The organism is Flavobacterium cupreum (assembly GCF_003996965.1).
Classification (GTDB): domain Bacteria; phylum Bacteroidota; class Bacteroidia; order Flavobacteriales; family Flavobacteriaceae; genus Flavobacterium; species Flavobacterium cupreum.
Window position 1 is genome coordinate 173015 of sequence record NZ_QWDM01000003.1, and the last position, 57671, is coordinate 230685.

53 protein-coding genes (1 of these 53 cut by a window edge) are annotated in these 57671 nt (G+C 37.3%); 18 read left to right on the forward strand and 35 right to left on the reverse strand.

Annotation, left to right across the window (positions count from 1 at the left end):
- Positions 1-338: 338 nt before the first annotated feature.
- The 6 genes from D0817_RS05520 to D0817_RS05545 all read right to left on the reverse strand — a co-directional run bounded on the left by D0817_RS05520 (position 339) and on the right by D0817_RS05545 (position 8982).
- The gene (locus D0817_RS05520; RefSeq protein ID WP_238160825.1) at positions 339-2294 is read right to left on the reverse strand and encodes a metallophosphoesterase family protein; all 1956 of its coding nucleotides are present in this window, start codon (positions 2292-2294) and stop codon (positions 339-341) included.
- 113 nt (positions 2295-2407) lie between these two features.
- Positions 2408-2992 (reverse strand): chemotaxis protein CheB, encoded by a 585-nt coding sequence (locus D0817_RS05525; RefSeq protein ID WP_127337406.1) that lies wholly within the window; start codon positions 2990-2992, stop codon positions 2408-2410.
- Positions 2974-3783, reverse strand: coding sequence for a CheR family methyltransferase (locus D0817_RS05530; protein WP_127337407.1), 810 nt, complete (start codon positions 3781-3783; stop codon positions 2974-2976). Before D0817_RS05530 ends, D0817_RS05525 begins: the two co-directional genes overlap by 19 nt.
- Positions 3784-3790: 7 nt before the next feature.
- Positions 3791-4156 (reverse strand): response regulator, encoded by a 366-nt coding sequence (locus tag D0817_RS05535; RefSeq protein ID WP_127337408.1) that lies wholly within the window; start codon positions 4154-4156, stop codon positions 3791-3793.
- Positions 4157-4173: 17 nt separating this feature from the next.
- The gene (locus tag D0817_RS05540; RefSeq protein ID WP_127337409.1) at positions 4174-7743 is read right to left on the reverse strand and encodes a response regulator; all 3570 of its coding nucleotides are present in this window, start codon (positions 7741-7743) and stop codon (positions 4174-4176) included.
- Positions 7744-7764: 21 nt separating this feature from the next.
- Positions 7765-8982: a hybrid sensor histidine kinase/response regulator gene (locus D0817_RS05545; protein WP_127337410.1), complete on the reverse strand. Its 1218-nt coding sequence runs from the start codon at positions 8980-8982 to the stop codon at positions 7765-7767.
- Positions 8983-9386: 404 nt separating this feature from the next.
- Between D0817_RS05545 and D0817_RS05550 the strand changes: the two genes are divergently transcribed.
- On the forward strand, positions 9387-9650 hold the full coding sequence (locus D0817_RS05550) for a SemiSWEET family sugar transporter (RefSeq protein ID WP_127337411.1): 264 nt from the start codon (positions 9387-9389) through the stop codon (positions 9648-9650).
- Between the two features lie 59 nt (positions 9651-9709).
- On the opposite strand, the gene D0817_RS05555 is transcribed toward D0817_RS05550, so the two are convergent.
- Both D0817_RS05555 and D0817_RS05560 read right to left on the reverse strand, forming a co-directional pair.
- Positions 9710-10543 carry a hypothetical protein gene (locus D0817_RS05555; protein WP_127337412.1) on the reverse strand — a complete coding sequence of 278 codons (834 nt, stop codon included), beginning with the start codon at positions 10541-10543 and terminating at the stop codon, positions 9710-9712.
- Positions 10544-10821: 278 nt separating this feature from the next.
- Complete coding sequence (locus D0817_RS05560; protein WP_127337413.1) at positions 10822-11169, reverse strand: hypothetical protein; 348 nt, start codon at positions 11167-11169, stop codon at positions 10822-10824.
- 457 nt (positions 11170-11626) lie between these two features.
- Between D0817_RS05560 and D0817_RS05565 the strand changes: the two genes are divergently transcribed.
- On the forward strand, positions 11627-12127 hold the full coding sequence (locus D0817_RS05565) for a pyridoxamine 5'-phosphate oxidase family protein (RefSeq protein ID WP_127337414.1): 501 nt from the start codon (positions 11627-11629) through the stop codon (positions 12125-12127).
- Between the two features lie 121 nt (positions 12128-12248).
- On the opposite strand, the gene D0817_RS05570 is transcribed toward D0817_RS05565, so the two are convergent.
- The 3 genes from D0817_RS05570 to D0817_RS05580 form a co-directional block, all read right to left on the reverse strand.
- Positions 12249-12962, reverse strand: coding sequence for a DUF72 domain-containing protein (locus D0817_RS05570; RefSeq protein ID WP_127337415.1), 714 nt, complete (start codon positions 12960-12962; stop codon positions 12249-12251).
- A complete protein-coding gene (locus D0817_RS05575; RefSeq protein WP_127337416.1) occupies positions 12959-13687 on the reverse strand; it encodes an endonuclease in 729 nt (242 codons plus the stop codon). Before D0817_RS05575 ends, D0817_RS05570 begins: the two co-directional genes overlap by 4 nt.
- A gap of 80 nt (positions 13688-13767) precedes the next feature.
- Positions 13768-14343: a YciE/YciF ferroxidase family protein gene (locus D0817_RS05580; RefSeq protein ID WP_127337417.1), complete on the reverse strand. Its 576-nt coding sequence runs from the start codon at positions 14341-14343 to the stop codon at positions 13768-13770.
- 186 nt (positions 14344-14529) lie between these two features.
- Here D0817_RS05580 and D0817_RS05585 point away from each other — a divergent pair, with 186 nt between their 5' ends.
- On the forward strand, positions 14530-14988 hold the full coding sequence (locus D0817_RS05585) for a hypothetical protein (RefSeq protein WP_127337418.1): 459 nt from the start codon (positions 14530-14532) through the stop codon (positions 14986-14988).
- 71 nt (positions 14989-15059) lie between these two features.
- Here the strand turns inward: D0817_RS05585 and D0817_RS05590 are convergent, their stop codons facing one another.
- From D0817_RS05590 to D0817_RS05600, 3 genes are all read right to left on the reverse strand, one after another.
- A complete protein-coding gene (locus D0817_RS05590; RefSeq protein WP_127337419.1) occupies positions 15060-15707 on the reverse strand; it encodes a DUF5661 family protein in 648 nt (215 codons plus the stop codon).
- Between the two features lie 141 nt (positions 15708-15848).
- Complete coding sequence (locus D0817_RS05595) at positions 15849-16946, reverse strand: DNA topoisomerase IB (RefSeq protein WP_127337420.1); 1098 nt, start codon at positions 16944-16946, stop codon at positions 15849-15851.
- Positions 16943-17215 carry a DUF7218 family protein gene (locus D0817_RS05600; RefSeq protein WP_127337421.1) on the reverse strand — a complete coding sequence of 91 codons (273 nt, stop codon included), beginning with the start codon at positions 17213-17215 and terminating at the stop codon, positions 16943-16945. Before D0817_RS05600 ends, D0817_RS05595 begins: the two co-directional genes overlap by 4 nt.
- A 273-nt stretch (positions 17216-17488) precedes the next feature.
- On the opposite strand from D0817_RS05600, the gene D0817_RS05605 reads away from it, so the two are divergent.
- Positions 17489-18076 carry a DUF4142 domain-containing protein gene (locus D0817_RS05605; protein ID WP_127337422.1) on the forward strand — a complete coding sequence of 196 codons (588 nt, stop codon included), beginning with the start codon at positions 17489-17491 and terminating at the stop codon, positions 18074-18076.
- Between the two features lie 127 nt (positions 18077-18203).
- On the opposite strand, the gene D0817_RS05610 is transcribed toward D0817_RS05605, so the two are convergent.
- Positions 18204-18614, reverse strand: a complete 411-nt coding sequence (locus D0817_RS05610) for a cupin domain-containing protein (RefSeq protein ID WP_127337423.1) — start codon at positions 18612-18614, stop codon at positions 18204-18206.
- Positions 18615-18867: 253 nt separating this feature from the next.
- Positions 18868-19740, reverse strand: a complete 873-nt coding sequence (locus D0817_RS05615) for a helix-turn-helix domain-containing protein (protein ID WP_127337424.1) — start codon at positions 19738-19740, stop codon at positions 18868-18870.
- Between the two features lie 101 nt (positions 19741-19841).
- Here D0817_RS05615 and D0817_RS05620 point away from each other — a divergent pair, with 101 nt between their 5' ends.
- The 5 genes from D0817_RS05620 (at position 19842) to D0817_RS05640 (ending at position 23270) form a co-directional block, all read left to right on the forward strand.
- Positions 19842-20429, forward strand: a complete 588-nt coding sequence (locus D0817_RS05620) for a Crp/Fnr family transcriptional regulator (protein WP_127337425.1) — start codon at positions 19842-19844, stop codon at positions 20427-20429.
- A gap of 101 nt (positions 20430-20530) precedes the next feature.
- Positions 20531-21706 carry an MBL fold metallo-hydrolase gene (locus D0817_RS05625; protein WP_127337426.1) on the forward strand — a complete coding sequence of 392 codons (1176 nt, stop codon included), beginning with the start codon at positions 20531-20533 and terminating at the stop codon, positions 21704-21706.
- Positions 21707-21807: 101 nt separating this feature from the next.
- Positions 21808-22083, forward strand: a complete 276-nt coding sequence (locus tag D0817_RS05630) for a hypothetical protein (RefSeq protein ID WP_127337427.1) — start codon at positions 21808-21810, stop codon at positions 22081-22083.
- 109 nt (positions 22084-22192) lie between these two features.
- Positions 22193-22783 carry a TetR/AcrR family transcriptional regulator gene (locus tag D0817_RS05635; RefSeq protein ID WP_127337428.1) on the forward strand — a complete coding sequence of 197 codons (591 nt, stop codon included), beginning with the start codon at positions 22193-22195 and terminating at the stop codon, positions 22781-22783.
- Positions 22784-22850: 67 nt separating this feature from the next.
- On the forward strand, positions 22851-23270 hold the full coding sequence (locus D0817_RS05640) for a PaaI family thioesterase (RefSeq protein ID WP_127337429.1): 420 nt from the start codon (positions 22851-22853) through the stop codon (positions 23268-23270).
- 175 nt (positions 23271-23445) lie between these two features.
- Here D0817_RS05640 and galA read toward each other — a convergent pair whose 3' ends face one another.
- The gene (gene galA / locus D0817_RS05645) at positions 23446-26280 is read right to left on the reverse strand and encodes a beta-galactosidase GalA (RefSeq protein ID WP_127337430.1); all 2835 of its coding nucleotides are present in this window, start codon (positions 26278-26280) and stop codon (positions 23446-23448) included.
- A gap of 219 nt (positions 26281-26499) precedes the next feature.
- Between galA and D0817_RS05650 the strand changes: the two genes are divergently transcribed.
- Entirely contained in the window at positions 26500-26883 is a 384-nt protein-coding gene (locus tag D0817_RS05650; RefSeq protein WP_127337431.1) for a hypothetical protein, read from the forward strand.
- 165 nt (positions 26884-27048) lie between these two features.
- Here D0817_RS05650 and D0817_RS05655 read toward each other — a convergent pair whose 3' ends face one another.
- Together D0817_RS05655 and D0817_RS05660 are read right to left on the reverse strand one after the other, a co-directional pair.
- Positions 27049-27525: a hypothetical protein gene (locus tag D0817_RS05655; protein ID WP_127337432.1), complete on the reverse strand. Its 477-nt coding sequence runs from the start codon at positions 27523-27525 to the stop codon at positions 27049-27051.
- 18 nt (positions 27526-27543) lie between these two features.
- Positions 27544-28038, reverse strand: a complete 495-nt coding sequence (locus tag D0817_RS05660) for a TlpA family protein disulfide reductase (protein WP_127337433.1) — start codon at positions 28036-28038, stop codon at positions 27544-27546.
- A gap of 283 nt (positions 28039-28321) precedes the next feature.
- On the opposite strand from D0817_RS05660, the gene D0817_RS05665 reads away from it, so the two are divergent.
- Positions 28322-28624 (forward strand): ArsR/SmtB family transcription factor, encoded by a 303-nt coding sequence (locus D0817_RS05665; protein WP_127337434.1) that lies wholly within the window; start codon positions 28322-28324, stop codon positions 28622-28624.
- Between the two features lie 6 nt (positions 28625-28630).
- Positions 28631-29737: an NADH:flavin oxidoreductase gene (locus tag D0817_RS05670; protein ID WP_127337435.1), complete on the forward strand. Its 1107-nt coding sequence runs from the start codon at positions 28631-28633 to the stop codon at positions 29735-29737.
- Between the two features lie 183 nt (positions 29738-29920).
- Here D0817_RS05670 and D0817_RS05675 read toward each other — a convergent pair whose 3' ends face one another.
- From D0817_RS05675 to susR, 4 genes are all read right to left on the reverse strand, one after another.
- The gene (locus D0817_RS05675) at positions 29921-31060 is read right to left on the reverse strand and encodes an acyltransferase family protein (RefSeq protein WP_127337436.1); all 1140 of its coding nucleotides are present in this window, start codon (positions 31058-31060) and stop codon (positions 29921-29923) included.
- Positions 31061-31252: 192 nt separating this feature from the next.
- Entirely contained in the window at positions 31253-31903 is a 651-nt protein-coding gene (locus D0817_RS05680) for a DUF1349 domain-containing protein (RefSeq protein ID WP_127337437.1), read from the reverse strand.
- Between the two features lie 144 nt (positions 31904-32047).
- Complete coding sequence (locus tag D0817_RS05685; RefSeq protein ID WP_127337438.1) at positions 32048-34264, reverse strand: glycoside hydrolase family 3 C-terminal domain-containing protein; 2217 nt, start codon at positions 34262-34264, stop codon at positions 32048-32050.
- A 207-nt stretch (positions 34265-34471) separates the two neighbouring features.
- Entirely contained in the window at positions 34472-36115 is a 1644-nt protein-coding gene (susR, locus tag D0817_RS05690; RefSeq protein WP_127337439.1) for a SusR family glycan utilization regulator, read from the reverse strand.
- A gap of 142 nt (positions 36116-36257) precedes the next feature.
- Between susR and D0817_RS05695 the strand changes: the two genes are divergently transcribed.
- On the forward strand, positions 36258-36602 hold the full coding sequence (locus tag D0817_RS05695; RefSeq protein WP_127337440.1) for a 5-carboxymethyl-2-hydroxymuconate Delta-isomerase: 345 nt from the start codon (positions 36258-36260) through the stop codon (positions 36600-36602).
- Between the two features lie 78 nt (positions 36603-36680).
- Here the strand turns inward: D0817_RS05695 and D0817_RS05700 are convergent, their stop codons facing one another.
- Positions 36681-39131, reverse strand: coding sequence for a glycoside hydrolase family 3 C-terminal domain-containing protein (locus D0817_RS05700; RefSeq protein WP_127337441.1), 2451 nt, complete (start codon positions 39129-39131; stop codon positions 36681-36683).
- 420 nt (positions 39132-39551) lie between these two features.
- Here D0817_RS05700 and D0817_RS05705 point away from each other — a divergent pair, with 420 nt between their 5' ends.
- Positions 39552-40298, forward strand: a complete 747-nt coding sequence (locus D0817_RS05705) for an NUDIX hydrolase (protein WP_127337442.1) — start codon at positions 39552-39554, stop codon at positions 40296-40298.
- A gap of 443 nt (positions 40299-40741) precedes the next feature.
- On the opposite strand, the gene D0817_RS05710 is transcribed toward D0817_RS05705, so the two are convergent.
- Positions 40742-43003 (reverse strand): acyl-CoA dehydrogenase family protein, encoded by a 2262-nt coding sequence (locus tag D0817_RS05710; RefSeq protein ID WP_127337443.1) that lies wholly within the window; start codon positions 43001-43003, stop codon positions 40742-40744.
- 132 nt (positions 43004-43135) lie between these two features.
- Positions 43136-44050 carry an EamA family transporter gene (locus D0817_RS05715; RefSeq protein WP_127337444.1) on the reverse strand — a complete coding sequence of 305 codons (915 nt, stop codon included), beginning with the start codon at positions 44048-44050 and terminating at the stop codon, positions 43136-43138.
- 102 nt (positions 44051-44152) lie between these two features.
- Here D0817_RS05715 and D0817_RS05720 point away from each other — a divergent pair, with 102 nt between their 5' ends.
- Complete coding sequence (locus tag D0817_RS05720; RefSeq protein WP_127337445.1) at positions 44153-45574, forward strand: aminotransferase-like domain-containing protein; 1422 nt, start codon at positions 44153-44155, stop codon at positions 45572-45574.
- Positions 45575-45818: 244 nt separating this feature from the next.
- Here D0817_RS05720 and D0817_RS05725 read toward each other — a convergent pair whose 3' ends face one another.
- The 4 genes from D0817_RS05725 to D0817_RS05740 all read right to left on the reverse strand — a co-directional run bounded on the left by D0817_RS05725 (position 45819) and on the right by D0817_RS05740 (position 49688).
- Positions 45819-46766, reverse strand: coding sequence for a bestrophin family protein (locus D0817_RS05725; RefSeq protein WP_127337446.1), 948 nt, complete (start codon positions 46764-46766; stop codon positions 45819-45821).
- 44 nt (positions 46767-46810) lie between these two features.
- Positions 46811-47530 carry a hypothetical protein gene (locus D0817_RS05730; protein WP_127337447.1) on the reverse strand — a complete coding sequence of 240 codons (720 nt, stop codon included), beginning with the start codon at positions 47528-47530 and terminating at the stop codon, positions 46811-46813.
- A gap of 77 nt (positions 47531-47607) precedes the next feature.
- Positions 47608-49011, reverse strand: coding sequence for a HAMP domain-containing sensor histidine kinase (locus tag D0817_RS05735; protein ID WP_127337448.1), 1404 nt, complete (start codon positions 49009-49011; stop codon positions 47608-47610).
- A 2-nt stretch (positions 49012-49013) separates the two neighbouring features.
- Entirely contained in the window at positions 49014-49688 is a 675-nt protein-coding gene (locus tag D0817_RS05740) for a response regulator transcription factor (protein ID WP_127337449.1), read from the reverse strand.
- 228 nt (positions 49689-49916) lie between these two features.
- Here D0817_RS05740 and D0817_RS05745 point away from each other — a divergent pair, with 228 nt between their 5' ends.
- Entirely contained in the window at positions 49917-50495 is a 579-nt protein-coding gene (locus D0817_RS05745) for a pentapeptide repeat-containing protein (RefSeq protein ID WP_127337450.1), read from the forward strand.
- 228 nt (positions 50496-50723) lie between these two features.
- Here D0817_RS05745 and D0817_RS05750 read toward each other — a convergent pair whose 3' ends face one another.
- From D0817_RS05750 to glyA, 4 genes are all read right to left on the reverse strand, one after another.
- The gene (locus tag D0817_RS05750; protein WP_127337451.1) at positions 50724-51221 is read right to left on the reverse strand and encodes a GNAT family N-acetyltransferase; all 498 of its coding nucleotides are present in this window, start codon (positions 51219-51221) and stop codon (positions 50724-50726) included.
- A 19-nt stretch (positions 51222-51240) separates the two neighbouring features.
- The gene (locus D0817_RS05755) at positions 51241-52281 is read right to left on the reverse strand and encodes a GMP reductase (RefSeq protein ID WP_127337452.1); all 1041 of its coding nucleotides are present in this window, start codon (positions 52279-52281) and stop codon (positions 51241-51243) included.
- A 231-nt stretch (positions 52282-52512) separates the two neighbouring features.
- A complete protein-coding gene (locus D0817_RS05760) occupies positions 52513-53106 on the reverse strand; it encodes a MiaE family protein (protein ID WP_007810758.1) in 594 nt (197 codons plus the stop codon).
- A 140-nt stretch (positions 53107-53246) separates the two neighbouring features.
- On the reverse strand, positions 53247-54521 hold the full coding sequence (gene glyA / locus D0817_RS05765) for a serine hydroxymethyltransferase (RefSeq protein WP_127337453.1): 1275 nt from the start codon (positions 54519-54521) through the stop codon (positions 53247-53249).
- A gap of 108 nt (positions 54522-54629) precedes the next feature.
- Here glyA and fahA point away from each other — a divergent pair, with 108 nt between their 5' ends.
- Entirely contained in the window at positions 54630-55913 is a 1284-nt protein-coding gene (gene fahA, locus D0817_RS05770; RefSeq protein WP_127337454.1) for a fumarylacetoacetase, read from the forward strand.
- A gap of 313 nt (positions 55914-56226) precedes the next feature.
- On the opposite strand, the gene D0817_RS05775 is transcribed toward fahA, so the two are convergent.
- The gene (locus D0817_RS05775) at positions 56227-57267 is read right to left on the reverse strand and encodes an agmatine deiminase family protein (protein WP_127337455.1); all 1041 of its coding nucleotides are present in this window, start codon (positions 57265-57267) and stop codon (positions 56227-56229) included.
- 186 nt (positions 57268-57453) lie between these two features.
- Here D0817_RS05775 and D0817_RS05780 point away from each other — a divergent pair, with 186 nt between their 5' ends.
- Positions 57454-57671, forward strand: the beginning of a protein-coding gene (locus tag D0817_RS05780; protein WP_127337456.1) for a choice-of-anchor I family protein. The gene runs 1306 nt beyond the window's last position; the window shows 218 of its 1524 coding nt (coding positions 1-218); the start codon lies at positions 57454-57456; its stop codon lies beyond the right edge, outside the window.

Consider the following 57671-nt stretch of genomic DNA (forward strand, 5'->3'; position numbering starts at 1 on the left):
TGTTACCCGGCAATCAAAGTCATTGCAAAGAATGAGCACGTTATACTACACGGATTCAGCAAATGAGATTTCTCCTTCGTCGAAATGACAAAAATTGCGCAGAAAATCTGCTAAATCTGCGTGAAACAAACTTCATAAACTTTGCTATAATTCTAACATGCCTTGCGTTTAAACCTACTTTAAAAAGATTATTGACAAAGAGCCTTGCGCACCTTGCGTTTGTTCAACACAAACTAGATAAAAGAACTTTGCGTGCCTTGCGGTTAAACTAGTCCTGTTTTGCAGTCTCAGTCCCAGTTTGCAGTTTACAAACTGAGACTGTAAACTGCGACTGAAAACTACCTAACCTCTCCTGTTTTCAAATCAACACTAAAATGATCCGCCGGAACTTCGTGCATGAATTTACTGAAGATCGTCAGGAAAAGGCGCATTTGGTTTTGCAGTGGTTTTTCTTTTGAAAACGTTTCTTCTTTGTAATTCTCAGAAAACAATTGTGACAGAATTTTATATTGTGCCGCCCGTTCTGTTCCTACGTCTGTTAAGGCTAATTCATCGGCGCTTCTGAAACGGTAGAAATCGACCAGAAGATCATAGCCCGTCCACTTTTTGAAATCTTCTTTTCGGAGCTTGTTTTCAGCAAGCAATGCAGCCGTTTTTTGTTCGGCGGCGGCCCATTCTGTCTTGAAATTGTCTTTGTTTTTGAGAATTGCATCAAAATCTTTATCCGATTTTATATTTCCCAAAACCAGCAAATCCTCTCCGTTTACCTTCAAAATAAAATCTTTGAACGCTGCAGGCCAGTCATCTGCTAAAAAACGAAGACGAACCAGCTCTTTCAGGTGGAAATCGGTAAACTCGTGGTAGTTTTTCGTTTTTAAGATGTCAATATTCCAGATGTCTTTGGTTTGTTTGCTTTCGAGAAACTGATATTCCGTTTTATATAAATCAAAAAGTTCATCGTAATGGGGAACATCATCAATGGTAATCGTCTGAATATCGACCAGATTATCTTTTTGAATCGTCAGTAATTTATAAGCCGGAATATATGCTGCCAGTGAAGGTGTCTGAATATTGACCAGCGTATTGCCTTTTGCGGTAGTCCGCACTCCGGTATCATTGATGTGCATATGTCCGCCAAAGTGAATCTTCAGTCCGGCATCGGCAAAGACCTGCGCTACTTCTTCTGTCGGAACCCGGTTGAGCTGCCATTTGTTCGGTCCCAGTAATTCTTTTATTTCAGCGGAAGCGTCATCGTTAAAATCAATCATTGGAAAATGACTGAACGCAATCAGCGTTTTGCCTTGTTTTTTCGCTTCAAGCGAAATGTCCTCTACCCATTTTATTAAATGTTTCTTGTTCGAAAGTACATTGTTATATCCCGTGCTTGCTTCGGAATAATTCTTTGGGTCTTTTGGATCTGCTGTTGCGTTTTTCTTCGGAATATACACATTCCCGTCAATCGCCATTAACCAAAGTCCTTCAATAGGTTCTACGACGTAACTTACATCGGGAACTTCATAACCCGGAGCTACACTATAAACTCTGTTGGCCAGTACAGCGGCTTCAGAAGCTTTTGCATAGGTATAATTCTGACTGGTGTACGCTGCAAAAGGTGTCGACCAGAATTTATATTTTTTACTGGGGTAAAATCCGAAATCTTTAAGTCCTTCGGTAATTCCCAAATAACCCATTTTTGCGAGATCGGCGGTCACGACAACAGGCTGCTCCAGGTCTAAATTAGGTTTATACATTTCGGCTTTGCTGTAAATCGGCTGATTTTTCCCTCCGTTTCCTAAAAAGTCTTCTTTGCCTGATTCCTGTGCAAATGGCCCAACGGGATCGTGATTTCCTGTCGTGATAAAAAATTCAATTCCGTATTTTTTTTTGTATTCAGATAAGATTTTTTCCAGTCCGCGAACATGAATTGGCTGGCCATCATCGGTGTAATCACCGGGAAGGGCTACATATTTTATTTTTCGTCTCGCGATATCGTCTAAAGCAGCCAGAAAAGCAAAATAGTTTTCGTTAAAAATGCGTGTGGAATGCAGCTGGGAAGCCATCGTCCGAAGCAAGGTGTATTGTCCAGTCTTCGGATTTAGAATTCCGCGGTATTCATTATCGGAAAATTTTCCAAACAAATCCTGCAAATGCACGTCAGATAAAAAGGCTACCTGCACCCCATCCAGTTTGGTTTTCTTTTGGGCTGAAAGGCTATAATTGAAAAAAAGCAGGAATAAAAAAATGAAACGAACGGCATATTTTTCCGGCAGGAGCATTTTATTCTTTACAATCATGGCACAACAGTTTATAAATGGGCTTATATAAGTTTACAAGCTGCAATTTTAACTATTAAAACCTGAAATCGTTTTATGAAAGTGTTATGGAATAATAATTTTTAGGAGAATCATTAACTGTTGATCGAAATAATAAATTTTAAGATTTCATCGGTATTCAAAATATAATCCGGTGTCGTGTGGACTATGGCATTATTGGGCATAAAAGGCATATCTGCTGATTCGGGATCCTGAACAATAATTATTCCGCCGGCTTTCTGAATCATTTTTAATCCCTCCGTGCCGTCAGAATTGGAACCTGACAGTAAAATTCCAACAAGGCTGTCGCCGTAAATCTCGGCTGCAGATTCAAAAGAAACATCGATACTGGGACGGCTGTAGTTTACTTTTTCTGAGGTATCCAGGGAAATCGTTTCGTTTTTTTCAAACAATAAATGGTAGTTCGATGGCGCCACATATAAAAACCCCGGCAATAACGGTTCTTTGTCTTCTATTATTTTTACAGGAACTTCTGTTTTTATTTTGATTAATTCTTCCAGCGTCATGTCGTCTGTTCCTCTTCTGTGAAGTACAATTACCAGGGCGAAAGAATTTAAAACGGATAGCTCCGGCAGGATTTGCATCAAAGCGTTTAAACTTCCCGCAGATCCTCCTATGATCACTAATTTACATTTTGCATTTATTTTATCTTCCGCCATACCTTTTCTTTCTCTAACTGTTTATATTTAGTAGTAGATATAGAATATTTTATAGTTTCTTTTGTCCCTAAAGCTAAAAAACCCAGAATAGACAAACTTTCGTCGAATAAATTTATAACTCTTTTTTGAAGGTTATTATCAAAATAGATCAAAACATTGCGGCACAGAATAAAGTCGAATTCATTAAAGGAATTGTCTGAAACCAGATTATGCTGCGAGAAAACCATTTTTTCGGCTAATTCTTCATTGAACTTGGCAATACCGTAATTGGCAATGTAATAACTGGAAAAATCTTCCTGTCCTCCGGAGTCCCGGTAATTTTCGGAGTATTCTTTCATCATCCGCAAGGGAAAAATTCCTTTTTTGGCCGTTTCCAGCACTTTCGAATTGATATCCGTGGCATAAATGATAGATTTGTGAAGGAGTCCTGCCTCTCTGAGCATTATCGCCATAGAATACACTTCTTCTCCCGTGGAACAGCCTGCATGCCACAGACGAATAAAGGGTTTTGGCGCCAGCTGGGGCAAAATTTCATTTCTTACTACCTTATAAAAAGCGGGATCACGAAACATCTCGGTAACATTGACGGTAATTTCGTCAATCATATTTTTATAATATTCCGGATCGTACCTTACCTTTGACAGAAATTCATAAAAATTTTTGAATCCGTCTAATTGATATATCCTGTTGACACGCCTTTTCAGAGATGCTCTGGAATAACTTCCAAAATCAAAGCCATAATATTCGTAAATATCATTTATAAGGGTTTCTAACTCAATATCTTCAATCATACTTAATTCAAATTTTAGATAATGCTTTAAGCAGTTTATCTACATCAATAGGTTTTGAAACATAATCATCGGCACCGGCCTCAAGGCATTTTTCCTTATCACCGGTCATTGCCTGTGCCGTCACTGCCACAATCAGCGTATCTTCTCTGGAAGGTATTTTTTTTATTAGCGGAATAGCTTCATAACCATCCATTTCGGGCATCATCATATCAATCAGGATAGCGTCAACCGTCTCATCTGTCTGTAACAGTTTTAATGCTTCTTCGGCACTTAAGCAAGATATACAGTCGAATGATTTAACCTTCAGGGTATGAACCAAAGCGAAAATATTTCTCGAATCGTCATCAATAATTAAGACTCTTTTTGTACTCATTTCGTAATCCTTTAACATTAAAATTTATCATATAACCAAACACGCAACAACGACAATAACTGGTCAATATCTACCGGTTTTGTAATGTAATCTGACGCACCCGCCCTAATGCATTTTTCGCGGTCCCCTGTCATTGCTTTTGCCGTTACGGCGATTAACGGTAAGTTGATAAATTTAGGTATTGTACGTATTTTTTCTGCCGTTTCATATCCGTCCATATTAGGCATCATCATATCTAAAAGAACGATATCCGTATCCGGGTTTTCTTCTAATATTTTGATAGCTTCATTTCCGTCAAATGCCGTGATTACACTCATTTTAAAAATCTCCAGGGCTTTTGTAAGCGAATAGATATTTCGAACATCGTCATCTACGATCAGTACTTTTTTATCGTGCAGTACGTTATTCAGCAAATTAAGCTTTTTATGGCTTTCTTTTTTACCGTCTGCTCCTTTTGTTTCTTCTACCAAATGTAAAAACAAAGATACTTCATCTAACATTCTCTGGTACGAATGAGCGGTTTTTACTATAATAGAATCGGCGTATTTTTTAATTTTAACTTCTTCTTTCAGGGATAAGCTCTTTCCTGTAAATACAATTACCGGCAGGTTTTCTAAGCCCGGACTCTTTTTAACACCATCTAGAATCTTGTAGGCATGGGCATCCGGAATTCCCATATCCAGAATGACACAATCTATTTCCTTTTTGTTTAAAGCAACCAGTCCTTCAGAAACTTCGCTTTTGATTTCAGAATTAATGTCATGTGTTTCTAAAAAGAATGCCAGTGCTTTGGCGTGTTTCGGATTATCTTCGATAATTAAAACTTTTTGCGATTCTTTGTTTATGATATGCTCTATTCGTGTGAAAACTTCCGGGATTCTGTCAAATGCAACCGGCTTATCAAGAAAATCGATAGCACCCTTCAGCAAACTTTCCTGTTTTAGTTTATGCGAGGACATGATGTGTACCGGAATATGTTTCGTATTTCCGTTGTTTTTCAATTCCTCCAGCACTTCCCATCCGCTTTTTATGGGCAGCTCGATATCCAGTAAAATTCCGACCGGTTTGTACATGATCGCAAAATTCAGTGCGTAATCACCACGAACAGAAACAACGGCTTTATACCCATTTTTTCTGCTGAATGCCAGCAATGATTTTGCAAAATTAAGATCGTCTTCCACAATCAAAATTACTTTGTCCCCTTCGGAAATATCGTTCCTGTCGTCTTCAATTTCCTCCGGAATTACAGTTGAGATGTATTTGTTTTTGATTTTTTTCAACTCTTCTGATTCTGCTTCGGTAATTTCTAAAGGAGGCGTTTTCTCTACAACTACTTTTTTACTGAATGAACCGAAAACAGGTAAACATAATGTAAAACTGCTTCCTTTTCCTACTGTACTGTGCAGGATAATCTCTCCTCGTAATAATTTTGCCAGTTCCCTGCTGATCGATAGTCCCAGACCAGTCCCTCCGTACTTTCGTTTTGTAGAACCGTCTGCCTGCTGGAACGCTTCAAAAATCAATGGCTGTTTGTCCAGCGGGATTCCGATTCCGGTATCTTTTACGATAAAACAAATGACTTTATCGTCGTCTTCGTTTACTTTGATTTCCAGACTTACTGATCCTTTTTCGGTGAATTTGATGGCATTTGAAATTAGATTTTTAAGAATCTGCTCTAATCTCATTTTATCTGTTTTTATGACAATCGGAGCATCTTTCGTAATAATCTCAAAACCGATGTTTTTCTCTTTTGCCACAAACGAGAATAAATTCGACATGCTGTCTGTAATTTCTTTGGTTGACACATCCAAAAATTCAAGTTCCATTTTACCGGCTTCAATTTTAGATAAATCCAGAATTTCATCAATCAGGCCCAGTAAGCTGTTCCCTGAACTCTGGATTACTTTTGCAAATTCGATTTCCTCGTTATTCATGCCTCTGCTGTTATTCTCCGATAATAATCGGCTTAAAAGCAAAATAGAGTTTAAAGGTGTTCTTAATTCGTGTGACATATTGGCCAAAAATTCAGACTTATAGCGTGTGGTCAGTTCTAACGCTTCTGATTTTTTCTGAATTTCATTATTTTTTTCTTCCAGAAGGACACTTCGTTCCGAAAGTTCCTCATTGGTTTGTTCCAGTTCTTCCTGCTGTACCCTCAATTCTTCTTCAGAAGCCTGCAATTTTTCCGTCTGTGCTTCCAGTTCGGCATTAATTGCTTCGAGTTCACTGTGCTGAATACGTAATTCTTCAGATTGTGACTGTGTTTCTTCCAGCAATTCCATAACACGTTTACGGTTTTGGGTTGATTTGATTGCAATGCCGATATTATTGCCTACTATTCTCAGGAATTCCAGATGAAGGTCAGAAAAGCCATAAATACTGGCCAATTCAAGTGCTCCTTCTATTCGGATATCAATTAAAGGAACTGCTACAATATGAGTTGGTTTTATTTCGCCCAATGCATAATTAATGTGAATAAAATCAGATGATAATGTTTTTAATTCCAATATTTTACCGGAAACAATAGACTGTCCCAGCAAACCATCGCCCTTCTGAATACGTTCTCTGTTTTTTGTCGGTATATAGCTATATCCTGCCGTCGAAAAAAGTTCGTCACCTTCCACAATATACATAACACCTGCACTACTGTTGGTATACGTACATAAAAACTCAATAACATCTTTGGATAACTGAGTCAGTGTTTTATCACCCAGCATTACATTATTTAGCTTGGCAATACCCGCCTGCAGCCATTCTTTTTCTGATAATAAACTAAAGGACGATTTTAGGGAAGAACTCATATTATTTAATGATTCCCCAACGCTTCCAAGCGCATCCGTCTTAGTATCTTCTACCTTGATATCGTAATTCCCACTGGAAATGTTTGTGGCAATAGTACTGATCGCTGCAATTCTTTCGGCTGTTTCCCTGTCTTTCTTTTCCAGCTCATGCTGAAGAGCAGAACGTTCGTTATAATCTTTTAAAATCCGGATTAAAAATACAATCGAAATGATAAAGGCAATGATAAAAGCAAACACAATCAGGATGATGCTGTACGTTCCGTACTGGTCTGAAGTTTCATTTCGTTCTTTCAGAAGAATCTGTTCACTTTGTTCGATACGATTGAAATACGTTCTCAATTCGTCCATCATCCTTTTCCCTTCATCAAGATCAAAAGAAACATTGTTTTTTCCGAGACGCTTTTTTACAATCTGATTGTTCAGGTATTTAAAGAAATTAGTACGCAGCGGCTTCAGATCCTTTAGCAGTTTTTGCTGTGCAGGATTGTCGCTGGTAAGTTCATCAAGCTTTTCAAAATAATTATTTGAATTGGATTCAGACTCATTATAGGCCCGTACAAATTGTTCATCACCACTGATCAGGTAACCGCGCATTCGGGTTTGGGCATCTGTAAGGAGGTAGGCTCCCTGATTTAAATTGTAAATAACATCCTGAGTATGATTGACCCAGAAATTGCTTTTCAGTAAATTTTTAATGCTAAAATAAGAAGCCGTAGAACTGATGGTTAACACCAGCAAAGAAACCATTGAGCTAATTAGTAAATTTCTTTTAAAATTGTTTTTCATAGGTTTTAAATCCATTTAATTTTAATTCTCATATTTTAATGGCAGGACCATGATAAAACTGGCTCCCTTACCGGATTGACTTTTGGCGGTTATTAATCCGTTGTGTTTTTCTATAATTTTTTTGGCAATTGCCAGTCCGATTCCGGTGCCTTCATACGTCTGACGGTCATTTAAACTCTGGAAAATAATAAAAATACGATCCAGGTAAATTTCATCAAAACCAATTCCGTTGTCTGCAACGATAATCCGGCAATATTTTCCGTCCGGCGAAACCTCACCGTCAAAATCTTTTGTTTTTATTAATTCTGAAGTAATCTTAATCACTGGCGTTTCTACATTTCCGGAGAATTTAAGGGCATTCCCGATCAGGTTCTGGAAAACCTGTCTCAGCTGACTTGGAATACTGTCTATTACCGGCAGTTCACTTGTCTCTATAACGGCATTTTTACGCTCTATGAGATAATCAAAATCAGAAAGCACCTCTTGTAAAACAACATTCAGATCTGTTTTTTCAGGTTCTACTTTTGAGGAGAGCCTCGAATATGCCAGCAGGTCTGTAATAAGGGTTTGCATTCTTTCTGCAGACTTAACCGTACGATCTACATAATCAATTGCTTTTTCGTCGGCTACTAAGTAAAGTTCTTTTATAATTTTAATGAAAATCTGAATCTTCCGTATCGGTTCATTCAAATCGTGGGAAACTACCCAGGAAAATTGCTGTAGTTCATGGTTTTTGAGTTCCAGTTCTTCATTTTTCAAAACCAGCTCTTTGGTTCGTTCAGCAATTTTAATTTCGAGGTTATCCTGAGCTTCTTTTCGAATTTTGATTTCTTTTGAAAGTAAATCTTTCATCACTCTCAATTCATTTTTCTGCTCGTAAATTTTGATGAAGGTTTTTACTTTTAAAATAAGTAAATCTATATCTACAGGTTTTGTAACATAATCGACAGCACCGGTTTCATATCCTTTAAAAATATATTTTTTTTCGATGCTGATGGCAGACAAGAAGATTACGGGAATTTCTTTGGTCCGTTTGTTGCCGGAAAGAATTTTAACGACTTCAAAACCATCCATGCCGGGCATCTGAACATCCATTATGATCAGACAATAATTTGTTTTTAAAATTTTCTTCAACGCTTCTTCACCAGACTCTGCTGTGTCTACTTCTATGTCATGCAGCTCCAGCGTTTTTTTTAAGGCAATTATATTAGCCTTAATATCATCTACGATTAATATCATTTGATTTGGGTAAAGCGTTATGGGTTAAATTTTAAATAAAATTAAGTTTTAAATGATTTTTTGTTGTTGTAAATACCAGCTATTTTGTAAAAAATCAGCCGACAAACTTCCAAATTTATAAAAAAAAAAATGAAAAGCCTTTTTTATCATACTAAAAAATAGTTTCATAATTCCCATGTTGGAATCCAATTAATTTAATCTCTGATGGTTGGTAATTTATTAGAATAGCCTTTCAATTGCATTTCGCTTCTTTACTACCCGTATTTTCGTACAAAACACAAAATCCGCGACTGTTTGCGGTAATATTAATTGCAATACAGTTAATGCCTGATAAAAGTTAGCGCTAATTTTAGGCCACTCTTCAGCATTAAAAATTTCTCAGAGTATATTTAAAATAAAAAGATATGGATTTCACTAACGTTGTTGGACTTTTCGCTGGTATATGTGTCACCCTTTCGGTTATTCCGCAGATTTTAAAAGTGTGGAAAACAAAAAAGGTAAAAGAAATATCGCTTTTAACTTTTAGTGTCCTCACTTTTGGTATTGCCATCTGGGTAGTGTATGGCTTTCTTAAAGAGGATCTTCCTATAATTATCACTAATAGTATATCGCTCTTTCTGAATTTAATAATGGTGTATTTTATAATTTATTACGAAAAGGAAAAATAAAGGCATAAAAAAAACAGCTTGTTTTAAGCTGTTTTTTTGTCATACAAGTTAAGGATATGTTAGGCTGTCTTAGCTAGCGAATTTTGAGAGTACTTGTTGATAAGCTGATACTTCTCTTTGAAAAATCTTGGGAAGTTTTTCCCCGCATGTCCAATTGAAGTTAAAACTTCGTAAATATTTACATTTGAAATTTTTCTAATTTCATCGATTTGCTTTGTAGCTAAATCTAAAATTGGTGTGATCAGTGAACTATAGTTATAACTGTGTTGCAGTACTTCGATTTCCACAATACTGTTAAGGATACTTTCTTTCAGCAGGTTTTTAACGATTCCTTTTTGAGGAATACGGTCAAACTCAATTAGTTTTTCGGCAATTTTATGGTTCTGCGCGCCAACGTACATATAATTTCCGCCGGAATTGATAAACATTTTAGACATTTTTGAAAGCAAATCGGCATCTTCGTCCATCTGAAAGGTTGCTGTAGGAACACCGATAAGTAAAATCTTAACGGGTTTGTTTCTTTCAAAATACAATACATTATTAATGGTGGTATTGTTACTCATAATTCCCGACTGTCCTTTTTTCAGGCTGGTCGTATTTCCATTTGCACCAAAAGTATGTTTCAGATTTCCGGCTGAGCAATAGGCGAAAAAAACCGGGGCACAATGAAAAGATTCTATACTTAAAGTTACCTCATCAGAAAAAATCATATCAAATTGTATATAAGACATTTTGTTTTGAAAACTCATTCCGCTAATAGTACCTTTTGCCCATTTAGAACTTACAGCTACATTATAGTCATTATTATCAGTGGTTAAAGTTCCTTCAAATGAATTTTCAAGATCAGTAAAAATTGTGTTAATTCCACCAGTATTTAAGTATAGTTTTTTCATTTTGATTTATTTTAAAAAAAATGGTTAGTGTTAATTTACGTACAAAACCATTTTTGGTTTTTTTATCGCTTTTGATAATTCAAATTTCGTTATTGTTGCAAATCAAATTGTTATACAATTTTGCAGATATATTTCAAAATTTGTGGTTGCGCGTAAATTCATACTTTAGTGTTCTTTAAAATAAAAAGCAGCTACTCAGAAATTTATCCTGAATAACTGCTTTCCCAGCAAAATAAAATAGTGATTTCTTTTTACGGAGTATCCTTTTTCAAATGAAATTACTCTGAAGCAATTTCGTTAATATCCGCATTTTTAGAATAATTCTTTTTTGGAATATCCTTAAAGAATTCTGCTTCTTCCAAATCGGCAGTTGGCCCGTATCCGATCAGATGAGTTCCTTTTCTCTCATCCTTGGTTTCTATGACATATAATATAGACATATCATCCGGATCACTCATGCCCTCGTAACGATGGTGTGCAACAATAAAAATTTCTTCCGGAGGATAACTGTATTTGGTTTCTGAGTCTATTAAGCTCCCTTCCTGAAACAGAAAGTTGCAGGTATATCCTTCGTCCTGATATTTTTTGATATAGTCGGTTTCGTTTTTTGAATATTCTCTTTTCATGATCTTTATTTTTAGTATGTTTTGCAATCTGTTTATCCAAATTTCAGCAATCATAACGAAAAACCTTAACTCAATACATTTAAATCTTAGCTCATTTACAATCAATGCTTCAGAATTCATCTTACTGTGATATATGTAAAAACACATAGGGCAATTGTAACTGTTTACCAGTACAAATAGTTGTTTTACGACCAATTGCCCAGAGTAAAATTCATCATGGTTTGCAGGAAACAGTTTTTAAACCTCAAATATAATTGCGCTAAAGTTATTTAATAATTTGTTTTTAAATTCTGACAAAAAACGCAAATTGAAATCTCATAATTTAAAAGCAAAATTCTGTAACCCGAAAAGAGAGCAAAAAGAGCAACTTTGTCATTATGAAACGCTTACAATAAATTTTGATTTACATCAGAATTTTTATAAAAATTAAAGTAATAACCAATTAAAAAATAAAGTTATGGGAGATCATAAAGACCTTACAGATGAACTTGCTGCAGATAAAATAAAAGATCTGGCAGAAGATATAAAAACATGCATGTTTTGTACCTATAAAGAGACCCGACTGCAATCGCGACCAATGTCTGTTCAGAAAATTGATGAACTGGGACAATTATGGTTCCTATCAGACCGAAACAGCAGTCAGAATGCGGAAATTACCTTAAATCCTTTGGTAGAAATCTTTTTTGCTGCACCACATGATAAGTTTTTAACCCTACACGGAACAGCAACAATACTTTACAAACGCGAAATCATAGAAGAATTATGGGACCCGATTGTAAAAGTGTGGATGCCAGGCGGAATTGATGATCCGAACTTATGCGTGATTAAAGTGGTATCTGAAGATGGTTACTACTGGAACAATAAACACGGAAAAGTGGTTGCCATTGCAAAAATGACAGCTGCATTTGTAAGTGGAAAAACAATGGATGACGGAATTGAAGGAACTTTGAAATTGTAAATTCCTGTCGTTTTTTGTCATTTCAGACAAAGGAGCAATCATAACCAGCAGATTCCGGAATATGATTGCTCCTTTGTCGTTATGACCTGTTTTGCTTTCTTTTTAAGTGATTTTAAATAAATTACAATTCTTTAAAAGCCAGCGCATTCAAAATTCCTTCTGTGCCTGCGGTATTATTAAAATAGACAAAAGCTTTTTTGGAGGTATTTTGAATTTCCTTTTTTATTTCTTCTAATTTTTCTGCTGAATATCCCGAATAAAACAACTTCTGATCGCCATGCAGGCGAATGTAAACTATTGGGAATCCCGTTAAAACAATATCAGGCAATCCCGGATAACTGACACTGCAAAAAGTGATTTTATTTTGTGCCAAAGTATCCCAAACCTGCTGATTCCACCAGCTTTTATTCCTGAATTCAATCACATTCATAAATTTTGTATCGAGTGATTTTATTATGTTCTGAAGTTTTTCTTCACTAAAATCATAACTCGGAGGCAACTGAAATAATATCGGACCCAGCTTATGCTGCAGACCGGTTTCACAAATAGTATAGAAATCAGAAAGCAATGTTTCGCAATCCGAAAATTTTTTGATATGCGTGATTTCTTTTGGTGCTTTTACAGAAAAAAGGAAATTATCCGGTACTTTTTTATACCAGTTTTCAAATATCCTTACGGTTGGGAATTTGTAAAAAGTACCATTCATTTCGTAAGTATCAAAATGCTCGCAATAATAATCGAACCATTTGGATGTGGGTAAATTTTCAGGATAGAAAATGCCTTTCCAATAACGGTTATTATAACTGGAACAGCCGATTAAAAGTTCACTTTTCATTGATATAAATTTTGACAATTGGTACAAAAAAAACTTCTTCGCCTTTTTACGCCGGTATGTTTTTTTATAAAAGGAAGGTTGCAACGCAGGCAAACGCTTTTGGTATGCGCAAGCCAGTGCTTTTTCAGTTCAAATTTCTTTTTCCATTCCAAAAACTGAAAACTGTAAACAGAGCATTCGTCTATTAATTCTTTTATTTTATCCGTCGGAATTGCTCCTACCAGCGATTCAGGATGGGTGTAGCAACGGTATAAAACTTCATTTTTTATAATATTGCCCACTCCGGAAAAGATATCCTGATCGAGTAAGGCATCACAGATTTTTTGTTTTGGGATTTTATCCAGGTTTTGTTTTGCTTTTTCCGGATCCCAGTCTTTATTCATAATGTCCTGGCTCCAGTCATAATGAAGGTTGATATCGCCTTCCAGAATTTTAACCGAACAGGTATAAAAGTTGAGTTCACCATTCGAAAAAACCAGGCTCAGTCGCGGTGTGGTTTCCTTTCGTTCATTAATCCTGTAGGTACCAAACATCAGTAAATGGATTTTGACCGTAAAATCGTCAAAACAAATCAGAAAGTGTTTTCCCCAGGTTTTAAAAGAGGCTGTTTTGCCTTTTATTCTTTGAATATCAACAGCAGTATTTCCGGAAACAGAAATTACTTTCTGTCCTGAAAATTGCTGTGTTTCTTCTTTAAGTATTACAACTGAAGGACCTTCGGGCATGAGAATTATATTTTTATGAGACAGAAATAATTATAAAAGAAAAAGTGCTGCCAAAACAACACTTTTTCTTTTTAAGCAGCTTAATTTTCATCTTCTTCTGCCGCTTCAATATTGATGGCAGCTACGGCAACTTCCGTTAATTTTTTGTCAGCTCCTTTTTCTTCATCTAATGTTAGCTCCAATAAGGCAGCAGCATCAGTAAGACCCAGCGTTTCGGCAAATTGTCTTAACGTACCGTAAGTGGCAATTTCGTAATGTTCAATTTTTTGGGCAGCCGCAATTATTCCTGCGTCACGCACTACACCCGGTTCAGTTTCCTCAAGGATACCTTTACCTTCTTCGATTAAACCTTCCATGGCATCGCATTTTTTTGCGCTTGCTTTTTTACCGATCGATTCAAAAACCTGTTCTAAACGTGCTATCTGTTCTTCTGTTTCAGTTAAATGGCTTGTCAGTGCATCTATCAGTTCAGGTGAAGTAGCATTTTTTGCCATTAGTGGAATTGCTTTTGTTAAAGCTTTCTCAGCCCAATAAATGTCTTTTAGTCCATCTTCAAAAAGTTCCGTAAGCCCGGAAGCAGCATTTGATTTTGGTTTGGTCACACCGGCCTTGGTCGTTTGTTTTGCTGTGGTCTGTTTTTTACTTTTAGTTTCCATGATATAATTTTATTTATAATTAATAAGGTAAAATTACATGCAATGAAAACGAATTTGTTACACGCTTTTTTTCTTAAATTACAATATAAACATCTGTAAATTATAGAATTAGGAATTAAAATTCTGTAAGAAAAAAGAACAGGGCACATGGTAGATTTGTAATACTAACTAGTAAAATTTTATATCATGGAAACTAAGAATAAAAAAATGAGAACGGTTAACTTAAACAAGCAAAATGCTATCATGAATGAAGTACTGTATAGCAATGATGAAATAAGAAAAGGAAACCATAATTATAACGTTAAAAGTTATGGCCGCACCATAAATGGCTACGATCCGAATAAAGCCATCCCGGATCAGGGACAAATCACCAATGATGAAGGCGATTATGATGAAATTGATGATCTGGACGATGATTTTCATGCGCCGGGTGATATCGAGCACGATGAAGATCAGGAAGATTTAAACGACGAATTTGACAATCCAAAAGATGTTGACGATGATTTTACGGAAACGGATAAAGATCTGGAAGACATCGATCAGGATGACGATGAAGATGACCTGGAAGATGACCTTGAAGAAGATGAAATCGAGGAAGAAGATTCAGGAGATACTTATCCGGACAATGATCCAAGAAAATTCTAATTCAGGAGAAAGAATCAAAAAAGCCGTTACTAGATGTAACGGCTTTTTTTGCATTTTATATTTTGTGAAACCTAATCCCCTATTTTTTCCAAGGGAGGAATATCATCCATTCTTTCCAGGCGTTCTGCGAGACCGGATCTGGCTTCATTTAGTTCCTGTTCTGCTTTGCCTAATTCTTTATACCACTCCTCTTTTCCGGTAGTGGAACTTTCGATTTTACGCATGATCTCATAGATCTCACCCTGTGCTTCCATTACGGCTAATCTTTTGTAATACGTCAGGCTTTCCGTCATATGCGCCAGTGCGATCATGGCCGTCAGGAACGGGTGGTTGTTCGTTACATTGACATCCTTTATTTTTCCGTGCTCTAACTCCACTTTTAAGGCAAAAGCAAATTCTTCCATATTAAATCTTTCGTGTTTGCTATTCGGATTTAAATAGGCTTTAATAGCTTCGACATTATTCATCGTTGACAAATCAACGTCTGTATCGGTATTTGTTTGCAAATCATTATAAACAACGGCAGCAATTGCTCTTGCTTCGTTAATGGTTGGATCGTTTTCCGGATTTTCGAAATCTCTTACCGACCAGTCCCAATTTTCCGGATGAACAGGTCTGATGTACTTTTCACAAAAATCTGTTACATCATTTTTTAAACTTACCATCTCATCTTCCCTTTTTATATATACATCCTGATAAGCGCCACTTTTAGTTCCCATAACTTTATAATTTTGTTTTAAAATTAAAACGACACATCCATCTAAAAATAGATATATGTGTCGCTTTCCCAATCTAAACTCCTTTATAGCTTCAAAATTGCTATTTTTAATACGAACACCTTAACTCAATACGATCAATTTTTAGCTCAATCCGTTTGAAAATTCGGGCTGAAAGCTTCCGATTAATTCGGAAAAAACGACTTCTGAACGTGAAAAATATTTTTGATTGCTTCGATTTTTACGGACTTTATCAAAATATTCTCCGAGAGAACCATCTTCGTAACCCGCTACAATTAACGGATGTACATAATAATTCCTGCACACGCTTCTGGTATTTCCCAGTGCTTCGGCCGTACTGTCAATAGCAGTCAAAATATTCTTTTTTATTTCTTTTTCTTCCTCGGCAATTCCTATATTCATTAAAGTTTCAAAAAATATCAGGGAAGCTGCCCACGTTCTGAAATCTTTCGCACTAAAATGTTTTCCCGAAATTTCATGCAGGTATTCATTCACCATATGACTGTCCAGAACTTTTCGTTCGCCATTTTCATCGTAGTATTTAAACACTTCCCAACCCGGGATTTCTTCACAGCGGCTTACTAATTTTATCAGTTGTTTATTTCTGGTCGTGATGGTATGCTGCTTTCCTTTCTTTCCAATAAACTCAAATCGAAGTGAATTGCGGTCAATATTAATATGTCTTTTGCGCAAAGTCGAAAGCCCGTAGGATTTGTTGTCTTTGGCGTATTTTTCGTTTCCGATTCTAATGTGCGTTTCCTCCATCAGGCGAATGACAAGTGCAATAACCTTGTTTTTGTTCCATTCCTTTTGTTCCAGATCTAAATCGACCTGCTTTCTGATCTTAGGAAGAAACTTTCCGAATTCGGCTATTTTATAAAATTTCGTCTGGTTCCTGATCAGATTCCATTTCGGATGATAGCGATATTGTTTTCTGTTTTTATCATCTGTTCCAACGGCCTGAAGGTGTCCGTTGGTTAAATCTGTAATCCTTACATTCTCCCAGGCAGGCGGAAGCACTAAACTGTTAAAGCGCTTTAATTCACTTTTCCTTTTAACGCATCTGCCATTCTTTTTATAAACGAACCCCCCGCCTTCTCTACAACGTTGTATAGTAAGCTTATGATCGTTTACGTAAATTAAATCTAATTTTTCCAAAACCAGCTGTGGCGTTTTTATTAACTGCTCCAGTAGTTTTCCCTGGTCGATTTTAGCATTCATATTTTTTTCTCAAAGATTAATTTGGCAATATAATTGTTGCGCAATGATTTGATAAGATTTTTTTTCGACATATAAGAACGCCCCGAAATGCCTTCTTTTCTGGCTTGTTCGTACAGTTCATCTTTTGTCCATTCTTCGTAAAGTTTTGCGTGACCTCTTTTCTCTCGTGAATCAGGAGTGTTTGAAATATGCACTGATTTTTCTTCACTATCTCCTTTTTTTAAAAGCGCATCGTATTGTTCCTCGTTTTTAATTCCTGGATCTGGCATAACAATAAGTTTTAAGTGATTATGTATGGTTAAGTCAAAATTCATTATAAACAGCGAAAACAGCGTTATAGAATTTTTGAATAAGTTTTCATAATTAACTATAAGCCAAAGTGTTTGTTGAAATAGCTGTTACTAATATGAATTGCTATTTACTATTTAATTCCTGCTTTTTTATGGGTAATATTTAAATCCTGTAACATTTTTCAAAAATGCTGTAAAATATTCTTCCTTGTTCTAAATAATTTTACATCATAACATTTAAACCACAAAATCATGAAAAAGTTACTACTAGCAGGAAAAGTTATTTTAGGCGCCGGACTAATCATTATATTCCTAAATTCCTGCAAAAATGAACCTAAACAAGAAGACCCGAAAGAGGTTGCTGAAGATACGAATGAAGCTAAATTTGACTCTATAGACGATAAAAAAGACGATTCTGAATTTTTAGTAGATATCGCTGAAGTGAATTTAGCCGAAATTGAAATCGGAAAACTGGCTCAGACCAAAAGTACTAATGTAGAAGTGAAAAAATTTGGTAAAATGTTGGTTGATGAGCACACTAAATCTGCTTCAGAAGTGAGCGCTTTGGCTAAAACAAAAAATTTCACTCTTCCAACATCTTTAACAGAAGAAGGACAGGAAGAATACAATAAACTAAACGAAAAATCAGGAGTTGATTTTGACAAAAAATTTGCTGACATGATGATCGACGGTCACGAAAAAGCAATTGATAAACTAAAGAAAGCTTCTGAGGATGCTAAAGATGAAGATGTTAAAATTTGGGCATCAAATAATATTGCCGGTTTAACAGCTCATTTGGAACATGCTAAAATGCTTAAGCAAAATTTAGACAAAAAATAGAATTGGTATTGGTATTTTTTTTTTGGGGAACCCCTGGACAGTAATGTTCAGGGGTTTATTTTTTTAGGTACTGAGTTGCTGAGATGCTAAGGTTTTTCTTTTCTCAGGATCTTACCAGCTTAGTAGCTTAGTAGCTTTTTCCAAAACTATTGTATTCTTCATCGGTTACGCTTTCTAACCATATTCCTTTGCCTTTATCGATTTCCGTAATGATTGCGATATGTGAAAAACGACTGAAAGGCGTGGCGCCATACCAGTGTTCTACGCCTGGCAATACTGTAAGCACCTGACCTTTATGAACCAATCTCATCCCTTTTCCTCTTTCCTGATAATAACCAATTCCGTCTGTCGCTATAAATAGCTGCAAACTTGAATTGATATGCCAGTTGCATCTCGAACCCGGTTCAAAAGCAACATCTTTGATAACTGTATTTTCGGGATGAATGTCGCTGGTTTGTTTTTTATAAGTAACATCACCGGTCATATACGAATTCGAAATTTTCCCTTCTTCAGTAACTGTAGTGTATTTTGTTGACATAAAGTTAGTTATTAATTGAGTTAGTTTTCTATTTAAAATTTATTTGAGTATTGTCCTTAGCCTTACTGTTATAAAGCTTTAAATTTATTGTCAGTACCGGAACTAAATCAAGCAAGAGTGTGCTTATGGAAGTTTATGTTTAGCCGATAAAAGAAATCTGATCAATAATTCCTTATTCTGAGGGCAAATTTACAACGGTAAATCCGATCAGAAATAATGAAAATCAAACAAAAAATTAAGAATTTGAAACAATTTACATTCGTAACGACTTTGGAACCGTTCCTGTAAGCCTTTTGAAGTAATTATTGAAATAACTCGGATATTCAAATCCAAGCGAATATCCAATGTCTGCAATACTCCAGTCCGTGTGCTGTAATAATGCTTTTGCTTCGCTGATAATTCTTTCGGTAATGTGTGCTGTAGTCGATTTTCCTGTGATTTCCTTTACCGAACGATTCAGGTGATTGACGTGAACCGCCAGATTTTGTGCGTAATCCTGCGGATTTTTCAATACAAGTGGCTGATCTTTAGTTTCAATTGGAAACTGTCTTTCCAAAAGTTCCAAAAATAAGGATGTAATTCTTGCAGACGCATTTTTATGTTTAAAGAAATTTTCGGAAGGCTGCATTTTCATGGATTCATGAATAATCAGATTGATGTAGTTTCGGATTAAATCGTCTTTAAACACATAATCGGTATCCTGCTCTACAATCATTTTCTGAAAAAGAGAAGTTATAAATGTCTTTTGTTCCGCTGAGAGATAAAAGATTGGCGTTCCGCTGATTTTAAACAACGGACATTCATGAAGACTTTCCGAGCGGTCGTTTACCTTCAGGAATTCCTCGGTAAAAACACAGGCAAAACCATGATACGATTCGGAAGTAATTTCCCAGGAATACGGAATATGCGGATTGCCGAAAAACAGAATAGTGCCGTCAGTTTCAATACCCCTGTCCGCATACTGAATGATATTCTGACCGGTATTGATACAAATTTTGTAAAAATCCCTTCGGTTATAAGTGGGTATGGCATGGCAATCATTTCCCGCTTCGTACACTTTAAACCCTTTCAGTTTTAAGTCAGAAGTAGTAAAATCAACTGGTTCAGAAATAGTGTTTTCCTTCATGGGGCAAAGTTATGAAATTCAAACAAAGATTTACATTCGAAAATGTTAAAGAATAAAAACAGATCCTTCCTGTTCCATAAATAATATTTTATCTTTGCCACATGAAGGATTTACTGCCCGTAATAGATTATATTTCCAGATACGTCGATCTGACCGATGATGAAAAAAATCATCTGGCCGGCTTTTTGAAAATTACAAAAGTCAAAAAAAGACAGTTTATTGTACAGCCGGGCTTTGTATGCCAACATAAAAGCTATGTCGTAAAAGGCGCTTTCAGGGGTTATCTGGTAGACCAGGAAGGCAAGGAACATACTTTATCTTTTGCCATAGAAGACTGGTGGATCTCGGATTACAGCAGTTTAATTTATCAGGAACCTGCCACTTTATTTGTCGAAGCGCTGGAAGATTCAGTTCTGATCCAGATCGCTTATGAAGACGAGCAACGGTTTTTGGCAGAAATTCCGAAACTTGAAAAATTCGAGCGTATCATTACCCAGCGCTCACTGGCTTTTCAGCAAAAAAGACTGCTGTCTAATTTTACCAAAACCGCCGAAGAACGTTACGATGAATTTATGACCAAATATTCGGCAATCGCCAAGCGCGTTCCGCAATACGCCCTGGCTTCGTATCTGGGCTTCAGTACCGAATACCTCAGCAAAATCCGAAACGGAAAAACATCAAAAAGTTAAACCAGTTCAACCTTATTTCCTAAACCAGTTCATTTTTATTTTTCTTATTCTGTCCCAGATTTGCAGTGTCAATAAGGACAATTAATTTTAATATCATAAAAATGAAAAAGGCAATGTATTCAAACAATAGGGAACGCTTTTCTGTATTGTTTCTCTTTCTAATGTGTATCACAACTTTTACTGCAGCTGCACAAAACAAAAATAGCAACAGTGAAGTGTATCATATCCGCAATTATTTTTCAGAAGCCTATCTGATCAAAGGAAATTCCGGTAAATTACTTTTAATTGACACAGGAGTTTCTGTTCCAGGTTATCAGGACAGTCTGATAAATTCCATAAAAAAATCAGGCTTTCAACCGGAAAATATAACTTTGGCCATACTGACACACGGCCATGGCGACCACGCAGGAAATGCCCGGTTTTTACAACAAACCTTCAAAACTAAGATTGCCGGAAGCAAAGCAGATCTGGAAAAATTTACAACAGGTAAAACAGAACTCAAAAAATCGGAAGATGTCAGCATCTGGGGAAACAGGCTTCGTCCCTATTCCGACTTAGATTATCCTCCCTTTACGCCTGACATCATTGTTGAAAAGACTATTGATCTTGCCCCTTATGGCATAAACGGAAAAATCATTCCGATTAAAGGCGGCCATACGCCCGGTGATTTATTGATTCTGATTGGGGGAAATCTTTTTGTCGGCGATGCTTTCGTAGGAACCTTCAAATCTCAAGGCGGCGGACTGGCTCCTGACGGCCATCACGTAAGGGAACATTTTTTTCACGAAAACAAACAACTGGCTGACCAGAATTTAAAAGTGATTGAAAAAATTGCACTTGAAAATAAGGTAAAAACTATTTATCCCACGCACAATGGGCCCGTTTCGACTTATGAATTAACCAAATACATTAAAGAAAAACCTTTGCTAAAACTTTTATCCCAACAGGAAAATGATTTGTTGAATGCTGTGGAAAAAGGAAAATCTGATGCAGCCAGTCCGTTTTTAGCAACTAATTTCATATTGCAGACCGCAGATCATAAAGACCTGAACAAAAATGAATTTCTGCAAAGTTTTAATCCGAATCCAAAAACTAAAATAGAATCCCTGACTAGCGAGGATTTCAGGATTGTTTTCTCGAATGAAAATACAGCAGTACTGACTTATATCGAAACAATTAAACTGGAAGGTAAAGACGCCAGAAATGTTGCCGTAACGGAGACTTATTTTAAAGAAAAAAAAGGGTGGAAACTGGGGTATAAGAAGGAGGTTAATTAGTTTGCAGTCTCAGTTGTCGGTCTCAGTCTTCAGTTTTAACGCTTGTCACGTTGAACAGTCTCAGTCTTAAGTCTCAGTCTTAAGCTTTAAAATTTGTAACGTTGAACAGCCTCAGCTTTCAGTCTCAGTCTTCAGTTTTAACGCTTGTCACGTTGAGCGAAGTCGAAACGCTTTTCTATTGTAAAGTTCAGGTTTCAGGTTTCAGGTTTCAGGTTTCAGGTTTCAGGTTTCAGGTTTCAGGTTTCAGGTTTCAGGTTTCAGGTTTCAGGTTTCAGGTTTCAGGTTTCAGGTTTCAGGTTTCAGGTTTATCCCGGCGCGGAATAGCTTTGCGAACTTTGCGCATTCCGATAAACAGACCTTGCGACCCTTGCGGTTAAACCTATACCTGCATTAACCGCATTTCAAACCTGAAACCTGAAACTTTTTCACAAAAACATTAAAAATAATACCGATTGGTATATATTTGCACTATAATTTACCTTTATCATGAGTAAGGCCGAAAGAACGAAACAATTTATAATTGAGAAAACTGCCCCTATTTTTAATATGAAAGGGTACAGCGGCACGTCCATGAGTGATATTACGGAAGCAACGGGGCTTACCAAAGGCAGTATTTACGGGAACTTCGAAAACAAAGATGAAGTAGCAATTGCTGCATTCAAATTTAATGTAAAGAAACTTCAGGATACCTTTGCACAAGAAATTGAAAAACAAAAAACCTTTAAAGACAAATTATTGGTCTATCCGCGTCTGTACTCTGAGTATTATGATTTAAGGATAACCGAGGGCGGCTGCCCTATCATTAATACAGCCACAGAAGCTGCTGACACGCATCCGATCCTTCGCAAAAAAGTCGAAAATACGATTCTGGCCTGGAGAGATCAATTAGCCGATTTAATCCAACAGGGAATTAATAACGGAGAATTCAAAGCCAAATCTATCGATCCGGAGAAAACTGCCCTGACGATGATTGCCATAATCGAAGGCGCGGTTATGATTGCAAAAATAACCGGAAATCTGGCCCACTTATCCGACATTATGCAGGCACTACACAAAATCATAGACGATCTGGAATAACGCTTACTTTTTTTTATTTAAAAATATACCGAATGGTATAATGCAAAACACTAATAATCATGAACAAATGGAAACCAACAAAAGATTACAAGCATTAAAAAATCACATTGACCGGGAATTTACAGCGTCACCATCCCCTTTTATGCTCTGGATGAAACCCATCGTTCTGGCCGCCGAAGAAAGTGGTGTTATTTTTAAATATGTTGTTCGTGAAGAAATGTCTAATCCTGTAAAAAGCCTTCACGGAGGCGTTACTGCCGCGATTGCCGATGATTGTATCGGAGCAATGATGTTTTCGCTCAATGAAGAAACTTTTTACACAACCATCAATCTTGTGGTAGATTATTTTACGCCTGCATTTGTTGGAGATACGATAATTGCCAAAACAGCCATCATAAGAAAAGGAAAACAAATGGTAAATGCCCAATGCGAAATCTGGAATGCTGCCGAAACCCGATTGATTGCAAGGGCCACTTCAACCTTTTGAAAACTAATCTTGTCAAGAAAGAATTACACTAAATTCACTATTTGATTAGCAGAAATCCGGGCGCTGCCTTCAGGCACTTCCCGGGTGATTAACTGCTTATGCCGGCGAATGCCATTATTGTTTGTATTAACTGAAAAAAGAGCAACAAAATTAAATTCTGTTGCTCTTTTTTAATTTATTTTTTTCCCGAACTGATCGTTAAAACTCCCGTCTTCAAACGCTTGGCAGAGGCTGAAATCACTACATCATTTCCGCTGCCGTCAGACTGAACAATTAGCTGTGCATATCCGTTAAAAAGTTTTCGCTTCCACGGTTCCGATGGCGTGATGACCTGAATTATTCCGGGATCTGTGTTCATCACATCCCATTCTTTTAATTTTTGAAGGGGCTTTGCTACAATGTGAATTGTATTTTTTCCCTGTCTTAAAATGCCGGAATTTAAAATGTATTTATCCGAATCTTCCGCACTTGCCGGAACTCTGTTTCCATTGACAAAAATAGTCGTCTCGAGTCCGATTTTTTTATAAAAGAAACTAACGATATTCGTTAATGCATTATTCTTCAGGTCAAACTGGCCGCGGTATGCATACGATGGTGCCTGATTTTTATAATCCCTGTCTTTAAAAGCTTCTTTCCAGCCTTCTTCCGTATTGGCTGACAATTGTGTTGAAGCCTCAGCTGTTGTTGCTTTCCTTTCCTGAAAATTAGTGATCGGAACCAGTGTAATTTCATCCAGGAATTTATCTTTTTCTAATGACGTTGGATTACCATTCCCTGTTCCAATGATCTTTCCTCCTTTTACCTCAAACTTAATTTCATCGTTGGTATTCGGCACATGAAGCCCTTTTTTGTCCGTCAGCTCTACCGTTACAATTGTTATATCGGTATGCGGAAGAATTCGCTTATCGGCAGTCAGCTTGATATTTTCTTCTATTTCTGTTGTTTTCTGCACATCAGACAGTATTTTTTTGCCGTCTTTATATCCAATTGCTTCCAAAGTTCCTGCCTGGTATTTGACTTTCCATTCTAAATGTCCCAGACGTTCCATTTTTTTCTTTCCAAGGCTTTTTTTGTTTAGAAAAAGTTCAACTTCATCGCAATTAGAATACGCCCAGACATCTATTTCCTTACCCTCTCTCCCAGCCCAGTTCCAATGCGGCAAAAGGTGCAGAACGGGATCTTTTCCCCACCAGGATTTAAGATAATACACATTGTCTTTCGGAAAACCGCAAACATCCATCATTCCGAAGTAAGAAGTAACCGATGGCCATCCGTATGGGGTTGGCTCTCCGCGGTAATCGAAACCGGTCCAGATAAACATTCCGGCCAGATAAGGACGTTCCGCATAAAACTTCCAGCCTTCTTCAATACTGTAAAAAGACGGGCGTGGCTTTTTGTCATACGCACTCTGATAATGTTTGGCATCATCTGTAACGTAAACACCGCGTGTAGCAAAAGTAGAACCTTCCTCAGTGCCCATTCCCGGCTGTTGTTTAAATTCATTGTGGTGTGCGTCAATATCTCCGTTTCCAAGATAGTTGTACCCCATAATTTCAACAACCGATGAAATTCCGCTTTTAAAACCGCTGCTGATTCCAACCGTTACAGGTCTTGCAGGATCTATGCTTTTCGAAAAACCCTGCATCACGTTGGTTATACGTTCACCTGTAGTATTTCCTTCAATGTTCCATTCTTCATTTCCAACCGACCAGCAGAAAATACTCGGATGGTTGCGGTCCCGCTCTATCATTCTTTTCAGATCGTTCAGGTGATAGTCGTTAATTCCCATCAGGCGGGTTTCATCAATGACCAGCATGCCCAGTTTATCGCAGGCTTCCAGTAATTCCGGAGTAGGAGGATTATGCGAACAGCGATAGGCGTTTGAACCCATATCCTTAAGTTTCTGAATTCGGAAATATTGCAGTTCATCCGGCAATGCAGTTCCTAAACCTGCATGATCCTGATGATTATTGGTGCCCTGAAGTTTTATGTTTTTGCCATTCAGAAAGAAACCTTTTTCGGCATCAAACCGAATCGTTCTTATTCCGAAAGAAGTCTCATACTGATCCAGAATCTTATCGCCTTGTCGGATCTGCGTCACCAGACGATACAAATTAGGCGAATCAATATCCCATAACAACGGATTTTTTACTGTTACTTTTGAAATATATTTTGCTGTTTTATAAAAATCAGGTGCCGTCGCATTTTCAGAAACCGTTGCGATCTGATTTCCGGATGCATCAACGATATTTTGTACAATTGCAAGCGGCCCTTTATAATTTCCTTTGTTTTCAATGGTCACTTCCGCCGTGACTTCTGCCGTATCATTTTTGATTTCAGAGGTGACATACGTTCCATTTTGGATGACATGCAGCGGATTTGTTTTTTGAAGGTAAACATGCCTGTAAATTCCGGCACCTTCGTAAAACCATCCTTCCTCCATCGATGCATCGGCACGGACAACAATGGTGTTTTCGCCTCCGTAATGAATGTAGGCTGTAACATCATATTCAAAACCGTTATAACCGCTTTCTTCCGTTCCCAGGAAATGCCCATTAAACCAAACTTTGGAATTCCTGAAAACACCGTCAAATTTTATGGAAATAATGCGTCCGAGATCAGATTGCGGTATTTCGATTTTTTTTCGGTACCAGCCAATACTTTTTTCAGGAAAACCTTTTCCGGCTGCCTTAAATCCGTGGCTAAAACTCGCTTTTTCACTAAAAGGCTGTTCTACTACCCAATCGTGCGGAAGGTCTAATTTTCTCCAGGCACGGTCATCAAAGCCCGGTGCAGCCGGTCCGTCGCCAAATCCTGTTTTTGCCAAATAGGAAAAATAGCCCGTCGCATGTCCGAAATCCTTTTCTGTGTCGGACAAATGTCCAAAGGAAAAACGCCAGTCTTTGTCGATTAAAATCAAATCTCTTTCCGGTTTATTTTGCCCGAAAGAACAGAATGAAAGTAAAAAAACAAAGTATAAAAGAATTCCCTGAGGAGAAATAGTTTTCATAGATAGTATAGTTAACGGAAATGTTTTGCAAACAGCGATAAAAATATCCTTTTTAAACCGATTAAAATAATAGTATTTCGTCAAAATGTAATATTTTATATTTTTTGCTCCTGAAAATTAACACTTAAAAATTTAGAATCATTCTATCGGCCCTTCTTTGCCAAATCTTGTTCTTTTAACTTAATTTTACTTATAAAATTAAACAAAACCATACGTATCATGAGTGTTATAAAAGATGAAAACACACTTCATAGCACCCTAAAAAGCATTGACGAAAAGATTAACAGTCTTAACGATCAGAAAATAGTTGCTTTTTTTGAGTCGCTTGGCTTAACCGAAAGAGAAGATGTTCCTAAAGATTTCCTCAAGTGGGAAACCATACTTATTGTAGTTCCGAATCGCCATGTTTCTAATGAAATAAAATCCTATAAATATTCCATCTCAAGGCTTTTTTTCGTTACCAATCCGAATGCACAGCAAATTCATATTTTTGATTTTAAGGAATGGAAAAATATTACGCGCAGCAAAACACAATTTCAAATCAGGGAAATGATGAAAACCAGTTTTGGAGGGGTCAGGAAAGTTAATGGGGATTCTGAATAAGTCGCAATTTCAAAGTTTCAAGTTTCAGGTTTCAGGTTGGCTGGAATCTGAAAATCCGCTCTGCTGACCTTTGTCAAAGCTTTAAAAACATATTTACATTGTCATTCCGGGAAGTGAACAATCTCCGAAAAGATTCCTTACTTCCCGGAATGGTAAAAATATGTACTAGTCTTTTTTAAGTTCAAAAATCCTGACAAATTTTTGTTCCATCTTTTTTCTCTTTCTCTCTTCCTTCCATCTCGAATAGAAAGCCATAAAAAGCAAAAATAAATTAACAATTGTAGATGCTCTTCTAAGCCCTCTCGCAAAAAAAATAAAAAATATATTAATTGCTATAATGCAGACTACTGGAAAATATCTCTTCCAAAGCAACTGAAATTTATTGTTTAGTTCTACAACATACTCTACTTTAAGTGTATTATTACTATTCTTGTATTTTCCTTTTATACTAAAGGGCGTTGAAGAGGATAGTGAATTGGTCGTCAGGTGAAAACTTTTATCATCAAAAATTCCGTAAAATGGTTTAACAGCACCCGATACAGGGAATACTCTAACCTGTCCCAGCGTTGCTTTCAGAGAACCAATCTCCGTATTATGCTGTAATCTTGCACGAAATTCAGATAAACTAAGTTTTGATTCCATTGGATTTCGGGTCTGCTTTTACTTTTTTTCTAATATACTCTTGACCATTTCATTCAGGGCATTTCCGTGAATATTTTTGGCCAGAATAATTCCGTTTTTATCTATTAAAAAGTTTAATGGTACCGATTGAAGCATGTAGTCCGCAACGACCGGAGATTTCCAGTATTTCAGATCACTAACCTGCGTCCACGGAAGTTTTTGTTTTGCGATTGCACCTAGCCAAAGCGGTTTTTTAGTATCCATAGAAACACTGTAAATGGCAAATTTATCGGGATAAGCATTGTACAGTTTTATCAGTTCCGGATGTTCTTTGGTACAGGGTCCGCACCAGGAAGCCCAAAAATCAACTAAAACCAATTCTCCCCTAAAAGAAGAAAGTACCACATTGGTTCCTTTTGTATCGGGAAGATCGATTTCAGGAGCAATATCTCCTACTTCAACTCCAATGACCTGAGCGTTGCTGCTCAGTAAGTTAAAAAATGTAAAAGCCAGAACAAAGTAGATTTTTTTCATAGGTAATTAAGTTTATTTTATTGGGGCTTTTTGAATCTCGCAGAGTCGCAAAGTTTTGTATTGAAGCCAAAGATGAAAGAATTAAAAGATTTAAAAAAATCCTTTTAAATCTGCGTCATCTGCGGGAAACAAATAAAAAACAATTTTACCAATTTGAGAAATCAAGCGTAAACAAATATAAATACTTCTTTCAATATTTCGTTAATCAAATCCCCTATCTTAAAATTATGCTAAATATTTTTTCTTTAATTGGTATATCGGGAAAAGTCGATATATTTGCAGCATGGAAAATATAGAAATTTTTAAGGCACTCTCTAACAAGTCCAGACTGCAAATGCTGGAATGGCTGAAAGAACCCGAAATCAACTTTCCGGATCAGCTGCAACACGCCGGATTTGAACACGGAGTCTGCGTGGGTCAAATTCAGGCCAAAGCCGGTTTAACACAGTCCACAGTTTCAGAATACCTGTCTATTTTACAGCGCGCCGGATTCATAGAAGCCAAACGCGTTGGACAATGGACTTATTATAAACGCAACGAAGGTGCCTTTGAAGCACTCAGTAAATTAATTCAATCTAATTTGTAAATTACTATGAGTACAAACAACCTGTTTTCGCCATTTAACCTAAAGACGTTAAATTTAAAAAACCGAATCGTAATGGCGCCAATGACGCGCTCTTTTTCTCCAAACGGAGTTCCAACAGATGAAGTAGCTGCTTACTATGAAAAAAGAGCTGCAGGCGAAGTTGGTTTAATATTATCTGAAGGAACTGTAATTGACAGACCTTCCTCATCAAATGATGCTAACGTCCCTCATTTTCATGGAGATTTGGCCTTAAACGGATGGAAAAAAGTGATTGATGAAGTTCACGCTGCCGGAGGTGCAATGGGGCCACAGATCTGGCATATGGGAATTATGGACAATCATCATTCGGGCTGGGTACCGCCGGTTCCTTTTGAAGGTCCTTCCGGATTAAACCGACCTGATTTCAGAAACGGAATTACCATGTCTGAAAAAGATATTGAAGATACAATTCTTGCTTTTGGTAAAGCTGCCGCTGATGCTAAAAGATTAGGTTTTGATACGATCGAAATTCACGGTGCGCACGGGTATTTGATTGACCAGTTCTTTAGGGCTGAAACCAATTTACGTGAGGATATTTACGGAGGAAAAACATTACCGGAACGTAACCGTTTTGCGATTGAAGTGGTGAAGGAAATCAGAAAACAAGTGGGTAATGATTTCGCCGTTATCATGCGTTTTTCTCAATTTAAACCTTCTGATTACAATTATAAACTGGCTAAAAATCCAACAGAATTAGAAGCATGGCTTACGCCTCTTGTGGATGCCGGTGTTGATATTTTACACTGTTCACAACGTCGTTTCTGGGAACAGGAATTCGAAGATTCTGATCTGAATTTTGCAGGCTGGGCTAAAAAAGTTACGGGAGCACCAACCATTACAGTAGGTTCTGTTGGTCTTTCGGGAGATTTCTTCGGTGCTTTTGCAGGAGAAAGTTCTCAGCCTACTTCTCTTGAAGAATTAAACAGACTTTTCGACAGGGGTGATTTTGATTTAGTGGCCGTAGGAAGACCTCTTTTATCGGATCCGAACTGGGTTGCCAAAATCAAAGCCGGTAAAACGGATGAATTAAAAGGATTTAGCAAAGAAGCTTTGGGAGCATTGGTTTTAGAATAAAAAAGGTGCAGAGATGCAAAGGTTCAGAGGGGCTAAGGTTTTCTCTGATTGAACTTAATACAAAAGGGATGAAACTTTAAAAGTTTCATCCCTTTTTTTTAGTTTTATTAAGGTGCAGAGGTGCAAAGCGACAAAGGTTTTCCCTTTGATACTCTGAAACTTTGAACCTTTGAACCTTTGAAATTATGCCTCTTTAAGCCTTTTCTGAAATCTTTTCTGAAGCCAGTTACGAACCGGTTCGTCGTATAATTTCAAACATAAATAAGCTATTACAATACTGGCAATCAAAACCCCGATTCCCGGCAGATATCCGTCCTGTATCGAAACTTTATTGTCTACCACCCAGGCCGTGTACCAGTAAATAAGCGGATAATGCGTAATATAAATCGGATAAGAAATATCCCCCAAAACTTTACAGATTTTTAAGGAGAATGGATTTTTTATTTCGCCTCCTGCACCAATAGAAACAATTAAAGGAAACAATAGAATAATACAAACCGATTCGTAGATACCGTTCATCCATAAACTGCTTTCATCTCCAAATCTTGGCAGGGCCAGAATTACCGTGATCATTAAACTGCAGATCCAAAAAGCGCCTTTTATATGAATAAGTTTTCCGAGACGGGAAAGCAATATTCCGGCAAAAAACGGATATAACAATCGGGTAAAACCAACATTCATTTGTTCCAGGTTTAAGGACCATCCGCCGATGACATCCCCTTTTGGTCCAAAAACGGTGTAATTAATTACCATTCCTGCAAAGAGTAAAACAAATACAGAAAGCACTTTATTTGAAAATTTGCGAAAAATCAGCGCGTACAGAATATTAGCGATATATTCAAAAAAAAGTGACCAGGCCGGACCATTTAAAGGATGCATTTCTCCCCAGCCCCTGATTTCCATTGATGGTGGAACCGGAAGTAATGTAAAACCAATAAGCATGGTTAGGATCACTTTCCAGACTTCCATTCCGGCAATCATCGGAAATAAAATATCTGATGCCTGAAAATAATAAAAGAGGGCTCCAATGATCATTCCCATAATTACCATGGGCTGTAAACGGATTAATCTTCGTTTGTAAAATTCCCATTGGGTCATTTTTCCCCAGCGGTCATCATACGCATAAGCGACAACAAATCCGGATAACAGAAAAAAGAAATCCACAGCCAGATAGCCGTGATTGATAATTTGTACAAAACGGTTTCCTCCTGAAAAGGCTTCGAAAATGTGAAAAGCAACGACTAAAATCGCCGCTACTCCACGCAAGCCGTCCAGAATTTCATAATGTTTTTTTGGTTCTATAACTGATGGAATTGAACTCATAAAATTGGTTAATGGTTAGTTATTAATTGTTAGCGGATTTTTAACCGCAAAGTTCGCAAGGTTTTACGCGAAGATCGCAATGAAAAATGCATACAACTCTGCAGAGCTTTGTGTTAAATCCAGATAATTATCTAATTGTCTTAATTATCTAATTGTCTAATTGTCTAACTATCTAATTGTCTAATTATCTAATTATTCCTGATGATTTTTAAGCCATTCTACTCTGCGCTGATCCGGTAAATGCGTTACTTTGAAATTTTCAAATTTGGCTTCAAAACCTTTTCCGTCCGGAGATGCGGCCATTAAGCCTACCATAACAGGCGTATTATCCTGTAACGGTGCATTTCTGGTCAGGATATAGGTTTTATCGTCGTAAGAGAAAAATACTTCGATAGCATCTAAACGTCGCACTACCTTTATCCATACAAAAGGCGGCGCTTTCTCTAAGGTTGTGACGCTCCAGTCGCTTTTATCATGGGTTACTACAGTGCTGATATTGAATTTTCCATCCACAAATTCAACTCCGGTTTTGATGTAGTTTTTTTCATCTACCCGAATCATCAGTCCCATTTGGTCAAAACGGGCAATATAGTTTCCGGTTAATTTCACTTTGGCTTCGAATTCCCCACCGTAACTGGCGTAGTAAAACGGAGCATCATCAGCGGTGAATCCGTAGTGCGAAATACGCCAGTAGTCACTGTTTGCGGTAACGTTCATAATCAATGCATTGTTTTTAATTTCCCATTTTTCAGGTTCATTAAACCACTGCATTTTATTCAGGCTTTGCGCCGAAATATGCTGAAATAAAAGGAATGCGGTGGTACATAATAGTATTCGTTTCATTTGTGTTTTTATTAAAATTATTAATTGGGATGGAAAAATTTTCACATCTACCCTTTAACATTTAACTTGTGTTTCATAAAAATAAAGCTGCAAGTTTTACCATTGCAGCTTTATAAACCAACCAAGTTTAGAAATTAATGAAAATTATTGAAGTGAGAATCCCACTTTAGATTTTATATCAACTGCAGAAGCACCAATGATCGCTTCAAAGGCGCCAGGTTCTGCCACCCATTCGTGTTTTTTATCATCGAAAAAGCTCAATGCGGTTTTGTCTACTGTAAAAGTGACTGTTTTTTCTTCTCCCGCTTTAAGCGAAACTTTCTCAAACCCTTTTAATTCTTTTATTGGGCGAGGCAGAGAAGATTTTAGATCACTAATATAAAGCTGAACTATTTCTGATCCTTCTCTTGTTCCGGTATTTTTAACTTTAACAGAAAATGTAATCTGATCTCCGGCAGTCATTTGCTTTTTATCAGCCGCTACTTTTCCGTATTCAAAAGTAGTATAGCTTAAACCGTGTCCGAAAGCGAATAATGGTTTTGCTTTTTGTTTGTCAGCCCAACGGTATCCGACAAAAATGCTTTCTTTATAGGTTACTTCTTCTCCACCAGGGAATTCTCCCAAAGCATGCGCTCCATTATCCGTTAATTTTACAGGAAAAGTAAAAGTCAGCTTTCCGGATGGATTCACATCTCCAACCAAAACAGCAGCCAAAGCGTTTCCTGCCTCGGTTCCTAAAAACCATCCCTGCACAATTCCGGGAACTTCTTTTACCCACGGCATTGCCACGGCATTTCCTGAAATGTTTACAAAAACTACATTTTTATTGACTTTAACTAACTCCGAAATTAATTGATCCTGACCATACGAAAGTTCTAATCCTTTACGATCGTGACCTTCATCATCCTGATTTGGAGCTTTATTCAGACCTCCGATAAAAAGGACAATATCAGCGTCTTTTGCTACTTTTAAAGCTTCGGCAGTCAATTCGGCCGGAGAACGTTTTTCTTCTAAACTTACTTTGGCAACAACGCCGTTATAATTACTGGTCGGATCTCCAACATAACCGCGGGCGTACACAATTTCAGCCTGATTTCCGATTCTTTTCTTTAGTCCTTCCAACGGCGTAATTTCGTATCTGGCTTTTAGGGAAGAACTTCCTCCTCCGACGGTCATCATTTTAATCGCATTTTCTCCTATAACTGCAATCTTTTTCGTTTTGGATAGATTGATTGGCAGAATATTATTGTTGTTTTGCAATAAAACAATTCCCTCTTCGGCAATTTTCAAACCGGCATCGGCATGTTCTTTTGTACCGAAAGATCCGAAAGGTCTTTCTTTATTCATCGTTGTTAAAAATGACAAACGCAGAATACGACGCACCTTATCGTCTAATTCTTTCGTTCCGACTTCACCTTTAGCAATCATAGTTGAATATGGTTTTGCCAGGTAATAGTTGTCGTAAGCGTTGCTGGTTCCCCACGTAAGTCCGTTGGTCCAGGAACCGAATTCCATATCCAGTCCATTATAAATGGCTTGTTTGGTATCATGCACTCCGCCCCAGTCTGAGATCACAACTCCTTTGAAACCCCATTCCCCACGAAGAATATCATTCAGCAAAAATTCATTATGGCAGCAGTGCTGTCCTTTATATTTGTTATACGATCCCATGATGGCCCATGCATCACCTTCCTGAACGGCTGCTTTAAAAGCCGGCAAGTAAATTTCATACAAGGCACGGTCATCAACGATTACGTTTACACTATTACGGTTCGTTTCCTGATTGTTTAAGGCAAAATGTTTGACACAGGCAGCTACTCCGTTAGACTGGACTCCTTTTATGTAAGGAACCACCATTTTTGAAGTCAGGAAAGGATCTTCTCCCATATATTCGAAGTTACGTCCGTTGAGCGGCGTTCTGTAAATATTAACTCCGGGTCCTAACAGTACATTTTTATTACGAAAACGTGCTTCTTCTCCTATCGATTTACCATATAAGGAAGACAATTCTTTATTCCAGGTCGCAGCAAGTGCTGTCAGTGCAGGAAAGGCAATGCAGGAATCATTTGTCCAGCCAGCCTGTTCCCATTCGTCCCATAAAACTTCCGTACGGATTCCGTGTGGCCCGTCGGTCATCCAGTTTTCAGGAATTCCCAAACGCGGAACACCCGGTGAACTAAATTTGGACTGTGCATGAATCATGGCGATCTTTTCCGCGACAGTCATTTTCGAAAGTGCATCTTCTACACGTTCATTGATTGGCTTTTTATCATCCAGATAGACAGGAACTTTATTTTGTGCATTCATTCCGAAGGCACTTAATAAAAGTAAAACAACAACTGTTTTAACGTTTTTAAACATAACTATTAATTTATTAAAGCATTTATTTTTGGCAGGGCACTCTTTTAGTCAAAAGTACCTTATAATAATATTGTAAAGCTAAAACGTTATCGTACATGTTACATTTTTAAACGAAAAAAAGTAGTGCTTTAAAAAATTAAAACATTATGAATCAATTGTTTAATTAAATTTAATAGTAAAAAAAAGTAGTGGTTTTAAAATAAATCGTTATACTTTCAAGGAGATTAAACCTATTTTGATGACCATTTCCTCGAAATCATTTCGCGAAACTGCGGCTTTATTCCGGGCTCTTGTACGGTAATTGTAAATGGTGCTTAAAGAGTAGCGAAGGAAGGCTGCAATTTTTACACTGTCTGTAATTCCAAGGCGGATCAGTGCAAAAATTCTAAGTTCGGTGTTGAGCAATTCTCCCTGCTTTAAAACGATCTGTTCTTCTTTTATGAGCAGGTCATTAAAATCTTTTACGAAGGTCGGATAAAGGTTCAGGAAGATAATATCAAAGTTTTTATACAATTCCTCCAGTTCATTATCAACCAATGTTGTTGATTTCAGCATTTTATAAATCTCATCAAATTGTTTGGCTGTTGCTTTTTTATTCAGAATGATACGGTAGTTCTCTAATTTGTTGATGTAAGTCGAACAAAGGCTGAAAAAATGCGCAATATATTCTTCCTTAATATGATTCGATTCCGACAACTGCGCGTTACGCTCCTGCAGCTGACTGTTGGTTTCGGTAATGTCTTTGTTTAATTCGGCTAATTTCTGGCTCGTTTCATACAGTTCCCCCCGAATTCTGGATACTTTTTTCATTTGCTTGTACACGTAAATAACCGCTACAATCAGGAATAACGACAATAAACTAATGCACAAAAGGTAAAGCTGCAGTTCTGTTTTTCTTTTTGCTTCTTTCTCCAGATAAACGGTATTAATGATCGAATATACTTCTGACATCAAAAGCGTACGAAACTGTACATTGCAATAAAGTGCATCCTCAATAGCGGATTGTGTCAGCTTATACGCCATGTCTACATCGCCTATTTCATAAAAAACCAAAGCCAGTTCCTGAAGCGATGCATTGTCTTTTATGGCATTTTTGATATCAGCGGTTGAAGAAAGCGCATAGTATTTTTTTCGTAATTCTAATTGGTGCGTTGTTTCGTAAATACTACCAAAAAGATAGGTAATCATGGCATATTGCGAATCTTCTTCCTTCGTGTTTTTTAATAAAACGGTTAATTGCTTTTCGGCGACAGCAAACTTTTTGTCAAAAATATTTTTCTGAATCTGAGTAATTTTAAAACTGAGTGATTCCGGATTAAGAACGCTTAGCAAAGAATCACGGTATTTCCCGATTTGATCAATGTATTTTTGGCTGGTGCTGTTGGCATTATAATGTTCGAAAAACTCCCTGTACACTACATAATAGTTGGGCAGCAATGATTTGTTTAAGGTCTTCTTGTTGATGCTTTTCAGAATAGCTTCCGATTCCCGGTATTTTCCTGAGGAGGAATACAGGTTGGCTAATTGCAACTCTGCCAGATCCGATAAATCTTTATTCTGAAGTGCCGCTGCAATTACCTGGTTCTTTTTGACATAAAAAATAGCCGAATCGGAATTGAATTTCTGATATTCGGTATATAAGGTTTTATTGTAATTGTATTCCTGTTCCTTTGTAAAAGCCTCCGATTTAATTTTCTTAAAATTCAGAATTCTTTCTTCTTTTATTTTAACGTAGTATTGTTTGTTTCTCAAAGCATCATTAAGCTTTTTCAAAATAGTAGCGGTACTATCCGATGCATAAACAGGAAAGCAAAAAAGAAGGGTTACAACAAACAGAAAATAATTTTTCAAACTACTAAAAGATAAAACAGAATTACAAATATAAGAAAGTGATGGTATAAAAATGATTTATAAAAACCATTTCCGTCAAATGCGAATAATCTTTCCTTAATTTTGTCTGAATGAAAATTTCCACACTTTAAAATTCCTACCAATGCCACATTTTATTATTGATTGTTCTGAAAATGTAATCCGTTTAAAATCTGCTGACGAAATTATGCAGGAAGTTTTTAATTCGGCTTTATCGACGGGGATCTTTACTGAATCGGAAATAAAAGTCCGCATCAGTCCTTTTGCTTTTTATAATAACGGAAACACGCTGGATGATTTTATTCATGTTTTCGCCTATATTATGGAAGGCCGCAATCACGATCAGAAAGGGAATCTTTCCAAAGTAATTGTCACCAAACTGGCTTCGATTCTTCCTGAAGTTCCGGTGATTTCGATTAATATTCAGGATTTCGAAAAGTCAAATTACTTCAATAAGACCATGGTTTAAAAAAATCGTTCCGTTTATAAAATTCAAAGGAAACTTATAAACGGAACGATCGTTTTGAAAATTAAAATCGTCTTTTACTTACGGTTTCAATTCTGTAAATTTTTGGTCCAAGTCAAAAGCTTTCTTTACTTTTTCAACCGTAATTTCATCTGCAACGGAGAATTCCGCTGTCTGTTTGATATTTAAGGAAGAAGCACCGACCAAAACTTTGTAGGTTCCGGCTTCGGCAATCCAGGCGCTTTTGGTTTCTAAAAATGAGGCCAGATCTTTTGGAGCCAAAATAAAAGTCAATGTCTGGCTTTCACCCGGTTTTAATTCTTTGGTTTTGCCAAAAGCTTTCAATTCTTCTTTTGGTTTGTCAATAGATTTCGACGGAGCAGCAAGATAGACCTGTACGACTTCTTTTCCGGATGTTTTTCCGGTGTTTTTTACGGTTACGGAAACTGTCATTTTATCTTTATAAACCGGAGTGCTTACTTTCACATTCGAATAGTCAAAAGTTGTATATGAATTTCCGTAGCCGAATTCGTAAGATGGTTTTATGTTAAAAGTACTGAAATAACGGTATCCCACATATACTCCCTCTTCATAAGTCACTTCTTTTGGATTATCGACAGGAATTCCCGGAAAGTTTTTGGCTGAAGGCGTATCGGCATATTTCACCGGAAAAGTCATGGTCAGTTTTCCCGACGGATTTATTTTCCCTGAAACGACATCTGCAACAGAATGTCCGCCTTCCTGTCCCGGCTGCCAGGCTAATAAAATAGCATCTGCTTTATCTTTCCATGATGCTGTTTCGATTACTCCGCCGATATTTAAGATCACCACCACTTTTTTTCCTTTGGCATGAAAAGCTTTTGAAATTTTATCCAGCATTTCAAGTTCTTCAGTGGCCAGATTAAAGTCATTATCAACAACTCTGTCGTTAAACTCTCCAGAGTTTCTTCCCAAAGTCACGAATGCAATTTCAGAACCTGCCGCTTTTTTAGCGATAAAAGCATCATCCAATTTCAATTCAGGAAGTCTTTCAGGCAAAGCCATAACTCCTTTTTCTTTTCTTCTTTCCTTTTCAGCAAGTACTTCTTTATCAGCGTACGGTTTATACAAATCAACTAATTCCTTATCTAATTTGTAACCTGCAGCATTTAAACCTTCTAAAAGGGATACCGTGTGTTTGTTATTTACGCTACCGCTTCCGGTTCCGCCTGTAATCCACGCATAGGACGTAACGCCAAATACAGCAACTTCTTTTTGTTTGTCGGCAAAAGGTAATGCACTATTGGTGTTTTTAAGCAAAACTATTCCCTCAGCCGCTGCATTTCTGGTTACCTCGGCATTTTTTGTTAAATTAGGTTTATCGCTGTATTTGTATTTTGCAAAAGTTGGGGTGCGGAAAATATATTCTAAAATTCTTTTTGCATTTGTATTTGCCACTTCCTGAGAAAGTTTTCCTGAATTTAAGGCTTCTAATAATGCTTTTTTCTGTACCGGAATTCCTGGCATCAAAAGATCGTTTCCTGCAATCATTTGTTTTACTACTTCAGAATTTGAACCATCTTTAATAGTTTCAAATCCCGGAAAACCACCAAACCAGTCTGTCATTACAATACCCTTAAAACCCCATTCGTTTCTTAAAACTTCCGTCAGCAAATCTTTTCTGGCAGAAGTATATTCGCCGTTAAGTTTATTGTAAGATGACATTACAGTCCACGGCTGCGATTCTTTCACTGTGATTTCAAAACCTTTTAAGTACAATTCCCGAATCGCTCTTTCAGATACATGCGCATTAATTGTTAAACGGTTGGTTTCTTCATTATTAACCGCAAAGTGTTTAATCGAAGTTCCCACACCCTGCGACTGAATTCCGTTTACGATTGCTGCTGCCGTTTTTCCTGAAATCAGCGGATCTTCAGAATAATATTCAAAGTTTCTCCCGTTTAAAGGATTTCTGTGGATGTTTAAAGCTGGTGCCAATAAAACGTCAACACCATATTCTTTTACCTCATTACCCATTGCTTTTCCAACTTCTTCCAAAAGCGCTTTATTCCAGGTCGAAGCCAAAGCCGTTCCAACCGGAAATGCCGTTGCATAATAGGTTTTTGTATCATTATCTCTGGTTGGCTGGATTCTTAAACCCGCTGGGCCATCGGCAACAACTGTGGCCGGAATTCCGAAACGCTCAAAAGCAGCAGTCCCGCCGGCAGCTCCCGGAACCAACCCTTTTTTAGAATCTCCAATAGGACCTGTAAGTACTTCTATTCCCGGCATTCCGGTTCCGATAAGCAGTTCTGCCTTTTCTGCATTGGTCATTTCTTTGATGATCGCGTCAATTCTTGTATTGACAGAAAGTCGGGTATCTTCCCACGGGTCTAATTTTCCGTTTTTATTGGAATCTCTAAACGTAAAACCTTTAATAGTCAGTAACGGTGGTTCGTTTCCATCATGTGGAACGGTGGTAAAGGATACATTAGAAAGCACCAACGCGGTCAAAAGCGATACTCTCGCTGTTTTTATAATTTTGTGTTTCATGGTAGATAGATTAGTGTAAAAGTCTGTTTCATTTGAGCTGCTCTTTCAATCTGTTTCAGGATTAAAAAAACCATTGCTTCATTATGAAGCAATATTAATTACAATTTCTCATTTCAACAAATAAATTTTGTATAATTTTAATTATCAAACAAATAGAACTAAAGAATACAATAAAAGCTAAAAATGCAATCTATAAATGATTTATCAAAATGGAGCCTAAAAAAGGCTATTTCGTTTGCGTAAAATATTGAAATTAACAGAAACTTTAATTTTACTTCACAAAAAACAGCTGGCGAAAAGTCCTGTAAATAAAAAACTTTATAAACCTGTTTTCTTTCTATCCGTTTAAATTGTAAGAAAAAATACATACAATTTGACTTATAGCTTTCAAAAAACTAAATTTGGAAATACTTCTTTCCCATGGAATTCAAAAAAATACTTGAACAGCACTCTGAAGAGTCCTGGAATAAATATATTCCGACGCTTTCTATAGACTGCGTTATCTTCAGTTTTCACGAAACGACGCTTCAGGTGTTGACGATAAAAATGAAAGGTCAGGAGCGTTGGGGACTTCCCGGCGGCTATGTCAGAAAAGACGAAAATGTAGATGATGCTGCGATACGTATCCTGAAAGACAGAACCGGAACTGAAAATATTTACCTGCAGCAATTTTATACTTTCGGAAATTTAAACCGTTCTGAAAGTGCTTTTGAGGAATATGATGACAAACTTTGGAACAAACAGCGTTTTGTTTCCATCGGGTATTATGCTTTGGCTGAGTATACGAATGTGAAATTAGTCATCGATCAGTATTCTACTGCCTGCGAGTGGAAATCTATTGCCGAGCTGCCCGAATTCATGATGGATCACAGAACCATTTTCGACAGGGCTTTACTGACACTTCGGGAACAACTAAACAATCACCCGATTGGTTATAACCTGCTTCCTGAGAAGTTTACAATGCCGGAGCTTCAAAAATTATACGAGGCCATTTTAGAAAAAAAATTAAACCGCGGAAATTTCTACCGAAAAATTCTGCGTTACGATATCCTCACAAAACTGGAAGAATCACGTAAAGGCGGTGCGCACAAAGCACCTGATTTGTATAGTTTTGATCTGGAAAAATACAATGCTGCTTTAAAAGAAGGTTTAAAAGGAAGCTGGTAAACACATTTATTAACCATGTAAGTGATTTAAGTTCATTAAAGTTTTTTTCTACAGATTAAAAATATTTTTATTTCTCGCGGATTGGGCAGATTGCTTCGCCTGTTCGCTATCACTCGGGTTAGCAGATTTTTTTTTCTCATTTGGTGTCATTTCGACGAACGAGACTCGAGCGGTAGCCAACAGACGAAGTAAATCACACTCGTAATCGACAAAGATTGGCAACTTTCTTTGCGCAGTTTCTAGTGTGATTTCTCCTTCTTCGAAATCACAACTTTGGAATAAAAAAAGCTTTGTCAAAGTTTAAAACTTCAACAAAGCTCTTAAAAAAAATCTATTTTCTTTACTCTTTACTCTTCACTCTATACTCTCTACTCTATACTCTATTTTCTCTACTCATTTTCTTTACTCTATTTTCTTTACTCTATATTCTTTACTCTATTTTCTTAATCAACAGCAATCGGCGCGGCCAGACAACTTTCCGGAATATCAAAAGCATCCACCAATGATACCGCATCGGGACGAATATCCCAACAAAGCTGATTGACCATTTTACGGATGGCTTTGGTTTTTACTGCTTCCATGTAACCGTCTTCGAGATACCAGCCTTTGTTTTTTTCTATTTGAGAAAGTGCAAATAATTGATATAATTTGGTCAGTATTAATTTTGAATTTTCATCTTCAACAGTTTTTACTGCTGCCTGAAATTGTTCTAATACAATTCTTTCCAAATAAGCCTGAGCGACATCAATCATCTGATGTTGTACCACATTAAAAGCATCATAAGGTTCTAAACCGCCATCGACCAGTTTTTTGATACGTCTTGCTGCCGATGCCAGAATTGTTTTTTCCCTGTGAATAAATGCCTGCAAATGAAATTCGGAATCAAGCAAATGTTCGTCATCTGTTTTACGTGTGGCTATTGGATTTTTCTCAGCAATAGCCGTTTTTGCATTTTCATACACATAATTGATGATTCCTAAAGACCCCATTTCACCAAAGGCTTTTCGGAATTCTGATAAACGGTTTTTAGCTACCAATTGCATCAGAACGGTATTATCTCCTTCAAAAGTGGTATAAATTTCGGTATCGTTTTTTAAGGCATCAATCCGGTTTTCAGACAGATATCCTTTTCCTCCGATAGCTTCGCGGCATTCCTGCAAAATATCCCGGGTGCTCCAGGTCGAATAGGATTTCATTCCAGCCGCCAGAGCTTCGATTTCCTGCATTTCCGATTCGGTTCTGTTCAGAAAACGGTTTGTCAGGTATTGTAAGGCAAAATGTACCGCGTAGGTTTTGGCTAAGTGCGGCAATAAGCGGCGCTGATGCATGCGGTAATTTAAAATCGGGACTTCAGAACCGTTTTCGGGACCAAATTGCCTGCGCTGATCACTGTAGCGAATGGCAATTGTAAGTCCTGATTTAGCTGCTGCCAGAGCCGAACGCGGAATCCCGATTCGTCCTCCTACCAAAGTTCCCAACATCGTAAAAAAACGTCTGTTGTCACTCGGAATCGGACTTTCGAATTCCCCTTTATCGTTTACAGAAGCAAAACGGTCCAGCATATTTTCTTTTGGAATCTCCACCTGATCGAAACTAATCGTTCCGTTATCCACACCGTTTAATCCCATTTTATGGCCGCAATCGCCAATGGTAATTCCTGGTAACGTATTGCCATTTGTATCGCGCAAAGGCACTACAAAAGCGTTTACACCGTAATCATGACCGTCAATAATCAGTTTGGCGAAAACCGTTGCCATCTGTCCGTGAACGGCTGCATTACCGATGTATTCTTTTTGTGCATTTTTGTTAGGCGTATGAATCGTAAAAGTCTGATTGCTGTGATTGTAAGTTGCCGTAGTTTCAAGCCCTTTTACATTGGAACCGTGATGTGTTTCGGTCATGGCAAAACAGCCCGGAAGCTTCAATGAACCAATATCTTTTAAATATTTTGCGTAATGTTTGTCTGTTCCTAACGACTGAACGCTCATTCCCCAAAGTCCAAACTGAACGCCAAATTTGATTACGAGACTTAAATCGTGATAACTCAGGGTTTCCATAATAGCAAAATAATCGGCTATGTTTTCTCCTCCTCCATATTGCTTTGGGTACGCCATATTTCCGAGATTTTCTTCGGCTAAAACTTTACACCAGTTGTAAACGGTCTGACGATATACATTAATATCTGTTGAAGTTTCGTAAGCGAACTCCGGTCTTGAAATTACCGATTTTACCTTTTTGATAATCGCAGCTTCTTTACCGTCTAAAAGTTCGGTGATTTTCTGAATGTCAAAAGTACTGTTGGTCTGGGAACTGGCCGTAAAAGACTCCGCTTTCGTTTTGAAATTCTGAATGACTTCCTCCCCTAAAACCCCCAGATCATTTTCGAGTTTTGTAAAATCAGGCTTTAAGGCTGAAACATCCAGATGGGTATCCGAGAGTGCCACTGCTATATCAAAAACAGATTTTATGGAAGATTTATCTTTAATGCTTTTCTCTATATCCCCTTTCCATTCAGCGAGTTCGTTTCGCGAAGGCGGATTGGAAATATCAACTTTTGAAAGCAAATAGTGCTGTTCTTCGGTCGAAAGAAAAGTTAGCGAAGTAATAAATTCACGTAAAGTCGCAAACTCTTTCTGTGTCAGAAGATCGTCGGACCATACCAGATAAAACAAAGGAATAAAGGCTTGTAGTTTCGTATTTTTCATAAAATAATATTGAGCAGTTTTGGAAATTAAATTGCAGCTGTCTTTTCGTAAAACAAAAAAAAACAGAAATGAAAAATAATCATTCCTGTTTTAATATGCTGTTAAGATTCTGGTAATTTTATCGCTTTGAGCTTATGTGTTTTTAGTTGACGGCAAATATTTTTCTTTCAGGGCGAAAAGATGATGCGAATTAAATACCAAAACGGCAATGAAAATAATACTGTATGCTACAATCTGTAAGCTTCCGATCTGTTCGTTAAAAACAAAGGCAGCCAGCGCAAAAGCAATCATCGGATTGATATTTAAAAGCATTCCAACCGTTGAAGAATTAAGTCCTGAAAGCGCGTATAAATTCAGAAACAAAGGAAAAATCGTAAAAAGTATGGCAATGGTTTCGATACAAAAATAAAACTTGAATTCTGTGGGTACCGGTCCGCTGTAAACCGGATAAAAAGGCAACAAAACCAATCCGGCCAACGTAATGTGAAACGTGAGTATAATAAATTTATCAAATCCTTTATTGACACGCTGGCTTACCAAATAAGCTGCGTAGGTCAAACCAATTACAATACTGAAAACCATATCCATAATATTGGTGTAGGATAAAAGCAAGCAGCCTGAAACGCTAAGTCCAACGGAAGCCCACTGTGTTTTTGACAGCTTTTCGTGCAAAAGAAAATAGGCCAGCAACGTGGTTAAGATCGGACATACCAAATACGCCAGGGATGTCGCTTTAACACTCACATGATTCATGACATAAATAAACGTAAACCAATTGGCCATTAAAAAGAAGCTGCCTCCGAAATTCAATAACAGGGTTTTTCTTTTTTCTGCTTTTGACAGGGCTTTAAAATTCCCGATTGTTTCCCTGATGCTTTTTCTTTTAAAGATAAAAGCAATCAGCAGCATCAGAATAGCACAGCTAAAAACCCGGTTGAACAAAATATCTAACGAAGGGTATTCATGGATCGGTTTTAGGACAAGGCTAAAAAATCCCCAAATGGTGTAAGCGGTAATCGCAGCTAAATAATATTTTGTTGTTTTCACGGGGTTTGTTTTTGGTTAATTTTTCTGATGAAGCAAATTTCATAAAAATAATACAGCAATACAGATACAGTTTTTGTAAATTGCACCATAACAGTTTCTTTTATGAAAAATTCAAATTACTTATATCTTCAGTTTGCGGACCGAATTGAAAAGCAGATCAAATCGGGTGTCCTGAATGTGGGGGACAAACTGCCTTCTATTCGGGAAGTCTGTTCGGAAACGGGTTACAGCATGAGCACAGTGAGTAAGGCTTATTACGAAGTCGAAAGCCGTTCCCTGATTGAATCACGGCCGCAATCCGGGTATTATGTGAGTAATACTTCTGCAAGAGTAATTGCGGAACCGAGTTCAAGCAGTCCGGTTTCAAAATGCCTGAATATTGACCGCGAAGATTTAATCGATCAGGTTTACGGCAATATGACCGATAAAAATATAACCATGCTTTCACTTGGTTTTCCTTCGAATGAACTTCTTCCTATTGCGAAATTAAACAAAGGAATGATTCAGGCCATGCGTTCTTTGCCCAATAGCGGAACGAGTTATGAGGAAGTGCAGGGCAATCCGAACCTGAGACGCGAAATCGCCAGATGGTCTTTTACCTGGGGCGGATCGCTTACCGAAGAGGATATCATTACAACGCCGGGCTGTACCAGTGCTATTTCGCACTGCCTCATGACGCTGACTAAACCGGGAGATACTATTATTATCGAAAGTCCTGCGTATTTCGGATTGCTGCAACTATCAAAATCATTGGGGTTATATATTATGGAACTGCCGACCAATATGACCACAGGAATAGAACTGGATGCCGTAAAAAAAGCCATTTCCACCAAAAAAGTAAAGGCCTGTGTGCTCATGAGCAATTTCAGCAACCCTTCCGGAAGCATGATGCCTGTTGAACACAAAAAAGAAATTGTCCGATTGATGGAATTTTATAATGTTCCTTTAATTGAAGACGATATTCACGGTGATTTGTATTTTGGCTCCAGCCGTCCGACCAATTGCAAAACGTATGACGAAAGCGGTATTGTGCTTTGCTGCAGTTCGGTATCCAAAACACTGGCTCCGGGCTATCGCGTGGGATGGGTCTCGCCGGGAAAATTTAAAAAGGAAATCCTGAGAAATAAAATCTATCATACACTCTCCTCTCCGACCATCACGCATGAGGTTGTGGGTGATTTTCTTAAAAACGGGCGCTATGAGAACCATCTCCGAAAAATTCGTCAGATTCTGAACCATAACTGCAATAATTATATCAACACGGTTCTGGAATCTTTTCCCACGGGAACAAAAGTGAGTCAGCCGCAGGGCGGTTTTTTTCTTTGGATAGAACTGGATAAAAAAATAGATACCGCCGATTTTTACCATTTGGCCATGAAGCATCATATTAGCATTGCCCCGGGCCGTATTTTCTCGTTTCAGGATCAGTTCTCGAATTGCATGCGTCTGAGTTTTGGCCTGCCCTGGACCAATGAATTACGACAATCGATTCAGACTTTGGGCAGGTTGCTTCATTCATATTAAAAAAAGGTTGCCACGAATTGCACGAATTTTTACAAATCAGTACGATGAAATAATTCGTGAAAATTCGTGTAATTCGTGCAATTCGTGGCAAACAAATCCATAAAATTAATCTACTCTATAAGTTTTGAATATAAAGTCACACCTACAAGGTTGAAAAAACCTTGCAGGAATTACAGCAAATAAAAAACCAGACAACACAAATACATGCATTGTCTGGCCAATAATTAAAATTGACTAACATTAATTATAAAACATAATAGGTATTCTTGTCTACTTTTGCCGGTTCTGCACTAAGATTAAATTCTTTAATGATATCAAATTCGCTTTGATATTCGTTTAGCATCTGCATGATGTTTTTTTCGATCGTGTTCGAAATAGCCGTTACCGGAGTATCTGTCGGTCTGTTTTCGAAAGGATCCTGCAAGTGAATCGCCATTCTCTCAATTAAAAAGAAGGCTCCGGCAATAGCGGTAATCAACGGAATAGCAAACCAGCTTAATACACTGATTAATCCGAAAGGCAATAGCAAAATAAACAAACACAAGGTCAATCTGATGTACATACTGTATGTTGTTGGAAAAATGGTATTTTTAATACGCTCACATTTTCCCATGGCATCACATAATCTGGACAAAGTATTATCAATTTCTACCTGCTGATACATGTTGATATGCTTTGTATTTTTAGCATTTCGAAGATCTTTGGCGTGAAGCATTAAAATGGCATTTGGTATGTTTTGATGATTTTTTACAAAACGCAATTCTTCTTCACTGATTAAACCTTCAATTGGTGTGATGGCATCTCTGTTTCGTAATGCCTGACCTAAACTGTAACACCATGCAATTTGCCTTTTTGCGAAATTTTCTTTGAACTCGCTTGCTTCAACAGAAAAATCAGGATCTTTATAAAAAGTCAATACCTGACGGATCAACGTTCTGGAATCGTTTACAATGGCGCCCCAGACAATACGTGCTTCCCACCATCTGTCGTAGGCCTGATTGGACTTAAACGCTAATAATAAGGATATAATCGTACCAATCATTGTTGGTATTGCTATTGGAATATCTACGGGAAGGTTTATAAAATAATTGTGGAAAATTTCAAACAAAATTGTGTAAGCCAGCACCAGGCCTAATTCTACTTTAATTTTTCCGAGAACGTACTTCATTGGAATTCTTTTCTTTAATAACATATTTTCGGTTTTAAATTAAACTTAGCTGTTTTTGAAATTGGTTATTAGACCATTTCATACAATGACAATACCGGAAGCCCGAGTTTATCGTTGACGTTTTCTTTTTTGGATTTTTTGAATTTGATTTTTTCGCCTTTGCGTGTTTCCACCAGCAAATCGATGTCGTACTTTGAAATTGCTTCCGATAAATAAGGCGCAAATTGTTCGTAGTTATCGTCAAAATTAGCGGTCTGGCTTACGATTTCATAAGAGAAATTCTGGCTCAGAAACTGCTGAACATCTTTAACATGCATATTTGCATTACTGTTTTCGATGTAAAGTGCTTTATTGAAATCATCCCTGAGCGCTTCTGTTCCTAAATGTAAAATAGGACATCTCTGATTTCCGGCTAATTTTACCAGATATTGATGAATACGTTTTGTTTCTTGTTTATAAGAAGGCGTCAGAATGACCAGTTTCACATCAAAAGCATCAATGATTCCTTTGAAAACCGGTGATGAAAGTCCGTATTGGTTGTGCACTTTTATTTTGCAGTTGTCCGTATGCCCGATAATATAACGGCAGGTATCCAGGACTTCTTCCTGGCTTGCAGTCAGGCCAACTCTCATTTCACGCAAAAACTGTGAGGATGAAAAAGAATCAGGAGCATCTGAAGTCATCATTAAGACGATTTCACAATTGGTATTTTTTGCCTGATTTACAGCTGACTTAACAGCGCTGATCGTATCTTCTTTTAAAGTAGTGGGTATAAGGAAATTTTTCATAAGTATAATTCTTTAGTTTATACATACAAAATAACTCCCCGCAAGTTAGAAGGGTCTTAATTTAAAATTAGAATTTCCTAAGATTCAACATTAGATTTTTTAATGTTGGATTTTCTGCTGTTGTCCTTCTTAAAAATAATGGTCACAATAGTTCCTTTGTTTTGCTCCGACTGCACCTGTATTTCTCCGTCATGCATGCGGATAATCTTAGAGGCCAGAGGAAGTCCGAGACCATACCCTATGTATTTGGCAGCAATTTTCCCTCTGAAGAAAGGCTCGTACAGGTGTGGAATATCTTCCGGCGGAATTCCGATTCCGATATCGTTGATCGCGATTTTAATCCATTCGTTAGTAGCGGAAAGCGATACAAAAACCTCATTATTATCGGAGTATTTTACGCCGTTGGTAATAATATTATTGATTGCCAGCTCCAAAAGAGGCTTGTTACACGGAATCAATAATAAATTGGAATCTTTAGGTGCAAAATTAAGTTTGATACTCACGCGGTTATCCGGATAAATTTTATCCAGATCTGATTTTACATCCATCAATAATTCATCAATTCGGGCAATATCGAGGACCTGTTTTTTCCCGTCATAACCGGTTTGCGTCAGTTTGAGCAGACTCTCGGTCAGGTTTCCTAATCGTGATGCCTGGCTGTAAATGTTTTCCAGGGACTGAATGTATTCCGGTACTTCCCTTTCTTTCAGCAGCATAATCTCGGACTCTGCAATAATAGTCGTAATAGGCGTTTTTAACTCGTGAGAAGCGTTATTGATAAAATTCGCCTGTATTTCAAACGAAGTTTCAAGACGGTCCAGCATATCATTAAACGTTTCCGTAAGATCTGAGATTTCATCTGAATTTTTGACTTCAGGCAGCCTGTTGTGAAGATTGGAAGCGCTAATCCTGTTGACTTCCTTCGTAATTCTTGCAACCGGATTGATGACGCGTTTTGCCAGAAAACGCCCTAAAAAGAACGCCAGAAAGACAAATGCAATACCGCCAAAAAGCATGATTTTTACGATGTAAATGGTTGTTGTAGTCCCTTTTCTGTCCCGTGCACCGACAATGACGATATATTTTTGGTGGTTTTCGGTAAAGACCTGACCCAGGTAATACTTATTGTCAATTTCAAAAAAATCCCTTCCGGTTTTTAAGACGTTGGTATAAAAATTATTCGGCAGATTAAGGTTGGTATTATAATCAAAACTGTTGGCGCTGTTGATGCGAAGCACAAATTCTTCTTCCTCGATAAGTTCTTCCAGACCATTCTTTTTAAGGTTGCGGTAATATTTGATTTTTTCAGGATCTTTCTGAAAATGAATAGACGCTACAATCTTAGCCCTGTCTTCTAATCGTTTTAAGAAGTAATAGCGGTTATTTTCCCGAAATAAAACAAAAACGACAATACACAATAATAATGTACTAAAAGTAGAAAGCGCGACGTACGTAACGGTAATTTTTTTTCTTATATCCATAATTAAGGCTGTATCACATAACCTAAACCTTTCATAGTGTGAATAAGCTTGGTTGCAAAAGGTTTATCTATTTTTTTTCTTAAATAATTGATATAAACGTCCACTACATTAGTATTCATATCGAAATTTATATCCCAGACATTATCTAAAATCTGGTCTCTGGATACAATTCTGCCGCTGTTTTTGGCCAGATAGTAGAGTAACTTAAATTCTTTGGCGGTTAAAACAATCGATTCACCTTCTCTTTTTACGGTTTTGGCCCTTCCGTTTATTTCCAGGTCGCTGATGATGATGGTATCTATTTTTTCCGTGTCCTGATTGGCTCTTCTGTTTAAGGCATTTACCCTCGCATCGAGTTCTCCAAACTTAAAAGGTTTTACTAAATAATCATCGGCTCCGGCATTGAGGCCTGTTACGATATTTTCTGACGTTCCAAGTGCTGTTAAAAGCAAAACAGGCACAAAATTTTTACTGGCCCGCAGTCTTCTGCAAATTTCAATTCCGTTGATATCCGGCAGCATTACATCTAAAATCACCACATCGAACGTATAATTATGAATCATTTCCATAGCGGTTCTGCCGTCAAGCGCAACACTTACTTCATTATTATTTTCAGCAAATCCCTTCCGTAAAATGGATAAAAGATTTGGTTCGTCTTCGACTATTAGTAATTTCATATCAATATATGTATATACAACAAAAATAAGAATTGAGTTCAGAATACAAATCACAATAATTTATTATTATGAATTTATTATGACTAAAAGCACTTTAAAATTTAAATATTAAATTATTCACGGTTAAATTCTTATAAATTCATTTACATTTTAAAAATAACAACCGGAAACGCATCAAATAGCGACGTAATTATTATCTTTTCACTCTCAAATAACGATCAAAAAGCATTGAAAAAGCAATCCGAATATTTCCTTGATAAAGAATACGATACCATTACTTATGGCAGAGACGATGCTAATTTCAAGGATTTTGAATGCTGCATTTTCAATAATTGCAACTTCTCGGCCTGTACTTTTTTAGCCGTTACCTTTATCGATTGTGTTTTTAATGACTGCATTTTCAGTGAGGCCAAAATTAATTATGTTGCGTTCAGGACAGCGACTTTTAACCGTTGTGAAATTAAGGAAGTTAATTTTGCCATGTGCGACAAACTGATCTTTGAAGTTCATTTTTATGACTGCGTTTTAGACTTTTCAAAGTTTTACACTTTAAAGCTGAAAGGAACTACTTTTACGAACTGCAGTTTAATTGCGGTAGATTTTATGGCCACCGATCTGACAAGCGTACTTTTTGACAATTGTGATTTATACCGTGCCGAATTTGATAAAGCGATTGCCAATAAAGCTGATTTTAAAACCAGTTTCAACTATACTATTGATCCTTCCAAAACCAAACTGAAGAAAGCGGTTTTTGCTTTGAAAGAGGTTAAGGGATTGCTGTTTAAGCATGATGTTATTGTGCATTAATTACAATAAAAGATGCTGCTTTTATTCTGATTAAATCTAAAAACGCTGTAATTTCATGACTTGGAGGAATTCTTTCTTTAATTATTTAGTTTTAATATAAAATTCACGCAAAGACGCAAAATCGCCAAGTTAAAAAGTAAGTACAAACTTTGCGATTTTGCGTCTTTGCGAGATTATAATTTAAAGTTTTTTGCCTAAATAAAAACAATTAGGCAAGTCTTATTTAATTCACAATCGTTTCTCCATCACATAATCTTCCATCAAATAACCGTTCCCTATGTCGATGTTCACTTCATCAACAATTTCAAAACCTATTTTTTTATAAAAGCCTAAAGCAGAATTAAATCGGTTTACATTTAAAACTAATGCTGTGGAATTGTTATCTGAAGCTAATTTTCCAATTTCATCAATAACTTTTTTACCAATTCCTTTTCCTTGTGTTTCAGGTAACAGGTATATTTTATGAATCTTGGTTACTGTTTCTCTATTATAATTATGTTCTATTCCGATAAAACCTAAATTAGTTCCATCTTCATAAATCATATAAAACAATTGCTCTTTTTTATTGTATTGAAGTGTTAGCGCCTCATTCGAATAAAAAAGACCTAACATATAAGCTAATTGTTCTTTTGATAGAATTTTGCCATACGTAATGGGCCATGTAATATCTACTATATTTTGAATTTGCTTAATATCACTAAGGGCTGCTTCTGAAATTGTAATCATATGTATTCTAAAAGTATTTTTAATTGGTGAAAATTTGATTTTCCTGTTCACTTACCCTTATAAAAGTGGTTCGTTTCGTCAATTCCTTTAATCTTGAAGCGCCTACATACGTACAGGTACTTCGTAAACCTCCTAAAATATCTAAAACCGTGCTTATCACTTTTCCTTTATACGGCACCTGGACTGTTTTTCCTTCACTTGCCCTGTATTCTGCCACGCCGCCGACATGTTTTTCCATTGCGGTTGTCGAGCTCATTCCGTAGAATTGTTTGAATTTCTCACCGTCAATTTCGATTAATTCTCCTCCACTTTCGTAATGTCCGGCTAACATGCCACCCAACATTACAAAATCAGATCCGGCGCCAAAAGCTTTGGCCACATCGCCGGGCGTGCTGCAGCCGCCATCGCTAATGATATGTCCGCCCAAACCGTGAGCTGCATCGGCACATTCTATAATAGCGGAAAGCTGCGGATACCCAACGCCTGTTTTTACACGTGTGGTGCAGACAGAACCGGGTCCGATTCCGACTTTTACAATATCGGCTCCGGCTAATAATAGTTCCTCCACCATTTCGCCGGTCACCACATTTCCGGCAATAATCACTTTGTCCGGATATTGTTTGCGGGTTTGTTTTAAAAACTGAACAAAATGCTCGGAATAGCCATTGGCCACATCAATACAAATAAATTTCAGCAATGGATTTGCGGTTATAACCTCACCGATTTTAGCAAAATCTTCTGTACCAGTTCCCGTGCTTATCGCAATATAATCGTAGAAATCCGGCGTTACATTTTTCAGGAAAGCATTCCACTCTTCCAGTGAATAATGTTTGTGAATGGCTGTAAAAAGTTTTTCTTTGGCTAAAACTTCCGCCATTTCGAAAGTCCCGACGGTATCCATATTGGCAGCCATAATCGGAATTCCCGTCCAGTTTGTAGTGCTGTGCAGAAACTTAAAATTTCGTTCTAAAGAGACTTCAGACCTGCTTTTTAGCGTCGATCTTTTTGGTCGAATCATTACATCTTTAAATCCTAATTTCAGATCTGTTTCTATTCTCATGGCTTTCAGTTTTCGTTACTCTCAAATATACAATTTTAGATTGTTGATTTTAGATTTAAGATTGCCAAAACTTTGTGATTCTTTGGATGCGGATGACACGGATTCGCTAAAGCGAAGACACGAATTTTTATTTTGAAATTTCACAGAGATTCTCAAAGATTCCCAGAGATTCGCAAAGACTTATTCTTAACATTGGAATTTGGAATTTTCAAATTGGAATTTTTATTTAAACTACCCGTGAATCGTCTCTCCTTTTCCGTAATTGCTTATAATCGATTCTTCGTAGGCCAGCCATTCTCTCCAGCGTTTTTCAACGTCAATGCCTACTCCGTATTTTCTGGCGTAGGTGATGAAAGTGGTGTAATGACCTGCTTCGCTTTCCATTAATTCCCTGTAGAAAACAGCTAATTCTTCGTCCTGGATATTCTCCGATAATACTTTAAAACGTTCGCAGCTTCTGGCTTCGATCATTGCAGAAAATAAGAGTCTTTCCACCAGACCGGAAACACGGCTTCCGTCGCCGCTTTTTTTCATATACAAGTACAATTCATTTACATAATCGTCTTTGCGCTCGCGTCCTAATTTTAGCCCTCTTTTGATGATTATATTATGAACCTGCTCAAAATGATCGATTTCTTCTTTGGCCAGAGCCAGTAAATCTTTCACCAAATCCTGATGCTCAGAATTATTGGTAATAATAGTAATCGCGTTTGTTGCTGCTTTTTGCTCGCACCAGGCGTGATCTGTCAGGATTTCCTCAATGTTTTTTTCTACAATATTGACCCATCTTGGGTCGGTTGGCAATTGTAATCTTAGTACGCCCATAGTCTTTTGTTTGTTTTGTTTCAGGTTTCAGGTTTTCTTTGTTTCAGGTTCTGTTAGGAACGAAAAAAGTTTAAAGTTTTGTTGTACGTTTTTTACGCGTTACAAAACTTTAAACTTGAAACTTTAAACCTGAAACTAAATTAATATACGAAAATCGGTCTTTCGCTCATCATTTCGTTTACTTCGTTGGCTACTTCCTCGATAAGTGCTTCGTTGGTGTGATCCGCCAATACTTTGTCGATTAGGGCTACGATAGTTTCCATATCTTCTTCTACTAAACCACGAGTCGTGATTGCAGCAGTTCCAACACGAATTCCAGAAGTGACAAATGGTGATTTATCATCAAATGGAACCATATTTTTATTTACCGTGATTTCTGCTTTTACTAATGCATTCTCTGCTTCTTTACCTGAAATATTTTTATTTCTTAGGTCAATAAGCATCATGTGGTTATCCGTTCCGCCGGAGATAATATTGTATCCTCTTTTTACAAAAGCATCTGCCATAGCATTTGCATTTTTCTGCAATTGCATTGCGTAAGTAAAGAATTCATCTTTAAGGGCTTCACCAAAAGCAACGGCTTTAGCAGCAATAATATGCATTAATGGACCACCTTGATTTCCAGGAAAAACAGCTAAGTCTAACAATGAAGACATCATTCTGATTTCTCCTTTTGGCGTTTTTAATCCTTGTGGATTTTCGAAATCTTTCCCCATTAAGATCAAACCTCCACGAGGTCCGCGTAATGTTTTATGTGTTGTAGTAGAAACAATATGACAATGTGGAATCGGATCATTCATTAATCCTTTTGCAATAAGACCTGCAGGGTGAGAAATATCAGCAAACAAGATAGCTCCTACGCTGTCAGCAATTACTCTGAAACGCTCAAAGTCCATATCGCGTGAATAAGCCGAAGCTCCTGCGATGATTAATTTTGGCTGCTCTTTAGTAGCAATTTCCTGAATTTTATCATAATCCAAACGACCTGTTTCAGCATCTACACCGTAAAAAACCGGTTTGTATAAACGACCTGAAAAGTTTACCGGCGAACCGTGAGTTAAGTGACCACCGTGAGATAAATCAAAACCTAAAATAGTATCGCCAGGGTTTAAACAAGCATGGTAAACTGCTGTATTTGCCTGAGAACCTGAGTGAGGCTGTACGTTTGCATACTCAGCACCAAATAATTCTTTAGCTCTGTCAATTGCAATTTGCTCAATAACGTCAACTACTTCGCAACCGCCGTAGTATCTTTTGCCAGGATATCCCTCAGCATATTTATTGGTTAAAACAGAACCAGCTGCTTCCATTACTTCATCACTTACAAAATTCTCAGAAGCGATAAGTTCTAGTCCGTGAATTTGTCTGTCTTGTTCCTCTAGTATAAGGTCAAAAATTTGTTCGTCGCGTTGCATTTTTTCGTTTTTCGTTAATTTCCTGCAAAAATACAAAAAAACGTTTGTCAAACTGTTAGATTATGATATATTTGACATAGAATTTTTCAACAAATAATTAACATTCACATGCCAATAACCGCCAACGATACCAAAAGAAAATCATGGTTAGAAGTACCGGAAAATAGTGATTTCCCTATTCAGAATATTCCGTTCGGTGTATTTCTTACCAAAGAAAATGTCGTTACAGTAGGAACACGAATTGGCGATTACGCTATAGATTTAGGAGCTTTACAACAATTAAACTATTTCGCAGGAATAGATTTAACGGATGATATGTTCATGCAGGACACGCTTAATGATTTTATTTCCGATGGAAAAAAAACATGGCGATTAGTCCGAAATCGCATCGCTGATATTTTCGATGCAACCAATCCACAACTTAGAGATTCAACAAAAGACCGCGATATTGTTATTTTCAAAATCGAAGATGTTGAGATGCAATTACCGGTTTTAATTGGTGATTATACTGATTTTTACTCCAGTAAAGAGCATGCTACCAACGTTGGGAAAATGTTCCGCGATCCAGAACATGCCTTGTTACCAAACTGGTTACATATTCCGGTAGGCTACCACGGAAGAAGTTCTACTATCGTTCCGTCCGGAATTCCGGTACACCGTCCAATGGGACAAACTTTGCCTGCCGGTGAAAAGTACCCTGTTTTCGGTCCTTCAAGATTAGTTGATTTTGAACTGGAAACCGCTTTCATTACAACCGACGTAAATATCATGGGAGAAAACATCCCTACTTACGAAGCCGAAGATTATATTTTCGGAATGGTTTTACTGAATGACTGGAGCGCGCGCGATATCCAGAAATGGGAATATGTGCCTCTTGGGCCTTTCTTAGCCAAAAACTTCGCTACCTCAATTTCTCCATGGATTGTGACTATGGATGCCTTGGAACCTTTCAGAACGAAAGGCCCGAAACAAGATCCGTCACCGCTTCCTTATTTACAGACGAAAGGAAAAAAAGCGTTTGATATTCATTTAGAAGTTTCTATAAAACCCGAAAATGCAGAAGAAACGATAGTTTCTAAATCAAATTTTAAATATTTATACTGGTCCATGAGTCAGCAATTGGCGCATCACACCTCAAACGGGTGTCGTATCAATTCTGGTGACATGATGGGTTCCGGAACTATTTCAGGCCCGACTCCCGACAGTTTTGGTTCGATGTTAGAACTTACCTGGGGAGGACAAAATCCGTTGAAATTAAAAGACGGAAGTGAACGCAAGTTCATCGAAGATAATGATACTGTTATTATCAGAGGCTTCTGCGAAGGTAACGAAGTACGAATTGGTTTTGGAGAAGTATGCAGTCAATTGCTGCCGCCTTTCATCAGACCATGAAGAGGAGATAAAATAGCTGAATAGATTTAAAAAATATAAAACCTTGGTTAGCGCCAAGGTTTTTTTATGCCTGTAAATAAAGTTTTTTTTATTTTGAATTACGCAAAGGCGCTAAGGCGCAAAGTTTATAATTTAAAAGCCATTAATTAATCGTGCTTTTTGTCATTTCGACGTAAGGAGAAATCGCACTCGTTAATCGACAAAGATTGACGACATTCAGTATGGACCTTCTAGTGCGATTTCTCCTTACGTCGAAATGACACAAAATGGAAAAAAAACTTTGCGATTTTGCGTGATTAAATTCAAAAACAAACTAAGCTGGAATCTGCTGGCTCAGGCAATGTAATGTTCCGAATCCCCAGATAAAATCAATACAGCTTATTCCAATCACTTCGCGATCCGGGAAACATTCTGACAATATATTCAAAGCCACACGATCGTTGCTGTCATTGAATGTTGGTACTAAAACACAATTGTTCAGAATTAAGAAATTAGCATAACTGGCCGGCAATCTCAATTCTTCAAAATCGACACGTTTTGGCATTGGCAAAGCTACAATCACCGGAGATTTTCCGTTTTCTAACTTCGCATTCTGCAAACGTTTCAGATTATCCTGCAACGGCTTGTAATTAGCGTCGTTTTTATCTGTTTCTACAATTGTTACAATGGTGTCTTCATTGACAAACCGGCATAAATCGTCAATGTGTCCGTGGGTATCATCACCTTCTATCCCGTCGCCTAACCAGATCACATTGGTAACCCCTAAATATTCCTTAAAAACCGCCTCGTAATCTTCTTTGGTAAAACCTGCATTTCTAACCTGAATAGTAGGATGCATCAAACATTCTTCAGAAGTTAATAAAGTTCCTTTTCCGTTTACATCAATGGCTCCGCCTTCCACTATTACCGGTTTTCCCTTGTACATTACCTGTGTTAAAGTAACATCAATAAAATCGGCCACCTTTCCGGGAACAAATTTATCAAGCTGGTAATTTTTATATTTCGCCCAGCCATTAAAGTTGAAATTCAGTGCTTCTCTTTTCGAGCCATTTTTTACGATAATCGGTCCGGAATCACGCATCCAGCTTCTGTTGGTTTTATGGATGATGAAAGAAACGTTTGCCACATTTACACGTGCCCGTTCCAGCATTTCGGCTACTTTTTCTTTTAGTTTTTCATCGGCTACCACCAAAAAAACGGTTTCAAAAGTGGCTACTTTTTTAATAAATTCCACAAAAGCCCACTGAACCGCATCGTATTTACCCGGCCAGTCGTTACCATTATGTGGAAAACACAATACAATTCCTTGTTGTTTTTCCCATTCTGCTGGGAATCTTCTATTATTTGTTGACATACAGCGTTTCTAAATTTGAAAGGGTACAAAGATAATGATTCGTAAGGATTATAAAACAACTGAAATAAAATCAAATTGGAATTCGATTAAATAGCTGTTGAAAATTAAGTTAAAGATTAAATAATACAACCTTAATATACAGCAAGATTCTGCCATTTACATTTGGCAAAACTAAAAAACCAACACATGAAAAAATTAAGTATCTCATTATTAGCAGCTTTAACTATAATGGCAAGCTGTAATAACGATGAAAATTCAAACAACCAAGAACCTGAAGCTGTTGTAAATGAAAATCCGGCTGCTTTTAAAGAAATTGGAAGCATTACCATAGGCGGAGAAGCGGCAGCTGAAATTTCAGCTTATGATGAAAAAACAAAAAGACTTTTTACGGTAAATAATAGCGG

Bases quoted from the DNA above. Each gene is read 5' to 3' on its own strand.
- D0817_RS05775 (WP_127337455.1), bottom strand. From the start codon at position 57,267: ATGTCAACAAATAATAGAAGATTCCCAGCAGAATGGGAAAAACAACAA.
- D0817_RS05620 (WP_127337425.1), top strand. From the start codon at position 19,842: ATGAAGGATTTACTGCCCGTAATAGATTATATTTCCAGATACGTCGAT.
- D0817_RS05655 (WP_127337432.1), bottom strand. From the start codon at position 27,525: ATGGAATCAAAACTTAGTTTATCTGAATTTCGTGCAAGATTACAGCAT.
- D0817_RS05605 (WP_127337422.1), top strand. From the start codon at position 17,489: ATGAAAAAGTTACTACTAGCAGGAAAAGTTATTTTAGGCGCCGGACTA.
- D0817_RS05525 (WP_127337406.1), bottom strand. From the start codon at position 2,992: ATGGCGGAAGATAAAATAAATGCAAAATGTAAATTAGTGATCATAGGA.
- D0817_RS05565 (WP_127337414.1), top strand. From the start codon at position 11,627: ATGGGAGATCATAAAGACCTTACAGATGAACTTGCTGCAGATAAAATA.
- D0817_RS05750 (WP_127337451.1), bottom strand. From the start codon at position 51,221: ATGATTACAATTTCAGAAGCAGCCCTTAGTGATATTAAGCAAATTCAA.
- D0817_RS05615 (WP_127337424.1), bottom strand. From the start codon at position 19,740: ATGAAGGAAAACACTATTTCTGAACCAGTTGATTTTACTACTTCTGAC.
- D0817_RS05610 (WP_127337423.1), bottom strand. From the start codon at position 18,614: ATGTCAACAAAATACACTACAGTTACTGAAGAAGGGAAAATTTCGAAT.
- D0817_RS05700 (WP_127337441.1), bottom strand. From the start codon at position 39,131: ATGAAACACAAAATTATAAAAACAGCGAGAGTATCGCTTTTGACCGCG.
- D0817_RS05695 (WP_127337440.1), top strand. From the start codon at position 36,258: ATGCCACATTTTATTATTGATTGTTCTGAAAATGTAATCCGTTTAAAA.
- D0817_RS05760 (WP_007810758.1), bottom strand. From the start codon at position 53,106: ATGGGCGTACTAAGATTACAATTGCCAACCGACCCAAGATGGGTCAAT.
- D0817_RS05585 (WP_127337418.1), top strand. From the start codon at position 14,530: ATGGAAACTAAGAATAAAAAAATGAGAACGGTTAACTTAAACAAGCAA.
- D0817_RS05705 (WP_127337442.1), top strand. From the start codon at position 39,552: ATGGAATTCAAAAAAATACTTGAACAGCACTCTGAAGAGTCCTGGAAT.
- D0817_RS05570 (WP_127337415.1), bottom strand. From the start codon at position 12,962: ATGAAAAGTGAACTTTTAATCGGCTGTTCCAGTTATAATAACCGTTAT.
- D0817_RS05670 (WP_127337435.1), top strand. From the start codon at position 28,631: ATGAGTACAAACAACCTGTTTTCGCCATTTAACCTAAAGACGTTAAAT.
- D0817_RS05730 (WP_127337447.1), bottom strand. From the start codon at position 47,530: ATGAAAAATTTCCTTATACCCACTACTTTAAAAGAAGATACGATCAGC.
- glyA (WP_127337453.1), bottom strand. From the start codon at position 54,521: ATGCAACGCGACGAACAAATTTTTGACCTTATACTAGAGGAACAAGAC.
- D0817_RS05675 (WP_127337436.1), bottom strand. From the start codon at position 31,060: ATGAGTTCAATTCCATCAGTTATAGAACCAAAAAAACATTATGAAATT.
- D0817_RS05660 (WP_127337433.1), bottom strand. From the start codon at position 28,038: ATGAAAAAAATCTACTTTGTTCTGGCTTTTACATTTTTTAACTTACTG.
- D0817_RS05560 (WP_127337413.1), bottom strand. From the start codon at position 11,169: ATGAAAAGAGAATATTCAAAAAACGAAACCGACTATATCAAAAAATAT.
- D0817_RS05650 (WP_127337431.1), top strand. From the start codon at position 26,500: ATGAGTGTTATAAAAGATGAAAACACACTTCATAGCACCCTAAAAAGC.
- D0817_RS05580 (WP_127337417.1), bottom strand. From the start codon at position 14,343: ATGGAAACTAAAAGTAAAAAACAGACCACAGCAAAACAAACGACCAAG.
- D0817_RS05720 (WP_127337445.1), top strand. From the start codon at position 44,153: ATGAAAAATTCAAATTACTTATATCTTCAGTTTGCGGACCGAATTGAA.
- fahA (WP_127337454.1), top strand. From the start codon at position 54,630: ATGCCAATAACCGCCAACGATACCAAAAGAAAATCATGGTTAGAAGTA.
- galA (WP_127337430.1), bottom strand. From the start codon at position 26,280: ATGAAAACTATTTCTCCTCAGGGAATTCTTTTATACTTTGTTTTTTTA.
- D0817_RS05710 (WP_127337443.1), bottom strand. From the start codon at position 43,003: ATGAAAAATACGAAACTACAAGCCTTTATTCCTTTGTTTTATCTGGTA.
- D0817_RS05590 (WP_127337419.1), bottom strand. From the start codon at position 15,707: ATGGGAACTAAAAGTGGCGCTTATCAGGATGTATATATAAAAAGGGAA.
- D0817_RS05550 (WP_127337411.1), top strand. From the start codon at position 9,387: ATGGATTTCACTAACGTTGTTGGACTTTTCGCTGGTATATGTGTCACC.
- D0817_RS05595 (WP_127337420.1), bottom strand. From the start codon at position 16,946: ATGAATGCTAAAATCGACCAGGGAAAACTACTGGAGCAGTTAATAAAA.
- D0817_RS05625 (WP_127337426.1), top strand. From the start codon at position 20,531: ATGAAAAAGGCAATGTATTCAAACAATAGGGAACGCTTTTCTGTATTG.
- D0817_RS05555 (WP_127337412.1), bottom strand. From the start codon at position 10,543: ATGAAAAAACTATACTTAAATACTGGTGGAATTAACACAATTTTTACT.
- D0817_RS05535 (WP_127337408.1), bottom strand. From the start codon at position 4,156: ATGAGTACAAAAAGAGTCTTAATTATTGATGACGATTCGAGAAATATT.
- D0817_RS05685 (WP_127337438.1), bottom strand. From the start codon at position 34,264: ATGTTTAAAAACGTTAAAACAGTTGTTGTTTTACTTTTATTAAGTGCC.
- D0817_RS05520 (WP_238160825.1), bottom strand. From the start codon at position 2,294: ATGATTGTAAAGAATAAAATGCTCCTGCCGGAAAAATATGCCGTTCGT.
- D0817_RS05755 (WP_127337452.1), bottom strand. From the start codon at position 52,281: ATGAGAATAGAAACAGATCTGAAATTAGGATTTAAAGATGTAATGATT.
- D0817_RS05735 (WP_127337448.1), bottom strand. From the start codon at position 49,011: ATGGATATAAGAAAAAAAATTACCGTTACGTACGTCGCGCTTTCTACT.
- D0817_RS05635 (WP_127337428.1), top strand. From the start codon at position 22,193: ATGAGTAAGGCCGAAAGAACGAAACAATTTATAATTGAGAAAACTGCC.
- D0817_RS05680 (WP_127337437.1), bottom strand. From the start codon at position 31,903: ATGAAACGAATACTATTATGTACCACCGCATTCCTTTTATTTCAGCAT.
- D0817_RS05600 (WP_127337421.1), bottom strand. From the start codon at position 17,215: ATGCCAGATCCAGGAATTAAAAACGAGGAACAATACGATGCGCTTTTA.
- D0817_RS05725 (WP_127337446.1), bottom strand. From the start codon at position 46,766: ATGTTATTAAAGAAAAGAATTCCAATGAAGTACGTTCTCGGAAAAATT.
- D0817_RS05640 (WP_127337429.1), top strand. From the start codon at position 22,851: ATGGAAACCAACAAAAGATTACAAGCATTAAAAAATCACATTGACCGG.
- D0817_RS05575 (WP_127337416.1), bottom strand. From the start codon at position 13,687: ATGCCCGAAGGTCCTTCAGTTGTAATACTTAAAGAAGAAACACAGCAA.
- D0817_RS05740 (WP_127337449.1), bottom strand. From the start codon at position 49,688: ATGAAATTACTAATAGTCGAAGACGAACCAAATCTTTTATCCATTTTA.
- D0817_RS05530 (WP_127337407.1), bottom strand. From the start codon at position 3,783: ATGATTGAAGATATTGAGTTAGAAACCCTTATAAATGATATTTACGAA.
- D0817_RS05545 (WP_127337410.1), bottom strand. From the start codon at position 8,982: ATGATATTAATCGTAGATGATATTAAGGCTAATATAATTGCCTTAAAA.
- D0817_RS05665 (WP_127337434.1), top strand. From the start codon at position 28,322: ATGGAAAATATAGAAATTTTTAAGGCACTCTCTAACAAGTCCAGACTG.
- D0817_RS05540 (WP_127337409.1), bottom strand. From the start codon at position 7,743: ATGAAAAACAATTTTAAAAGAAATTTACTAATTAGCTCAATGGTTTCT.